Raw genomic sequence first — 49,906 nt, forward strand, 5'->3', positions numbered from 1 at the left:
GTGAGCACGAAGCCGTCGAACTCCGCGACGGCGGCTCACGGTACGGCGGGAAGGGCGTCGAGAAGGCGGTCGAGGCCGTCCTCGACGAGATCGCCCCGGCCATCATCGGGCTGCAGGCCGACGACCAGCGCCTCGTCGACCAGGCGCTGCTCGACCTCGACGGCACACCCGACAAATCACGGCTCGGCGCCAACGCGATCCTGGGCGCCTCGCTGGCGGTGGCCCGCGCGGCGGCCCATGCGGCCGATCTCGACCTGTTCCGCTACCTCGGCGGCCCGAACGCCCACATCCTTCCGGTGCCGATGATGAACATCCTCAACGGCGGCGCACACGCCGACACCGGAGTCGACGTGCAGGAGTTCATGGTCGCGCCGATCGGCGCGGCGTCGTTCAAGGAGGCGCTGCGCTGGGGTACGGAGGTCTACCACTCGCTGAAGTCGGTGCTCAAGGCCCAGGGCCTGGCGACCGGTCTCGGCGACGAAGGTGGATTCGCGCCCGACGTGGCGGGCACGACCGCCGCGCTCGACCTGATCCTGTCAGCCATCGACTCCGCCGGGTTCAAGGCGGGCTCGGAAATCGCGCTCGCCCTCGACGTGGCCGCGACCGAGTTCTACGCCGACGGTCAGGGCTACAAGTTCGAGAACGAGGTGCGCACCGCCGAGCAGATGGGCACCTTCTACGCGGGTCTGCTCGACGCCTATCCGCTGGTGTCGATCGAGGACCCGCTGTCCGAAGACGACTGGGACGGCTGGGTCGCGCTGACGTCGGCCATCGGGGATCGCGTGCAGCTCGTCGGCGACGACCTGTTCGTCACCAACCCGGAGCGACTCGAGGACGGTATCCAAAAGGGCGCTGCCAACGCACTTTTGGTGAAGGTGAACCAGATCGGCACGCTCACCGAGACGCTCGATGCGGTGGCGCTCGCCCACAACAGCGGCTACCGCACGATGATGAGTCACCGCAGCGGCGAGACCGAGGACACGACGATCGCGGACCTCTCGGTTGCGGTGGGCAGCGGCCAGATCAAGACCGGCGCGCCGGCCCGCAGTGAGCGCGTCGCCAAGTACAACCAGCTGCTGCGCATCGAGGAGAACCTCGGCGACGCCGCCCGCTACGCCGGCGACCTCGCCTTCCCGCGGTTCGCCATGGAAGCCAGATAGCCCGGTAACGGCCCGTGCCCGAAGCGAAACGGCCCGACCCCAAACGCCGGTCACCGACCTCCCGACCCGGGAAGTCGGGCAAGGCAGGCGGTGCGGGGAAGGGCCGTCCGCGGGTCGCCGCACGCCGCGAAACCCGTACCACCGACTCGCGGCCCGCGACCGAGGCAGCGGCCGATACCCCCACCAAATCCCAGGAAACCGGCGTCGTCATCCGGCGCGCCATCGCGGAATCGGCCGAGCAACAGTCCGAGCAACGGTTCGGGTCCGCGGCCCGGCGCGCGGCCATCCTCGCGGTGGTGGTGTGCGTGCTGACGCTGACGATCGCCGGGCCGGTCCGCACCTATTTCGCACAGCGCACGGAGATGAAGCAACTCAAAGCGACCGAACAGCAACTGCGGGCCCAGATCGCCGAGCTCGAACAGCAGAAGGTGAAGCTGGCCGATCCGGTGTTCATCGCCGCCCAGGCCCGCGAACGGCTCGGTTTCGTGATGCCCGGCGAGATTCCGTATCAGGTGCAGCTGCCTCCGGGCGCGGTGGTGCCCGGCACACCCGATCAGGAACCAGAAGCCGTCAACCGCGGTCAGCCGTGGTACACCGCGCTGTGGCACACGATCGCCGATGAGCCGCATGGGATCACACCCGGTCCACTGCCCGGAGCGCCACCGACCACACCCGGTGCGGCCCCACCGCCGCCTCCGGCCCCGCCCGCTCCCGGTGGTTGACCCCGCAGACCTCGACGCCGTCGAGCGCCAGCTCGGACGCGCGCCGCGCGGTGTCCTCCAGATCGCCTACCGGTGTCCCAACGGTGAGCCCGGCGTCGTCAAGACCGCGCCGAAACTGCCTGACGGCACGCCGTTTCCGACTTTGTACTACCTCACCCACCCCGTGTTGACCGCTGCCGCGAGCAGGCTGGAATCGTCGGGCATGATGCGGGAGATGACCGAGCGTCTGCAGATCGACGCGGACCTGGCGCGGGCGTACCGCAAGGCGCACGAGTCCTATCTCGCCGAGCGCGACGCGATCGAACCTCTCGGGACGACGTTCTCCGGTGGCGGCATGCCGGACCGGGTCAAGTGCCTGCACGTGCTGATCGCCCACTCGCTGGCGAAGGGTCCTGGCGTCAATCCGTTCGGTGACGAAGCGCTGGCGGCGCTGGCCGACGATCCCGCGATGGAAGGCATCATCGATTCCGAAAGGTGGGGCCCATGAGTAGGGTCGGCGCGATTGACTGCGGTACCAACTCGATCCGCCTGCTGATCGCCGACCAGGTCGATGGCAAGCTGGCCGACGTGCACCGCGAGATGCGCATCGTCCGATTGGGTCAAGGTGTCGACGCCACAGGACAATTCGCGCCGGAGGCACTGTCGCGCACGGAGTCGGCGTTGGCCGACTACGCCGAGCTGATGCGCCACCACGGCGTCGACAACGTCCGGATGGTGGCGACCTCGGCGACCAGGGATGCCGCGAACCGCGAGGTCTTCTTCGCGATGACGGCCGAGGTGCTGGGCGCCGTTGTGCCCGGTGCGGTCGCCGAGGTGATCACCGGCGCCGAAGAGGCCGCATTGTCGTTCAACGGTGCGGTCGGCGAACTAGACTCGGCGGCAGCGCCTTTCGTGGTCGTCGACTTGGGCGGCGGGTCCACCGAAGTGGTGCTCGGTAGCGACGAGATGACCGCAGGCTATTCGGCTGACATCGGATGCGTCCGGCTCACCGAACGCTGCCTGCACTCGGACCCGCCGACCGCAGAGGAGATCGCTGCGGCTCGTGACGTGGTGCGAGAGGGGCTGCACGAGGCGTTCCGGGCGGTGCCCGTCGAACAGGCCCGAACCTGGGTGGGAGTGGCAGGCACCATGACGACGTTGTCGGCGCTGGCGCAGAAGATGCCCGTCTACGACTCGGATGCGATTCACCTGTCCCGTGTGCGGTTCGGCGAACTGCTGAACGTGTGCGAGGGGCTGATCGCGATGCCGCGAGCCCAACGCGCGCAGCTGGGGCCGATGCATGAGGGCCGCGTCGACGTCATCGGCGGCGGGGCGATCATCGTCGAGGAGCTGGCCGCCGCACTGCAACAGCGGGCGGGTATCGAGGAGCTGACGGTCAGTGAGCACGACATCCTCGACGGCATCGCGCTGTCGATCGCCGGCTGACTGTCGACCTCGTCCCCTCGCATCGGGGACCTTCGTCACTAGCTGCAGACCCTGCGTTGCGGCCACTGTGGATACAGGAACACTGACACAGGAGAGCAGGACCGCCATGAACGCTCACTTCCCCGACCGGGACACCGTGCGGACCGCGTTGTCGCTGGCCACCAGGGCGCCCTCCATCCACAACTCGCAGCCGTGGCAGTGGCGGGTGGGCGACGAAAGCCTGCACCTGTACGCCGATCTGGACCGTCGGCTACCCAATGCCGATCCGGACAGCCGCGACCTGCACCTCAGTTGCGGGATCGCCCTGCACCACGCCGTCGTCGCGCTGGCGGCGCTCGGCTGGCACGCCCGGGTGCACCGGTTCCCCAACCCGGCACAACCGCAGCACCTGGCCGCCATCGAGCTGAGCCCTCAGCCGGCAGGCGAACTCGACATCGTTCTGGCAGCGGCGATCCCGAGGCGCCGCACCGACCGTCGCCTCTACAACTCCTGGTCCGTCCCGGAGGCCGACATCGCCTTGATGGGTGCGAGGGCGGCGCGTTACGGCGTCATGCTCAGGGAAGTCGCACAACTGCCCAAGTTGCAACATGTTGTGGCGCAGGCGGTCCGGGAGCACGCCGCCGACGACGCGTATCTGCGCGAGTTGACCGCATGGAGCGGACGGCACGCGTCGGTGGCCGGTGTGCCCGCCAGGAACACCCCACTGTCGGATCCCCACGCAGCGATACCTGCCAGGCACTTCGCCGGCCCCGCCCTTGCCCAGCCGCCCGACGCGTCACCCGAAGACGACTCGGCGACGGTGCTGGCGCTGGGAACGAAGGACGACACGCCGTTGGCGCGGTTGCGCGCCGGTGAGGCATGCAGTCTCGTCCTGCTCACGGCGACCGCGCTGGGCCTGGCGAGCTGTCCGGTGACCGAACCGCTGGAGATCGTCGAGACACGGGAAGCCGTGCGGGAGGACGTTTTCGGCGATTACGGCTACCCTCAGATGCTATTGCGCGTGGGTTGGGCGCCGGTGAACGCCGACCCGCTGCCGTCCACGCCGCGGCGCGCGCTGGCCGATATGGTCGAGTGGTTGGACTAGTCCTGCCGGCGGTCCAGCTTGGACACGAACACCGCGGCCTGCGTCCGGCGCTCCATACCGAGTTTCGCGAGCAACCGTGACACATAGTTCTTGACGGTCTTCTCCGCCAGGAACATCCGTGCGGCGATCTGCCTGTTGGTCAGGCCTTCGCCGAGCAACCCGAGCAGCGTGCGCTCCTGGTCGGTCAACCCGGAGAGCGGATCTTTGCGGTCGGCCGAGCCGCGCAACTTGGCCATCAGCGCCGCCGCTGCGCGGTTGTCGAGAAGCGATCTGCCCGCACCGACATCCTTGATCGCCTGCGCGAGCTCCATGCCCTTGATGTCCTTGATGACGAACCCGCTGGCGCCTGCCAGGATCGCATCCAGCATGGCCTCGTCGGAGGTGTACGAGGTCAACATCAGACAGCGCAGGTCGGGCAGATCGGACAACAGATCGCGGCACAGTTCGATTCCGTTGCCGTCGGGAAGCCGGACGTCGAGGACGGCGACATCGGGCCGGACCGCGGGGATCCTGACCATCGCCTCGGCGACCGATCCAGCCTCGCCGACCACCTCGAGTTCGGGGTCCGATCCGAGCAGGTCGACCAGTCCGCGGCGGACGACTTCATGGTCGTCGACCAGGAAGACCGTGACCATGTGAGCCCTTCCGATCAGCGCCTCAGCGGCGAATCTCCATCACTTCCCGCACCGACCGTCTCGGTGTCGGTGCCGGCGTGTTTTCGATCGTCGGCGCTTTGCCCACCCGAATCAAGGCCTGGGGGACCGCGTCGCGTCCTGTCAGCCGGCGGATGGCGTCGCGTCCGGCCTCCACTTCGGTGAGATGTGTCATCGTGCAGGTCGCCAACCCGGCGGTCGTGAGGTCGAGCAATATCGTGGACAGCGCCTGACCGCTAGTGAACGCGTCCTCGCGGGTGTCCGCCGGCGTCGACAGCACGACGATGTCCGCCTCGTCGAGCGCGGTTCCGCCTCGGCGGTCGAGGTGACCGCTGGGGCGGAAGCTCCGGTTGACGCCCACGCGCCGCCGTTCGGACTCCGACACCAGTGCGCTGGGCGGAATGCCTTCGGAGAGCCGGAAAGACGCGGTCCACCACTGCAATTCGCCGTGGTAGCGATCGTCGTGCGAACGCAGCGACTCGGTGAGCCGGGACGCCTCGGCCAGCTCGGGATGCGTTGGGGCCTGCAGCGTGTCGACGAAGGTTCCCTCGGGTCGGTTCGACAGCACGACGTCGAGGGTGTCGTCGGGCGCCCGGAACGGCAGACGGTCGGTGCGGCGGGCCAGGATGGCGTCGGCGCGGTCCCGTGCGCTCGGTGTGACGGGCGTCGGGGCGCAGACGTGGACCGACGCGAGATGCTCGGGCCTGTCCGGGTCGGGGAACGTCTCGACCGAGGTGTCCCAGCCTGCGGCGGCCATCGCGACGCGAAAGTGGTCGAGCGCTGCACCGCAGGCGATCAGGGCCTCACGCCCCGAGCTGTCGGCCGAGCGGATCACCCGGGAGCGGTCGGCATGAAGCTCGATCGTGGTCTTGCCGATCACCCATCGCCACGGTTGGCTGTTGTGCAGCGACGGGGCCCGGCACGCCAATTCGACCGCGTTGACGACGACCTCGATGTCGACCGTCGTGGGCATGGCCGGCTTCTCCGTCTCAAGATGTGACGGCATCATGGTCGGTGCTCCGGTACTGCGGGAGGCCGCGCTCGCGAAACCGGCGGCCGGTCATCTTCTCGGTGCGGATCCGCACGAAGTGGTCCCGGCGACCGTCGACCCACGGCTGCAGGAATGTTCCTGACAACTCCACCAATTCGTCGACGTCGGTGATCGGTTCGGCGTGCCCGACGACGGTGACGCTCCAACCGGTCCGCAGGTCGGCGTCGAGCTCATCGGCCTGGAAGGCCACGACCTGGTTGTCGGTCGCGGCGGCCAACTTCGGTCCGCCCGCGACCCGGATCACCACGTCGTCATGCCAGAGCCGGAAGTTCACCGGCTGCACCGCGGGCAACGCGTCCTCGGTGAAAACCAGCCTGCCCACCCGTACGCCGCCGAGCAGGTCCAGACACTGCCTGCGGTTGAGGATCTCCAGTTCTTGACCTTTGGTCATCGTCATCAGCCTCCTTGGACCAGAGCGAGGGTGCCGACCGGTGTGCAACGCCAGTGTCCGTTGCTCAGGTCGGCCAGGCGGGCAACGGCGCGCTGGATCCCGTCGGCGAGTTCGTTGACATCGGGTGCGGCGTCGTAGTCGCCGATGATGCCGAACGCGAGGTGGTCGGCGTAGCTGAGGATCGCGATGCCGGTTCGCAGCCGAAGTGCCAGTGGCGGAATCGGTAGCAGCCGAATGACTTCGCGCCTTTTGAGCCGCATCCGCTTGCGGGGGCCGGGCACATTCGTGGCCAGTGTCACGATGCCGCGCTGGGGGAGCCGGGTCAGGGCCCGAACCGCCCACGCCGTCAGCGGGAACGGAATCGCGTTGGCCGCGGTGACGAAGAGGTTTCCGGCCTCGCGCTGTCCGCTCGCCTTGGACTTGCCCAGTCGTGCGTGCACGGTTTGCAACTGCTGGATCGGGTCGTCTTTCTCGACGGGGAGGTAGGGCAGCATCACCGATACCCGGTTGTCGGGTTCGCCCGCCGCATCAGCGGACCGCACCGACACCGGCACCAGGGTGCGCAGCGACGTGCGCCGGGGGTTCTCGCCGCGGCGCAGCAGGATGGTGCGGAAGCTGTCGGTGATCGCTGCCAGCGCTACATCGTTGACCGTGACGTCGAACCGCTCACAGATGTGCTGCACCTCCGGCAGTGAAACCTCGACGGAGGCGTAGCGGCGCATGTCGGTCACCGGACCGGTCAGCGACGACGGGGAGGCCGGCCGCAGCAGCCCGCCGGCGATCTCGACGGCCCCGTGCAGTGCCTGGGTCGCGGTGGTGGTCACGTCGCGAGACGTCCGCAACGCAGATGCCATCCAGTCGACCGGATTGAGCGAAAGAGCCGGCAGGCGCCACGGTTTCGCCTTCGGTTGAGCACCGCGGAGCGCCGTCGCGAACGTCTCGGTGCCCTGCTCGTCGCACAGATGGGCGAGCAGATGCGTGGCCGCGACCCCGTCGGCGATGCAGTGGTGGATCTTCATCAGAATCGCCCACCGGTTGTGGGCCAGGCCGTCGACGACCCAGCACTCCCACAGAGGCCGCTCGCGGTCCAGGCGCCGCTCCATCACTTCGGCGGCCCAGCGGAACAGCGCGGCATCGTCGCCGGGCCGGGGCAGCGCCGCCCGACGGATGTGATGGGAGACGTCGACCCCCGCGTCCTCCACCCACTCCGGTGCGCCGAGGTCGAGTGGATGGGTGCGCAGGATCTGCCGGAAGCGCGGGACGGCCATCACGCGCTCGGTGAGATCGGCGACGAGCGAGTCGAATTCGGGCATCGGCCCGGCGAGCACGGCGATCGCCCCAATCGCAAGGCTCACGTGAGGGTCGGAGTCTTCGGCGTGCAGGAATCCCGCGTCCAGGGTGGTGAGCTGCTCCATACCCTTACTCTCGGCGACCGGCGGATGCGGCAGTAGGGCCTAAGGTCCCTACTTCGCCCGTGATCAGCGCGGCGGTATGCCCGCCACGAGGGGTGCGTCGGCGCCGACCGGGCCGAGCTTGGCAGCACCGCCCGGAGAACCCAGGGGCGCGTCGCGGCCAGGCAGGACCTCGGTGAAGAACGCGGCGTTGTCGGCGAGGTGGCCGTGCTCGTCGTCGGGCAGATCCGTTTCGAAGTAGATCGCACCCTCTTCGCACGCCAGCTTGCACGCGCCGCAGTCCACACACTCGTCGGGATTGATGTAGAGCGACCTTGCGCCTTCGTAGATGCAATCGACCGGGCATTCGGGGACACAGGACTTGTGCATCACGTCCACACACGCACTGCTGATCACATAGGTCATGGCCGCAGTGTAGGAACGGTCGGCCGCGCTCGTCGTGGGTCCAAGGCCTGCGGAATCGAGGACCAAAGTCCCTGCCGCCGTACACGCGGTATCGCTCCGCCGGTCCGTCGCGGGAGTGATACTGAACCATTGTGGCGGCTGACCGGGCCGAGGCTGCTCGGCCCTCCGGATACCGGACGACCCGGATGGAAGCGTTCAGCGATGGTGTGTTCGCCATCGCGATCACACTGCTGGTGCTCGAGATCGGTGTGCCCGACGACTCGGCGGCTGACCTGCTGGGCGCCGTGGTCCGCCAATGGCCGTCGTATCTGACTTACCTGGTGAGCTTCTCGACGATCGGCGCGGTGTGGCTCGAACACACGGTGATCACCGAGTTCCTGAATCGGGCCACCGCCGCGCTCATCCGACTGAACCTGCTGCTACTGATGCTCGTTTCATTCCTCCCGTTCCCGACTCGGCTGTTGGGCGACTACATGGGCGAAAGCGGTGCCCAACGGGTGGCGGTGACTGTCTACGGCATCAACCTGCTCCTGGTGTCGGCAGTGGTATCGCTGATGTGGCGTTATGCGGTGTGGCAGCGCTTGATTCGGACTGAAGTGGCCGACGCGGACGTCAGGCTCATCACCAAGAGGCTCACCCCGGGGCTGGCCGGATATGCCGTGTTCATCGGGGTCGGGCTGTTCTTGCCGATCGTTGCCGTATTCGGCTACCTGGTGATCGCGGTGTATTTCATCGTTCCCATCGCTGCGCTGCGGGGAGCCAGACGCGCAAGCCGATTGGAGGAGTGAAAACGACAGCGATGACGGATCCCATGACCCGTGCGCACGGCCTGTTGCGCCAGATGACGGTCGACGAGAAGGCGATGCAGCTGTCCTCGGTGTTCCCGCTGGCGCTCTTCACCCCGGAGGGGATCAACCGCAGCCGGCTCGACGCGTTGCTCGGAAACGGCATCGGGCATGTCTGTGCTCTGGGTTTGATCGGACACAAGGCACCCGAAGCTCTCGCGAAGGCGACCAACACGATTCAGCGTTACCTGGTGACCGAGACGAGGCTGAAGATTCCCGCGATATACCACAACGAGGCGATGAGCGGTGTCGTGGCGCCCGGCTTCACCGCATTCCCGACTCCGATCGCGATGGCCGCGACGTGGGACACCGAGGCGGTGGAGGAGATGACGGGTCTCATTCGCCGCCAACTGCGGTCGGTCGGCCTGCGCCATGCGCTGGGGCCGGTGATGGACATCGCTCGCGATGCCCGTTGGGGCAGGATCAGCGAGACGTTCGGCGAGGACGCCTATCTCGTCAGTGCGATGAGTGTTGCCTACACACGAGGTCTGCAGTCGCACGACCTGGTGCATGGCGTGGCCGCGACCGGTAAACACTTCATCGGCTATGCGGTCACCGAGGGCGGGCAGAACATGGCGGCGACCGCGATCGGGGCCCGCGAACTCTACGACGTCTACGCCCGGCCGTTCGAGGCCGCCATCCGGTTGGCGGGGCTGGCCAGCGTGATGCCCAGCTACAGCGAGTTCGACGGTGTGCCGGTCTCCGCCTCGCACGCGGTGTTGACGGCCCTGCTCCGCGACAAGCTGGGTTTCACCGGGACAACGGTTTCCGACTATGTCGCGGTCGGCTTCCTACAGACGCGGCAACGGGTGGCCGAAACCGCCGAGGACGCCGGTGTTCTCGCGCTCATGGCGGGGATGGACGTCGAGACTCCGGAAGTCTTCGGCTACGGCGAGGTGTTGGCGAATGCCGTGCGCAACGGCAGGGTCGCTGAGTCGGTGCTCGACCGGTCCGTGCTGCGGGTGCTGCGCGACAAGTTCGCGCTCGGACTCTTCGACGATCCGTACGTCGCCGAGGACCCGATCGTCATCGACACCGTCGCGCGTGAGGGCGCCGATCTTTCGGCCCGGCTGGCCGGGCGGGCTGTGACGCTCCTCAAAAACGACGGCGACCTGCTGCCGTTGAGCCGAGACCTGGGGCGGGTCGCGGTCATCGGCCCCCACGCCGATGATGTGGCTGCGGGGTTCTCGACCTACACGTTCGCCGACGCGGTCAAGATGTTCGAGGTCCGTGCCACCGGTGGCGAGATCGCCATGGCGGGTATGGAACTCGGCGGCGAGGTTCCACATGAAGCGCTCATGGCGATCGCGAGTGAACTCGGGCCGGTGTTCGCGACCGACCGGCGCGCCTATATCGAGTCCAACTACTCGGCCGTTTCGCTCGCGGACGCCGTCCGAGAGTTGTTGCCGCATGGGGAGGTGCTCGCCGTCGCCGGCACGGGTGTGACCCCGACCGAACCGGTTGACATCGGGGCCGCCATCGCCGCGGCCGGGGATGCCGACGCCGTCATCCTGGCGGTCGGCGGACGATCGTCGTGGTCCGGTCAGCGCACCGAGGGGGAGGGGTCGGACACCGCCGACATCGCACTGCCCGCGCAGCAGGTGGCGTTGATCGAGGCGGTCAGCACGCTGGGCAAGCCGACCGTCACCGTGCTGTCGATGGGCAGGCCGTATGCACTCGACGGACTCATCGACGAACTGCCCGCGGTGCTGACCGCGTATTACGCCGGCCCGTATCAGGCGACCGCGATCGCCGACGCGATCTTCGGAATCACGAATCCCGCTGGGAAGCTTCCGTTCACGATGCCGCGACATGTCGGCCAGGTGCCCATTCATCACGCCCAGAAGACCGGCAGCGGTTACCGACGCACCGACGCCGACCCCCACAGCGGCTATCTCGACATGGCGGCTACGCCGCTGTTCGGATTCGGTCATGGCCTGAGCTACACCACGTTCGCCTACGGTCCGCTGGAGCTCGCGAGCGACACCGTCGATGCGGGCGGCGCGGTGACCGCGGCCGTCGCCATCACCAACTCCGGGCAGCGACTCGGGTCCGATGTCGTGCAGCTGTACGCCGCCGACACCGCGACCGGTGTCACGTTGCCCGCCCAACAGCTCGTCGGTTTCACCCGTGTCGACCTCGAGCCGGGTGCGTCGAAGTCGGTAACGTTCACGCTGCCGTTGAGTGTTCTTGCCTATACCGGGGTTTCGGGCGAACTCGTCGTGGAGCCGGGTCCGGTGGAGTTGCGCGTGGGCACGAGCTCGACGGATATCCGAGCCCGTGCCACAGTCACCGTCGCCGGTGGCACGCGCACCTTCCGCGGCGACGAGCGGGCGTTCTTCTCGTCCGTGGCGGTCGGCGCCTGATTCAACGCCTGGCCCGGGTGTGCAGCGGCGCGTCGTAAACGGAGGCCAGCCGGCCCAGCGTCAACGCACCCAGCAGCAGGCCGAAGTCGCGCAACGCGACGTCGTAGAACCCGGGGTAGGTGACCAGGTTGACGATGATGCCCGCGAGCCAGAGGGCGACGACGTACGCGGCGTATCGCGGTTTGACCGCGACCGCGATGCCGGCGACGATCTCGACCACGCCGACGATCAACATCGTCTGGTGCGCGGTGAACGGGCTGATGTCAACGATCCACGGCGCGAGGTAACCCTCCCAGTCGGTCAGTACGTTGGTGAACTTGTCGAGGCCCATCACGATCGGCAGCACCGAGAACCCGATCCGCAGGATCAGGTAGGCCGCGTAGACGGGATCGGTGCGGGCGCGCAGCAGCGGGCTCGCCGAGTGGTCGGTTGATGGCGCATTCGAGGTGGTCATTGCCGTTCCTTTCTATAAATAAATGTTATGTCTTTTAGAGCACACCTTCGGCGGCGGTTTGTCAAGAGTTTTTGGTGATAGAATTTCGGGGTGGTCTCACAGTTCGCCGACCCCGCCTCTTTGGCGGCGTTGACCAGCCTGGACGATCCGATTCGCCGTCGGCTGTACGAGTTCGTCGTTGAGCGCGACGAGCCCGTCTCCAGGGAGGCGGCCGCCGCGGCGGTCGGCATCGGCCGCACCCTGGCCGCCTATCACTTGGACAAACTCGCCGATGGTGGGTTGCTGGCCGTCAGCTATCAGCGCCCCGCCGGCCGTGGCGGTCCCGGCGCCGGACGGCCGGCCAAGCTCTACGCCAGGACCGCCGACGAGATCGTGGTCAGCGTTCCACCGCGCGACTATCTGCTGCTCGCTCGGCTGCTGGTCTCGTCGATCGAGCAGGACGCCGGAGGCGCGGTGCGCTCGGCCCTGGGCACGGCCGCCCGCGAAACCGGGCGCCAGGCCGCGGTCGACGCCGACGGTGACGTGGTGGTCGCGCTGCGCGACTGCGGTTACCTACCCCAGTCGGATGCCGACGGCTGTATTACCCTGCGCAACTGCCCGTTTCACTCGGTGGCCAAGGACCACCTGGACGTGGTCTGCGGGCTGAACCTCCAGCTCGTCGAGGGTGTGATCGACGGCAGCTCAGCACCCGACGCGCGCGCGGAGCTCAACCCTTCAGAAGGCCGGTGCTGCGTGCAGGTTCACGGCGCAACGGGTTGACACCCTCCTGAGCGCAGATCACCAACCGCGGCGGTGCGGGCGCGAACCGACCAGCTCACCCTTGTCGACGACGTCGCGGCTGCGGTAGACGATGTAGGGCCGGAACAGGTAGCCGATGGGTGCGCTGAACACATGGACCAGCCGCGTGAACGGCCACAGGCAGAACAGCACCAGCGCGATGATCACGTGGATGTGGAACCACAGCGGCGCCTGGGCCATCAGGTCGCCGCGTGGTTGCAGAATCCAGATGGACCGGAACCAGGGCGACACCGTCTGCCGGTAGTCGTGTTCGGAGCCGACGGGCGTCGCACCGATCAGGGTGCACGCGAGGCCGGCCACGATGGCCATCACCAGGACCAGGTACATCACCTTGTCGTTGGCGGTGGTGGCGAGGAAGACCGGGCCGGTGGTGCGGCGGCGGAACACCAGCAGCGCGATACCCGTCAGCGTGGTGACGCCGGCGATCGCGCCGAGCACCATCGCCTGGAGGTGATAAGCGTGATCGCTGAGTCCGATTGCGTCGGTCCATGATTCGGGAACCACCAGACCGATGATGTGTCCGACGATCACCACCAGGATGCCGAAGTGGAACATCGGGCTGCCGATGCGCAACAGCCGTGATTCGTACAGTTGCGACGAACGGGTGGTCCAGCCGAACTTGTCGTAGCGGTACCGCCACCAGATCCCGACCGCGACGATCGCCAGCGTCACGTAGGGCACCACGTCCCAGAAGATCTCCCAGCCTGACATGTCAACCTCCTTGTGCGCGTCGTGGCGGCACGGTCAACGTAAACGGTTGTAAACCAACCGATTCGGCGGGCGGTCCGGCAGCGGCAAGTCGCTGAGCCCGTTGGATGTCCTGCTCGGTACGGGCCGGAAGCGTTTCGCAGACGGCCGCCACGGCGTGTGCGTACGGCGATGCGGACTGCTGCAACGCATCGCAAAGCAGGTCGATCGGGGCACGGTGCTCTATGAGCAGACGCCGTCCCGCCCCGGGGTCCACGGTGGCGGCGAACTCGAGTACCACGGGCAGGTAGTCGGGAGCCTCGCGTTCCGGCGGGCTGACGCCCGCCTCCCGGTAGGTGCGAGCGAACGCCAGCATGTGGTTGCCGCGGTTGCGGGTGTCGCCCGCCGTCCAGTACGTCAGGTACATCGTGGTGCGCCTTCGCATGTCGAAGGTGTCCACATAGTCGACCTGGGCTTGCATCGGGTCCTTGGTGCGCAACGCCGCGATCGTTCTGGCGAGGAGGTCTGCGGTCGCGGCGGGAAGGTGCGCCAGCAGTTCCTCGACAGTGGCCAGCCGCTCGGCCTGCTGGTCGTCCGGATAGGTCAACAGCAAGGCGGCCGCCTGCCACACGAGGCGGTGCTCGAGGGTCGACTCCCGTCTGCTCCTGAGCAGTTTCATCGGTCCGCGCTCCGCTCGGGAAAGATCCCGCTGGGTTCGCCCCTGCCGTCCCAGTTGAGCAGGTTCACCCGCGACGGGCGGGACTCGGTGACCGCGATGCCCTCACTGGTCTGCCGGTGATGCAGCGCATGGAAGCTCTCCACCGCGACGGGCACCGGGCCACCGCTGGCCTCGCCGAACGGCCCCGACTCGTACATGCCGGGTCCGCCCTCGAATGACAGCGAGCAGCCCGGTTCTTCGAGCGCCTGCGCCTCGAGGGCGTGGGCATCGGCGACGTAGGCGGTCGGAATGACGTAGCGCTCTTCGTATTTCGCCAGTGCCAGCAGGCGGTACATCTCGTAGATCTGCTCTTCGGTCATGCCGACGGCCTGCGGGATGTGGGGCTGGGTCTCCCGGCCCAGGTTGATGTCGCGCATGTAGGACCGCATCGCGGCAAGCCGCCGCAGCACGCCTTCGACCACCGCGGTGTCCCCGGCCGTGAACAGGCCGGCGAGGTACTCGATCGGAATGCGCAGCGCCTCCAAAGCGCCGAACAGGTTGCCTAGCGCCTCACCGTCATGGCCGTCGCGGGCGACCGCGTCGACCACGGGGGACAGCGGCGGGATGTACCAGACCATCGGCATCGTCCGGTACTCGGGATGCAGTGGCAGCGCAACCTGATAGCGGTGAATCAGTGCGTACACCGGCGAACGCTGGGCGGCCTCGATCCACTCCTCGGAAATGCCCTCCGCGTGGGCGCCGGCGATGACCTCGGGATCGTGCGGGTCCAGGATGATCGACTTCTGCGCTTCGTAGAGGTCGGTGTCGTTCTCCGTCGCCGCCGCCTCGAGCACCCGGTCGACGTCGTAGAACACGAGGCCCAAATACCGCAACCGACCGACGCAGGTCTCCGAGCACACCGTCGGCAGCCCCACCTCGATACGCGGGTAGCAGAACGTGCACTTCTCGGCCTTGCCGGTCTTGTGGTTGAAATACACCTTCTTGTAGGGACATCCGGACACACACATCCGCCAGCCGCGGCAGCGGTCCTGGTCGACGAGCACGATGCCGTCCTCGGATCGCTTGTAGAGCGCCCCGGACGGGCACGACGCGACGCACGAGGGATTCAGGCAGTGCTCGCAGATCCGCGGCAGGTAGAACATGTACGTCTGCTCGAGTTCGAGGCGGACCTGTTCGTTCACCTTCTGCAGCACCGGATCTCCGGCCACGATCTCCGGTGAGCCGCCGAGGTTGTCGTCCCAGTTCGCCGACCACTGAACCTTCATCGGTTCACCGCTGATCAAGCTGCGGGGTGGGGCAACCGGCATGTGCTCACCCAACGGCGCGTTCGTCAGGTTCTCGTAGTCGTAGGTCCACGGTTCGTAGTAGTCGTTGATGCTGGGCATCTTCGGGTTGGCGAAGATCCGGAACAGCTTGCTCAGCCGCCCGCCGTCGCGCAGCCTCAACCGACCCCTGCGGTCGCGTATCCATCCGCCACGCCACCGCTCCTGATCCTCGTAGGTCCGCGGATAACCCTGGCCCGGACGGGTTTCGACGTTGTTGAACCAGACGTACTCGGTGCCGGGCCGGTTGGTCCATGCCTGTTTGCAGGTGACCGAGCAGGTGTGGCAGCCGATGCATTTGTCGAGGTTCATCACCATCGCCATCTGCGCCATGACTCTCATTCGTACGCCACCTCCTGGTTGCGACGCCGCACCACGGTCACCTCGTCGCGTTGGTTGCCGGTCGGACCGAGATAGTTGAACGCGAACGCCATCTGCGCGTACCCGCCTGCCAGATGGCTCGGCTTGATCAGCAGCCGGGTCAGCGAATTGTGGATACCGCCGCGCTTCCCGGTGGTCTCGCTGAGCGGCACATCGATGGTGCGCTCCTGCACGTGGTAGACGAACACCACGCCCTCGGGCATCCGATGCGACACGATCGCACGGCACACCAGCACACCGTTGCGGTTCACCGCCTCGACCCAGTCGTTGTCGCGCACCGATATCTTCGCCGCATCGGCCGGGCTCATCCACATCGTCGGCCCACCGCGCGACAACGACAGCATGAACAGGTTGTCCTGATACTCCGAGTGGATCGACCACTTCGAATGCGGGGTCAGGTAGCGCACCGTCAGTCCCACACCGTCGTGGTCACCCACCGCCGACGCACCGAACAACCGCGACATGTCCAGCGGCGGACGGTAGACCGGTAACTGCTCACCGAGTTCCTCCAGCCAGTCGTGGTCGAGATAGAAGTGCATCCGGCCGGTCAGCGTGTGGAACGGCTTGAGTTCCTCGATGTTGATGGTGAACGGCGCGTAGCGGCGCCCACCGGTCTCGCTGCCCGACCACTCCGGGCTGGTGATCACCGGAACCGGCCGCGCCTGGGTGTCGGCGAACGTGATGCGGCGCTCCTCACTGCCACCGGCCAGATGGACCAGTCGACGCCCGGTTCGCCGCTCCAATTCGCGGAACCCCTCGACCGCCAGCCGTCCGTTGCTGGTGCCGGACAGTGCCAGGATCGCCTCGGCCATCCGTTCTGCGGTGTTGATCGCCGGACGGCCTTCTGCGCGACCGGAGCTCATCACACCGAACTTGGCCGCGAGTTCGTCGACCTCCTTGTCGGGTCGGACGGTGACACCTTTGGTGGTCAGCCCCAGTCTCTCGACCAGCGGCCCCAGCGCTGCCCACTTCTGGGCGATCGCCGGATAGTCACGCTCCACCACGGCGATCGGACCCATGGTCTTACCGGGTACCGGGATGCTCCCGTCGGTGCGCCAATCCTGCTCGACACCACCGGGGTACGCCATCGCGCCGGGAGTGTCGTGCTGCATCGCGCCGAGCACCACGTCGGTGCGCACCCCCAGATGCTTGGCCGCCAGCCCGCTGAACACCCGGGCGATCGCGCCGAACGCCTCGAAGTCGGAATGGGTTTCCCACGGCGGGTCGACGGCGGGGTTGAACGCGTGCACGTACGGGTGCATGTCCGTGGTGTTCAGGTCGTGTTTCTCGTACCAGGTGGCGGCTGGCAGCACCACGTCGGACAGCAACGTCGTCGACGTCATCCGGAAGTCGATCGACATCAACATGTCGAGCTTGCCCTCGGGGATGTCATCGGTCCACGGTATGTCGTTGGGCCGCACCGCCTCCGGTGTCGGCTCGGCCTGAAGGTTCGAGTCGGTGCCGAGCAGATGACGCAGGAAGTACTCGTTACCCTTACTCGACGAGCCCAGCAGGTTGGCCCGCCAGACCGACAGCACCCGAGGCCAGTTCGACGGGTTGTCGGGGTCGGTGACGGCGAGTTTGAGCCCACCGTCGGCGAGCTTCTCGGTGACGTAGGTGGAGATGTCCTGTCCCGCGGCGCGGGCCTCGTCGGCCACGTCGAGGCTCGAGCGGTCGAACTGCGGATAGAACGGGCTCCAGCCCATCGCCGTCGATGCGGCGAGCACGTCCATGGTGTGGCGGTCCCTGAACCGGCCGCGGCCCAGAGGGCTGGACAGCGCGTCGGCCCGGTAGCCGTCGTAGCGCCACTGATCGGTGTGGACGTACCAGTACGAGGTGCCCGGCATCTGTCGCGGCGGCCGCGACCAGTCGGTGCCCATCGCCAGCGCCGACCATCCCGTCACCGGGCGGCACTTCTCTTGTCCGACATAGTGCGCCCAGCCGCCGCCGTTGCGACCCATCGCGCCGGTGAGCAACACCAGCGCCAGCACCGCCCGGTAGGTGGCATCGCCGTGGAACCATTGGCATATTCCGGCGCCCATGATGATCATCGACCGGCCGCCGGACTCCTCGGCGTTGCGGGCGAACTCGGTGGCGATCCGAATGGCTTGTGACGCAGCCACTCCGGTGATCGACTCTTGCCACGCGGGGGTGTAGGGCTTGGGATCGTCGTAGCCGGTCGGCCAATCACCGGGTAGGCCTGGCCGGGCCACGCCGTACTGGGCCAGCATGAGATCGAACACCGTGCACACCAGGTGTTCGCCGACCCGTCGCACCGGCACGCCTCGGGTCAGCGTTTCGCCGTGGCCGTCGAAGGTGTCGAATCGCGGCAACGCCACTTCGGCCGTTTCACCGCCCTCGGTGAACAGCACCGTCAACGCCGGTACGAGATCACCCAGTTCGAGGTTCCACTTGGTGACGCCGTCGTCGCCGAAGCGGAATCCCAGTGAGCCATGCGGTACGGCCACGGAGTCGGTCGCCGCGTCCAGCAGCACCGGTTTGAAAGCCGCGTTCTCCTGTGCCGCCGCTTCACCGCCGAGGTCGGCCGCGGTCAGGTTCTTACCGGGAACGAGCCTGCCGTCGCGGTCTTCGAGCTTGACCAGGAACGGCAGGTCGGTGAACTTGCGGACGTAGTCGACGAAGAACGGAACGCGCTGTTTGACAAAGAATTCCGAGAGCACGACGTGGCCCATCGCCATGGCCAACGCACCGTCGGTGCCCGCGGCGCACGGCATCCACTCGTCGGCGAACTTGGTGTTGTCGGCGTAGTCGGGGCTGACGCTGACGACCTTCGTGCCGCGGTAGCGCACCTCGGTCATCCAATGCGCGTCCGGTGTGCGGGTGACCGGCACGTTGGAACCCCACATCATCAGATACGAGGCGTCCCACCAGTCGCCGGATTCCGGTACGTCGGTCTGGTCGCCGAAGACCTGCGGGGAAGCCACGGGAAGGTCGGCATACCAGTCGTAGAAGGACGTCATCACGCCGCCGAGCAGTTCGATGAACCGCGATCCCGCGGCGAAGGAGACCATCGACATCGCGGGGATGGGGGAGAACCCCGCAATCCGGTCGGGCCCGTACTGCTTGATCGCGTGTATGTGGGCCGCGGCGATCATCTCGGTCGCCTCGGCCCAACTGATCCGCACCAGACCGCCTTTGCCTCTTGCCTGTTGGTAGCGCCTGCGGCGTTCGGGGTCGTTCTGGATGTCGGCCCATGCGAAGACCGGATCGGACAGACGCGACTTCGCCTCGCGGTACATCCGGACGAGTTCGCCACGCGCGTATGGGTAACGGACCCGCGTCGGCGAGTAGGTGTACCACGAGAACGCCGCACCGCGCGGACAGCCGCGCGGCTCGTACTCCGGCCGGTCCGGGCCCACCGACGGGTAATCGGTCTCCTGGGTTTCCCAGGTGATGATGCCGTCCTTGACATAGATCTTCCAGGAGCACGAGCCCGTGCAGTTGACGCCGTGCGTGGAGCGGACCACCTTGTCGTGGCTCCACCGGTCGCGGTAGAAGATGTCGCCTTCGCGGCCGCCGCGGCGATGGATGGTCCGCCCGTCGTCGGAAGCCTCACCGGGAGTGAAGAATCGGCCGCTGCGTTCGAGCAGTTCTTCGATCGGGCCGCCGATGTGGGGCGGGTTGATCGTCACGGTGTGGCCTCCTTCGGTTGCGGCTCATGAGCGTGCAGCCGCAGTGCGGTGTAAGCGAACGCGATCAACGCGGTCACTACGAGCAGGATCAGGCCGACCGAGTAGTCGTTCTCGGCAGAGTCGTAGGTCGAGCCCATCACCAGCGGCGGGAAGTATCCGCCCAAACCACCGGCGGCCGAGACGATTCCGGTGATTGACCCGACGGACTTCGCAGGTGAGCGGCGAGCCACCCATGCGAACACGCCGCCGGTGCCGATACCGAGGAACACCGCCAGCGCGATGAAGGTGGCGGCCGACCACACATCCGGCGGCGGCTGCAGCATGGCGATCAGCGCCATCAGCGCGGTGCCGCCGAAGGAACACAGCACGACGTACTTCGGCGCGATCCGGTCGGCCAGCGCACCACCGACGGGACGCGCGAGCACGGCCGCCAGCGCGAACCCCGCCGTGCGCGCGCCGGCGTCGACGGCCGAGAAGTGGTAGATCGTCTTGATGTAGGTGGGCAGATAGTTGCTGAACGCCACGAACCCGCCGAACACGATCGCGTACAGGAACGACATCTCCCAGGTGACGCGGAGTTTGGCCGCCGCCTTCAGCTTGGGCATCACCCGATCGGTGTTGGGCATGAAGGTCGGGGAGTCGTGCATCAACACCAGGCACAGCCCCGCGGTGACCGCCAACGCGACCGCGATGATCACGTGGGTGGGGAAGAGCCCGAACCAGCCGACGAACCGGGGCGTGAAGAACGCCGAGAGCGCGGTGCCCACCATGCCCATCCCGAAGACCCCAGTGGCGAAGCCGCGCCGCGACGGTTCGTACCAGTTGTTCGCGAACGGGATCCCGACGGCGAAGATCGTGCCTGCGATGCCCAGGAAGAAGCCGCACACCAGCAGCATCGGATAGGAGCCTGCCGACCCCGCGGCGCCGACCGCCAGCACCGGAACAATCGAGATCAAAGAGATCGCGATGAACAATGCGCGCCCGCCGAACCGGTCGGTCAGCGAACCCACGACTATCCGCCCGAGCGCGCCCACCAGGATCGGTGTGGCCACCAGCATCGAGGCCGCGGAGCTGCTCAGCGACAGATCGCCCGCGTACGTCGTCGAGAGCGGGCCGATCATGTTCCATGCCCAGAAGTTGATGGCCGAGACCCAGGTGGCCAGCGCTAAGTTGATGCCCCGCCGCGCGCCGGTGTGCGGCGTAGTCGCCGTACTCACTCATCCAGACAACCACGTGTCAGGGGCATTCGCGTGGCTTTCGAGTAAAGCGCTGCTACACAACGTAGTACAACAGTGCAGTCTTCGGTCTAGGCGCGAATTCTCCTGCGCCGCTTGGTCGGGTCGTGCTGCCCCGCGAGCGTCAACCCGAGAATCGACATGACGACACCCAGGCCGAACCACATCCAGTCGAACGCGCTGGCCACCACGTATCCGTACACCAACAGCGCGAAGTAGACCAGCCCAGCGCCGAGAAAGTAGGCCCGAGCGGCTGCGTACGTGCGCGCCATCACCAGGCCCAGTGCGCCGATCACCAGGTTGACGACGTTGCCCAGTCCGGACACCGAGATCATGCCGAGCAGGGTGGCCCCGGATCGGTGGTCGGCCCACGCCAGCCGGTCATAATCCTGGGTCACGCCCGGGATGAAGCCGAGGGCGCCGAGAAGGATCAGGGTGACGCCGGCGATCAGCGCGGCCGCCTGCACGGCCATGTACTTCGGTGTCGTTGCCATCCCTTGCCTCCGTCCGAACCCTTATTGACGGACTCGCAGGTGATACCCGCCGGGCGTGGAGGCTAACCGGCGTGAGGCGGCGTCGACGCTTACCGGGCGTTGCGATTGCGATTCAACGGGGTGTTGGCGTCGATGACCCGCCGCGACAGCAGCACACCCAGCGCGATCATTCCCACCCCGAGGAACAGGTGAAGCCAGTTGTCGGCGGTGTTCAACGGCACGAAGTTCGCCGCGCTGTCATGGTCGATGACCAGGCCGTACAAGAAGAGCAACAGGTAGATGACGCCGCCGCCGATCAGGTAGATGCGGGCCGCGTCGAACGTGCGCGCCATCAAAACGCCGGCCACACCGAACAGCAGGTGAACGAGGTTGTGCAGGATCGAGACGTTGAAGATCCCGAGCAGCATGGCTCCGGAGTGGTGGCCGGCGAACGTCATGGTGTCATAGTTCGTCGTGATCCCCGGGATGAAGCCCAGGATGCCGACCAGCAGGAACACTGCGCCGACGGCGAGTGCTGCCTTCTGCACAGGTGTGCCGTAACGCGTCGCGGCCGATCGGCCCGGCGGATGACTGCTGACCATCGTCGTTTCCCTTTCGTCGAAGGTCAGCGATGGCTACCCGGCGAAAATCGATGCAAACGTGGTTCGGCGATTCTGTCGCAACAGGACATGCGGCTCAGGTCTGCGAGCGAACCTGAGCCGATTCCGTCCGAGCTTTACTTCTTGACGGCCTATTTCTTGATGTAGCAGTTCGGCGGGTTGCCGCAGTGATGACCCTGATCGCACTTGTGGCAGTGGCAGGTACAGCCGCTCTTGGCCTTGACCGCAGATGTACGCATCGCGAATCAACTCCTTTGTTGTGAGCCGCGTGCATCGGGCAGGCGCGCACTCACCAACGAATATAGGCCGATCCGAGCAGCGTCGGGGCGGCTCAGTTCTTCAGGATCGGCTTGAGCGCTTCGATCACCGCTGGGTCTTCGATCGTCGACGGCAACGGCTCCTCGCGGCCGTGGGCGATGCCCCGCATCGTCTTGCGCAGGATCTTTCCGGACCTCGTCTTGGGCAGCGCGGGAACGACGTCGACGAGTTTGAAACACGCGACGGCGCCGATGTTCTCGCGCACCGACTCGATGAGCTGCTCGGCAAGCGCGTCGGCCGAAGCCCCCTGCTGCAGGACGACGAAGCCGCGCGGCACCTGGCCCTTGATCTCGTCACGCACGCCGATGACCGCGCATTCGGCGACCGCCGGATGAGTGGCCAGCACGGCCTCGATGGATCCCGTCGACAACCGGTGTCCGGCGACGTTGATGACGTCGTCGATGCGGCCCATTACGAAGAGGTAGCCGTCCTCGTCGAGATAGCCGCCGTCGCCGGTGAGGTAGTAACCCGGATGCTCGGACAGGTAGGAGGCCTTGTACCGGTCGTCGTCGCCCCACAGGGTGGGCAGGGCGCCCGGCGGAAGCGGGAGCCGGATGCAGATGTCGCCTTCCTCGTTGGCAGCGCAGGGCGAGCCGTCGACGTGCAGAATCCTGACGTCGTAGCCGGGCATCGGAACCGTCGGGGATCCCGGTTTGATCGGCATGGGTTCCAGCCCCATCGGGTTGGCCGCGATCGCCCAGCCGGTTTCCGTCTGCCACCAGTGGTCGACGACCGGGACACCGAGTTTCTGAGCCGACCACTCGTAGGTGTCCGGGTCGAGTCGCTCACCGGCCTGGAAGAAGTACTTCATCTTCGACAGGTCGTAGCGGCCGATGTGCGTGCCGTCGGGGTCCTCCTTTCGGATCGCGCGCACGGCCGTCGGCGCGGTGAACAGCGCCTTGACCCCGTGCTCGGACGCTACCCGCCAGAACGCACCCGGATCGGGCGTGCCGATCGGCTTGCCTTCGTAGAGCACGGTCGTGGCGCCCAGCAGCAGCGGTCCGTACACGATGTAGGAGTGGCCGACCACCCAGCCGACATCGGATGCGGCCCAGAAGACTTCGCCGGGTTCGATGTCGTAGACGTTGCGCATGCTCCAGAGCAGCGCCACCGCATGCCCGCCGTTGTCGCGGACGATGCCTTTGGGCTTACCCGTGGTCCCGGAGGTGTACAGCACGTAGAGCGGATCGGTCGCGGCCACCGGCACGGGGTCGACGGCAGCCGCGGCCGCGACGTCCTCCCAGTCGAGGTCGCGGTCCGGAGCCAACTCACAGCGCTGCCGGTCGCGCTGCACGATGACGCAGTTGCGCGGCGGGTGCGCGGACATCTCGAGTGCGGCGTCCAGCATCGGCTTGTAGGCGACGATGCGGGACGGTTCGATACCGCAGGACGCGGAGACGACGACTTTCGGTTGCGCGTCGTCGATGCGCGCCGCGAGTTCGTGCGCGGCGAACCCGCCGAACACGACCGAGTGGATCGCCCCCAGGCGCGCACACGCCAGCATCGCGATCACCGCCTCGGGGATCATCGGCATGTAGATCACCACGCGGTCGCCCTTGGTAACCCCGAGACCGCGCAGCCCCCCGGCGAATTTCGCTGTCGCGTCGCGTAATTCGCGGAAGGTATAGGTGCGTTGCGTCCCGGTGACCGGTGAGTCGTAGATCAGCGCGGGCTGATCACCCCGGCCGTCGTCGACGTGTCTGTCGAGCGCGTTGGCGCACGTGTTCAGCTCACCGTCGGCGAACCAGCGGTAGAACGGCGGGTTGGAGTCGTCGAGGATCTGTTTCGGCTCGCGGGTCCACGTCACCGCGCGTGCGGCATCGGCCCAGAATCCTTCTGGATCAGCGATGCTGGCGTCGAACAGCGCTCGGTATCCGGCCATACCGGCACGGTAGCGCGACGGCAGTTCCTATAGTCGCGTTATGGCTTCTGCTCCTCCGCCGATCGAAGGAGTGCGCCGTTCTCAGGTCACCGCCCGCGGTGTGCGCTTCCACGTCACCGAGGCCGGCCCCGCCCACGGGCGCCCGGTCGTCGCGCTGCACGGGTGGCCGCAACACCATTGGGTGTACCGCGATCTCTTGGGTGACCCGCCCGCGGGACTGCGGATCATCGCGCCGGACCTGCCCGGCTACGGCTGGTCGGGTCCTGCTCCGCACCGGTGGGAGAAGGACGATGTCGCCGCCGACGTACTGGCGCTGCTCGACGCGCTGGGTCTGGACCGGGTGTTGCTGGTGGGCCACGACTGGGGCGCGTACGTCGGGTACCGCATGGTGTTGGCGGCGCCGGAGCGTTTCGACGGCTACCTGGCGATGAACATGGCGCACCCGTGGGTGGGCCCGCGCGTCGTGGCACCACAGCTGTGGCGGTTCTGGTACCAGGTGCCGCTTGCCACGTTCGGCGTTGCGGTGCTGCGGTACACCGGCTTTCTTGACCTGCTGTTCAAGGCCGGCTCGCAGTTGGATCCGGAGACCGCGCGGGTTTACGCCGATCGGTTCCGAGATCCGGTGGTGGCCCGTGCCGCGCGCGACACGTACCGAAGCTTCCTGCTCCGCGAGCTACCGGCCGCCGGCCGCGGGCCGAAGCCGCCGCCCGCCACCGTGCCGATCCGGTGTCTGTTCGGGCGCGATGACGCGGCTGTCCATCCGTCTCTGGCAGCGGAGGAGACCGCCGATGCCGACGACTACCGACTGGAGATGGTCGACGCCAGTCACTTCATCGTCGACGAGCGACCCGATCTGGTGCGCGCGGCGCTGATCGCCCTGGCAGAGGAGACGGCCCGGACCTAGTTGCCATCACACCTGATCCGGCGCGGCGGGCAGGTCGATCTCGACGGTCAGGCCTCCGCCGGGGGTGTCGGAAGCCGAGATCGTTCCGCCCATCGCCTCGACGAATCCCGAAGCGACCGACAGGCCGATTCCGATGCCGATCGAATCGTCGTCGCTGAGCCGCTGGAACGGAGCGAACACCTGCTCTTCGCTGCCTCGCGGAATACCCGGTCCCTCGTCGACGACCGCGATGAGCACCCGGTCGCCCACCTGGCCCGCGGTCACCCGCACCAGGCTGCCGTCGGCGTAGCGCAGCGAGTTGTCGATCAGGTTGGCCAGGACGCGCTCCAGCAGTTCGTGGTCGGCAAGGGCCGCGTCGCAGTCGATCTCCACCTTCACCCGTTCACTGCCCGGTCGGGTGATTTCGTCTGTGTCGGCGCGGATTCCGAGCAGCGCACGCTGGACGACGTGCTCCAGTTCGACGCGCACCATCTGCGGTCGAACCGCGCCGGCGGCCAGGCGTGCCGAGTCCAGCAGGTTGGCCACCAGTGAGGTCAGCTGATCGACGGACTCCTCCACCGTGGCCAGGAGTTCGGCGGTGTTGTCGCCGGAGAAGTCGACGTCGCTGCTGCGGATCCGGGACGTCGCCGCCCTGGCGGCCGCGAGCGGGGTGCGCAGGTCGTGGCTGACCGCTGTGAGCAGTGCGTGCTGCAGTTTGTCCGCTTGGCCGACGACTTCGGCCTTGTTCGCCTCGGCCAACTCTCGCTGCCTGACCAGGTTGACGGCCTGCTTGCCGACGCCGTTGAGAACGCGACGGTCGCGCGTCGTCAACGCCGGTCCGGACAACAGCATCCAGTACTCGTCGTCGCCGATCTCGACGGGTGTGTCGGCGTCGTCGACGTCGGTGCAGGGGTCGGTGCCGGTGTGGGCGAGCAGTTCGCCGGTCTTGCTTCTCACGATGCTCACGGCGCGCTGGGAGTACGTTTCGCGGACCCGCTCCAACAGGCTGTCGAGGTCCGCTTCGTTCAGCACGCCGTCGGCGAACAGCGCCAGCAGCGTGGCTTCCTGACTGGCTCGGCGCGCTTCTCGCGCCCGTCTCGAGGCCCGGTCGACGAGGGCGGCGACCGCGACGGACAGGAGCAGCATGATCACCGTCGCGACAAAGCCGTCGCTGTCGTGCACGGAGAACGCGTTCGCCGGAGCCACCAGGAAGTAGGTGATCAGCGCTCCGGACAGGGCGGCGGCCGTGACGGCCGGAGCGAGCCCGCCGAGCATCGCCGTGCCCAGCACCCCGATGAAGAACAGCGCGCCCGGGCCGCCGATGCGCAGGAACCCCTCCGGCAGCAGCAATGTCAGCGCGCAGACCGCGACCGGAATCGCGATAGCGGCAAGCCATGACGTGAGCCGGCGCTGTCGTGGCGAGAGCCGGGACCACGAGATGCCGGTGCTGGCCTGGTCGTGGCTGACCATGTGCACGTCCAGACCGCCGGCCTGCTGGACGACGGCCTCGCTGATGCCCTCGTCAAACATGCGCGACAGCCGCGAACGTCGGGATGTTCCGACCACCAACTGTGTGGCGTTGATGTCGTGCGCATAGGCGATCAACGTCGAAGCGACGTCGTCGCCGACCACCGTGTGCATGGTCGCGCCCAAGCTGGCGGCCAGTTCACGCACCGCCTTCTTCTGCTGATCCGAGATGGCCGTGAGGCCACCGCCGTCGACGATGTGCACCACTCTGAGGTCGGCGCCCGATCGGGAGGCGATGCGGGACGCCCGTCGCACCAGGACCTCGGACTCGGGGCCGCCCGTTACCGCCACCACCACACGTTCGCGGGGTGCCCATCGATCGCTGATCTTCTTGTCGGAGCGGTACTTGGCCAGCGCCGCATCGACCTGATCGGCCAGCCACAGCAGGGTCAATTGCCGTAGCGCCGTGAGGTTTTCGGGTCGGAAGTAGTTCGACAGTGCAGCATCGATGCGCTCCGGCGGGTACACGTTGCCGTGAGCGAGCCTGCGCCGCAACGCTTCCGGCGTGATGTCGACCAACTCGATCTGATCGGCGGCGCGTACCACCTCGTCGGGTATGCGGTCGGGTTCCTCGACTCCGGTGATCTGGGCGGCAAGGTCGGAAACGCTCTCCAGGTTCTGGACGTTGACGGTGGTGATCACCGTGATGCCGGCGTTGAGCAGTTCTTCGACGTCCTGCCAACGCTTCTTGTTCTTGCTGCCCGGGGCGTTGGTGTGGGCGAAGTCGTCGACGAGCACGACCTTCGGCCGCCGCTGCATGATCGCGGTGACGTCGATCTCCTGGTGCTGGACGCCGGGGTTGCCGGGATTCTCGACCATGCGCGCAGGTATCACCTCGATACCCGCTAGCTGCTGGCCGACCTTGCGCCGGCCGTGGGTGTCGACCACGGCGGCAACCACGTCGGTTCCGCGCTCGAGACGGCGGTGCGCCTCGGCGAGCATGGAGTAGGTCTTGCCGACACCGGGCGCCGCGCCGAGGTAGACGCGCAGGTCCCCGGTCTTTCGTCCCAGTATTCCCATCGCTGACCAATTTACGTTGTGTAATGCGTGGCTCAAACCATCCTTGTCGTCGCTGAGTGGTCGCGGCACTGTGCTCGCCGGGCCTTTGGTTCACAGTATCGTGCGAAATCACTTGTGTCTCTTTGGTTTCAGTAGTCACAAGTCGGCCTGGGTTGATGCTCCTATTCGTGTTAAGGGTCAAGCGGCAGCGAGGTATTGGCGGTAGTTGGCGGCCAGGGTGTCGTCGCGTTTGAGGCCGCGTTCGAGTCGGGAAATGTCGTTGGGCCAGACACCGAAGTGGTCAGCGGCGGCGGTCAGGGTGATGTTCTTGGCTTGGCGGGCGGGTCGAAGGTCGCTGTAGTCGTCGATCTTGCAGGGCTGGGTGAGCAGCCGGAAGACCTCACGGGCGATGGCGCGTTTGAGCAGGCGCAGGATTTCGGTCTTGCTGCGTCTCTTCGCGGTTTGACGCGCCACGTAGGCACGGGTGCGGGGGTCGTTGGACATTCGGACCAACGCGATGCGGTAGAGGGCGTTGTTTGCCGAGCGGTCGCCGCCGCGGGAAAGGCGGTGGCGTGTGGTCTTGCCCGAGGAGGCGGGCACCGGTGCAGTGCCGCACAGGGCGGCGAAGGCGGCTTCGCTGCGCAGTCGGTGCGGATTGAGCCCGGCGGTGATCAGCAGCGCGGCGGCGGTGTCGGGTCCGACACCATGGGCGGCGCGCAGGCCGGGGTTGATGGCGTGGACCAGTGCGTGGATCTGCTCGGTGAGTTCGTGTTCTTGGCGGTGCAGGAACTGCGCACGGAAGGCCAGGGTTTTCAGTGCGGTGAGCACGGCGGTGGTGGTGGGGTCGGTATGGGTGGTGGGGCGGCAGCGGGCCAGGGCCTTGACCAGACTCCTGGTGGTGTGGCGGCGGTATCGTTCGCGCAGTTCAGCGGGCGCGGTCACCAACAGTGACTGAATCTGGTTGGTGGCTGCGGTGTGGGCTTTGACCGCGCCGCGGCGGGCGGTCAGCAGCGCACTGAGCGCAACGGTGCGTTCGTCTTTGGGCGCGGCCAGTCCATGCCCGGACAGCGCGTTGCGGGCCGCGCCGTAAGCATCGAGTGGGTCGGACTTGCCGCGGCGTCGCCGTGCGGCGCGGTCGGGTCGGTTGACTTCGACGACGTCGATGCCGGCGTCCTGCAGTGCCCGGGTCAGCCCGGCGCCGTAGGAGTTGGTGCCTTCCACTCCGGCGATCAGGACGGTGCCGAAGCTTTGTGCCCATTTGACCGCGATGTAGTAGCCACTCGGGTGGGTCGGGAACTCGGCATCGCCGAGGGGTTTGCCCGTGTCAGAAAGCGCGGCCAGGTGAATGGTGTCGAGGTGGGTGTCGGCGCCGATGACGACAATCGATGATGGTGACACGATGGTGGTGCCCTTCTGCCGGTGATCACCGGCGGTTGTGGTGACAACCCGGTAGGGCGGGCAGACAAGACATTGATGAGGAAACTGCCAGGCTCCTGATTAGGTCATGTCCGCCCTGCCGGGCCTCGTGGAGCGACCCGCCCGCCGCCGGTGGGACAGATCAAGCCAAAGACAACCCAGCAGGGCGTCAGTCAGTGCGAGGGTCACCACCAGCAACGGACAGGCCCGTCCATCATCAACCCGTCCGGTTGAACTCCATCAATGTCGGTGGGTGGGGTTAGCGTTGCAGTGTGGGATTCGAACGTATGAGCGAAGTGATCGCGGCGATGGCCGAGCAGCTGTCCGCGTTGGTCGCCGAGTCGTTCGACGCGTTGAGCACCTCTGAGCAGTTGGCGCTGACAGCGCAGTGGGAGAGCTTCACCCGTGGTTCGGCGACCGTGGGCCACCGCCTGGTGGCCGGGCTGGGTCGTGCGCCGATCGAGGAGTTGGGCGAGCGCAGCGTGGCCGGGGCGTTGACGGTGTTGCTGCGCATCTCCAAGGCCGAGGCGCATCGGCGGGTGGCCGAGGCAAAAGAGTTGGCGCCGCGCCAGGCGATGACCGGCGAGACACTCGAACCGGTGCTGGCCCACACCGCCGCGGCTGTGGATAAGGGCCTGGTGGGTGCCGAGCATGTACGGGTGATCCGGCGGTTCTTTGACCAGCAGGTCCCGGCCTCGATGCCCTTTGACGTGCGCGAGGCCGCCGAAGCGCAGCTGGCGCAGCTGGCCACCAAGCACACTCCTGAGGAATTGCGCGCGGCCGCCCAGCGATTGGCGGCCTATTTGAACCCGGATGGGGATTTCTCCGATGAGCTGCGCGCGGCGCAGCGCTGGCTGCGTCTGGGCCGGCAGCGCCTTGATGGGATGAGTGAGCTACGTGGACTGCTTGATCCGGCCACGCGGGCGGCGTTGGAGGCGGTGCTGGCGGTGTGGGCGGCTCCTGGGCGCTGCCACCCCGACGGCGACACCGAGGGTGAGGACGGTCAGCGATGTGCGGATCAGGATCCCTCGGCGGAGGCGGACCCGTCGGCGGAGACGGTGGCCGCTGATCGGCGCACGGTTGGGCAGCGCAACCACGATGCGCTCAATGCCATGTGCCGGACGTTGCTCGCCTCGGGCACGTTGGGCAGCCATAACGGGTTGCCTGCGACGCTGCTGATCACCACCACGTTGCAGGAACTGGAGTCGGGCACCGGGCATGGGTTCACCGGGGGCGGGTCATTGGTGCCGATGAGCGAGGTGATCCGCCAAGCCGCTGAGGCGCATCACTATCTGGCGATCTTCGACAAGGCCACCGAAGAACCCCTCTACCTCGGGCGGGCTAACCGTTTGGCGTCCAAAGCCCAACGACTGGTGCTCTTCGCCAGGGATCGGGGCTGCACCCGGCCCGGCTGCACGGCCCCGGCTTACCACTGCCAGGTCCATCACGGGCACAAGGATTGGGCCGTGGGCGGTCAGACTGACATCGACGAGCTGACGCTGGCGTGTGGCCCCGACAATCGGCGGGTCAAACCCGGCGGCTGGCGCACCTACAAACGCAAAGACGGGCGCACCGCATGGCGTCCTCCGCCCCAGCTCGACACCGGCCAAGCCCGCGTCAACAACTACCACCACCCCAACCGCTACCTCATCCCCGACGACGGAGACGACGAGGGAGCCCCCGAGGACAGCGGAGAGTGTGCTGACGACGGTGATGACCACAGCGATGATCGTGACGCCGGCTGATGGCTGCCTTTTCGCGCGGCGATGATCGTGACGCCGGCTGAAGTCGGCGTGTGGAGCGTGCGTTTGGTGAAGTCACCGTCGGGTAGCCCGGCACCATGGCTCACGGACGACCACTCGCGCTTGTGACGGGCGCTTCGAGCGGTATCGGCTTCGAGTTGGCGAAGCTGTTCGCCGACGACGGCTACGACCTCATCGTGGCCGCCGACGATGACGGCATTCACGCCAGCGCCGACAAACTTGCCGCCAGCGGCACAGAGGTACGCGCGATTCAGGTCGATCTCCGCAACGAGGACGACGTCGATCGGCTGTACGCCAGCGCCACCGAAGGCGGCCGCCGGTTGGACGCCGCCGCCCTCAATGCCGGCACCGGCGGCGGTGGCAGCCGATTCGTCGACCGTGGGCTCGAAGAAGACCTGAACATCATCGACCTCAACGTCCGGGGAACCACGCAACTGGCCAAACTGGTGCTCGCTGACATGGTCAGCGCCAACTCGGGCAAGCTTCTCTTCACGTCGTCGATCGTGGCGATGATGCCCGGCTCGTATCAAACCATCTACAACGCCTCCAAATCGTTTGTGCAGTCGTTCGCCGAAGCGCTGCAGGACGAGTTGCGCGACACCGACGTCGTCATCACCTCGCTGATGCCCGGCCCCACCGACACCAACTTCTTCCGGCGGGCCGGCATGCTCGACACCTTGGTGGGACGCATGCCCAAGGACGACGCCCACAAGGTCGCCAAACAGGGGTATGACGCACTGATGGAGGGAAGGAAGAAAATCGTTGCCTCCTCACCACTTTCGAAAGGGCTCGGCCTGATGAACCGGTTCCTGCCCGACTCGGTGAAGGCCGCCTCCAACAGGCTGATCTCGAGGTGAGTATGAGAGGCTCCGCCGATGCTGTGGTGATCGGAGCCGGCCACAACGGTTTGGTCGCCGCAGCCATGCTCGCCGACGAGGGCTGGGATGTGCTGGTCCTGGAAGCGCAGGAACAACCCGGCGGCGCGGTCAAGAGCGCCGAACTGTTCCCCGGCTATGTCAGCGACCTGTACAGCGCGTTCTACCCGCTGTCGGTGACCTCCCCGGCTCTCCAAGCCCTGCACCTCGAGGAGCACGGCCTGCGCTGGTCGCACTCACCCGCGGTCGTCGGCCATGCGAGCTCGGCCGATGACGAAGACGCTCCGCTGATTTGGCGCGATCTCGACCGCACCGCAGAGGATCTCGACCGTCGCACACCCGGTGACGGCGAGCGTTGGCGCGACTTGTTCGCCCAGTGGCAGCGCATCAAGAAACCGCTGGTGGAGACGTTGTTCGCGCCGTTCCCGCCGGTGCGTGGAGCGGTCGGTGTACTGCGTGAGCTGGGCACCGCCGAGGCGCTTCGGTTGGCGCATCTGCTGCTTCTCCCCGCAGGCGTGATGGCTGAGAAGCTGTTCGAGGGCGAGGCCGCGCGACTCCTGTTGCTGGGCAACGCAATGCACGCCGATGTTCCCATCGACGCGCCGGGCAGCGGCGTCATGGGATACATGCTGATCATGATGGCTCAGGACGGCGGCTTTCCGGTTCCGGTCGGCGGCGCCGGCCAACTGACCGCAGCGCTGGTGAACCGGGCGACGTCTGCGGGTGCCCGCATCCAGTGCGGACAACAGGTCGACCGGATCGACGTTCGAGGCCGACGCGCGGTGTCCGTTCACACCTCCGGCGGCGAGACCGTCCGGGTGCGTCGGGCGGTGATTGCCGATACCTCGGCGCCGATGTTGTACCGCGACCTGCTGCCGGCCGACGCTCTCCCCGAACCGGTGCTGCAGAGCATCGACCGATTCGTCTGGGACACACCGGTGTTGAAGATCAACTACGCCCTCGACGCGCCGATTCCGTGGCGTTCGCAGAGTCTGAACGATGCGGGCACGGTACATCTCGGCGCGGACCACGACGGCCTGATCCGGTGGATGGCCGACCTCAACACCGGCACCGTGCCGCTGCATCCGTTCCTCCTGTTCGGGCAGATGACCACCGCCGATCCGAGCCGGTCACCAGCAGGCACCGAAAGCGCCTGGGCGTACACACATCTGCCCCGGGGCGTCGCCGACGACGCCTCCGCCGATCAGTTGTCGGCGGCGGTGGACGTCGTGTTGGAGAAGCATGCGCCCGGATTCAGCGACCGCATCGTCGGCAAGACGATTCAGCGGCCGTCGGACCTGGAGGCCAGCGACGCGAATCTGCATGCCGGTGCGGTAAACGGCGGGACGTCACAACTATTCCAGCAGTTGATCTTTCGGCCGTTCCCGGGTTTCGGCGGCGCGGAGACGCCGGTCGAGAACGTCTTCCTCGGCAGCGCGGGCGCGTCCCCGGGCGGGGGAGTGCACGGTGTCTGCGGCCGCAACGCCGCACATGCCGCACTGGCTGCCGCCGGGAGACTGGGTTGGCCGCGCCGACAACTCAACCGCGCGATCCTGTCACTGATGACGCGATGAGCCGCGCCAGGTGAGTGACGGTAACCGACGTCGCGAAGAAAGTGTCCGGATGGCAGACGCTGCGGCCAGAACGACTCGAGGCGATGACCGCGGACCGGATCACCGTGCTGTTCAACCTCTACGGGTACCGGACGCTGGACGTCGACGCCGTGCGGGACAACGACCTACTGGACGTGCGCGCGGCTAGTAGCCCGGCGTGACGACGTCTTCCAGTTCCTGCAACTCGGGCGACGGCCCAGGCTGTGGGTGGGGTGGCACCTGATTACCGGTGGACCCGGTGCATTCGGCACCGCTGACCCCGGGCGGGCATGCGTTGTTGACTGCTGAGGCGGTGTTCGGAACCAGATAAGGCACGCACGTCCCGCTGTAGAGGTCGCTGTCCTCGCCTGCCGGGCAGGCCGCGAGGTGACTGGGGACGCTGGGCGAGGTAGCGACGACGGCCGCAACCATCGGGGCCATCGTCGCGAGCGCGAATCCACCGGCGATTGTGAGCCGTCGTCCGATGCGGAATCTCGTCAGCGCTGACATCCTCGTGCCTTTCCTAGTGGAACGACCTACACGCCGACATTATCTTGATCGCGCATCACGTGTGCCAGGTCCGGCTGTACGACGATCGCGCGCGGTACCGTGCTCATCGGCGCGGCGACGGCGGCGGCCCCCATAGCCCAATTGGCAGAGGCAGCGGACTTAAAATCCGCACAGTGTCGGTTCGAGTCCGACTGGGGGCACCGGAAGTTGCTGGTAGATGCGTTCTCGCGCCTACCGGATGGGCTCGCATTTCTCCCTCACCCGGCGCCACCCCGGCGGGCGGCGAGATCGCGGCGGCGAGGTCGGCGCGGCAGCTAACTTGTGGGGCTGCCGGCGACACCGGGAAGCGCAAGAAGTAGCACGCCGTCGCGCAAACCCACAGGTATCCGCCAGACTTTCCTCATGGCCGCGATGAAGATAGCTTCGAGCGCCTTTGAACGCCAGGCGTGGACCGAAGTCTACGAGTGTCTCTCCGACGCGGATGAACGACTCGATGCTGACGATCTTGAGCGCCTGGCGACTGCCACCTACTTGATCGGTAAGGACGACGAGAGCGTGCGGGCTTGGGAGAGGGCTTCCTCCGCGTGGTTGGCTGCCGGCGATCCGGGCCGAGCCGCCGAATGCGGGTTCTGGTTGGCGCTAACGCAATTGCTCCAAGGCAATACGGCGCGCGGCAGCGGTTGGCTGGCACGAGTGGGTCGGCTGGTGGAGGACCGCGAGTGCGCCGCGCGCGGGTACTTACTCACTTCCGCAGGCCTTGGGGCGTGGACGGGTGGGGATCCCGCGAGAGCGTACGAGATGTTCGTTGAGGCCGGCAGGATCGCCGCACGGTTCGGTGATCGCGACTTGGCGGCTCTCGCCTGGCTGGGTCAAGGCCAGGCATCGGTCGCCCAGGGTGAAACGGCTCGCGGCGCGGCACTGCTCGATGAAGCGATGGTGAGCGTCACTGCGGGGGAGGTGTCGCCCATCCCCGCCGGCATCGTCTATTGCGGCGTCATCGAGACGTGTATGGGCGTGTTCGACCTGGGGCGCGCGACCGAGTGGACCATGGCGTTGAGCGATTGGTGTGACGCCCAGCCTGACCTCGTTCCATACCGCGGTCAATGTCTGGTGCATCGCTCTCAGATCCTGCAGATCCACGGCGAATGGCCCGAGGCGACGACGGCCGCCCGCCTCGCTTGCGAGCACTTGTCGCGACCCGCTGCGCACCCTTCCTTAGGATTGGCGGCTTACCAGCGAGCGGAGCTGCACCGGCTGCGTGGAGAGTTTGACGACGCTGAAATCGCCTACCGGCAAGCCCATCAGTTCGGTCGAGAGCCCTTGCCTGGATTGGCCCTCCTGCGACTGGCCGAAGGGCACGTCCATGCCGCGATTGCCGCGATTCGTCGCGCGGTAGACCTAAGCCCCGATCGTTTCGGCCGGCCGGCAACATTGGCTGCGCACGTCGACATCATGCTCGCGGTCGGTGACGTCCCGGCAGCGCGAGCGAGCGCCGACGAACTTGCCGAGATCGCCGAAGCCATCGACGCGCCGTTTCTGCACGCCATCGAAGCTCACGCCGACGGGTCGACGCTGCTCGCCGAGGGCGACGCCCCCGCGGCCCTTGCTGCCCTGCGCCGGGCATCTGCGGGTTGGCAGGACTTGGCAATGCCCTACGAAGCCGCTCGGACGCGGGTTCAGACCGGGCTCGCCTGCCGAGAGCTGAGCGACTTCGACGCAGCGGCACTGGAGTTCGACGCCGCGCATGATGGCTTTAGCCGGCTCGGCGCAGTGCCCGACACGGAACGTCTGGCCGAGGTCATCGGGACCCAGGGGCGGTCGGCGGGGGGCCTCACCCCGCGCGAATGCGAGGTGTTACGGCTTGTCGCCGCGGGCAAGACCAACCGAGAGATCGGCGCGAGCCTCGTACTCAGCGAGCACACGGTCGCACGTCACCTGCAGAACATCTTCGCTAAGCTCGGCTTGTCATCTCGGGCAGCCGCCACCGCCTACGCCTACGAGCAACACCTCGTCTAACAGGTGGTTAGAACTGACCACTCGCACCGCGGCGATATGGTGAATTCGGTCGATGCGCCGACGGCGGTCTGATTCATATCGTTCAACCATGTCTCAACAGGTTGATTACCGTGACCTCCGGCGGGCGGAAGCCGAGAATTACGCACGCGACTTCGTCCCGCTCATTCCCGCGCCGCTCGCCGGCGATCTCATCGAGGTGGCGGCACCCGAGCCGGGTGAATACGTCGTCGACATCGCATGCGGGACTGGTGTCGTCACCCGCCTGGCCGCCGAACGGGTCGGGACCACAGGGAAAGTCGTCGGAGTGGACCTCAACCCCGGAATGCTGGAGGTTGCCCGCACAACCGCCGCACCGTCCGGTGCCGTGATCGAGTGGCGGGAGGGAAGCGCTGAAGCTCTTCCGCTCGCCGATGAGTCATACGATCTGGTGTTGTGTCAGCTCGGGTTGATGTTCTTTCCCGACCGGCCCGCAGCCGCCCGCGAGATGCGGCGCGTGCTGTCGCCGGGTGGCCGCGTCGCGATCAACGCGCCGGGAACCATGCCGCGCTTTTTCGAGATCATGGTGGACGCCCTTGGTCGTCACATCAACCCTGACCTACCCGGATTCCTACGTTCGGTCTTCTCCCTGAGCGAGACCCAACTGCGCCAGCTGCTGGAAGTCGCCCACTTCCAAGACGTGACCGTCAAAACCATGACGAAGACGCTGCGGCTACCACCGCCGGCCGAATTCTTGTGGCAGTACCTTCAAGTCACACCTATCGCAGGGCTCGTCATGTCGGCGGGCCCCGACCGCAGACAACAACTTGAAAACGAGGTTGTTGCACGCTGGCAAGACTTCATCGATCGCGGCGGCATGGTCGTCGAGCAGCCGATCGTCGTCGCAACTGCTAAAAATCAGCACCTTCAAGCAATTTCACATGACGTCCCCTGATCGAGCAAGCCTTCATCGTCGGCCTTACCGATCGTGACGGCCATCGGTATTACATCGGACGGCCGTTCGCCTACCCGTTCGACCCGTGCACGACGCCCCCAAGCGTACCCCCTCCGGTTACCGTCGGTCGATGATGCCAAAAAGACAAGCGGCGCCATGGTATTCGACTCCGCGACCATCGTGTGATAACCGATCGTCAGGACTCAATCGAGCACAGGTGGCGGTTCGACTACGCGACCGCCTTAAGCTTGCGGACGCTGCCGATAGGCCAACGATAAGCGGCTCGCTGTAGACCGCTGTTCGTCAGATCATTGCCGTCGGTACAGGCGGCCGTGCATGCGCAACCAGGCGACATTTCCGTTCGGGTCGCGCACGAAATTGGAACGGGTGCCGAGGGTTTGACCGTCTGGACCCAGGTCGAGTCCATAGTCCGGCCGGTAGAAGGCGAAGCCCAGATGTGCGCTGGTGTCGGCGTCCTCATCGGGGTGAGTGCTGGGATCGGCCAGGTCGCTCATGGTGCCGTGCAGTCGGCCATCCCTGCCCTCGAACTCGATGACAACCTTTTCGAGGCTGCCGGATTCGGTGATCTGCTCCGTCACGTACCGCCCTTCGTAGGGCGCGAGGTCCGCCGCACTCAAAGTTTGCGGTTCCGCTGGCATATTGCTGATCCCCGCGAACCGGCGCAGCGCCCAATCATCGGCGAACAGATCGGTCGTGAGCTGCGCCCCACCCTCGGAGTTGGTGAGCAAGGTCATCGCGAAGTTTCGGCTGGGCACCATGAAGAAGCCCGACCTTTGGCCTTGCCAGGTGCCGCCGTGCTGCACGATCGTCTCGTTCTCAGCCGACGGGCGCAGCATCCAGGTCACCCCCATCCCGGTGAGCTCGACCTGCAGCGTGTCGCCGACGCCGGGGTTGGAGCGCATCGCGACAAGTGCTTGTTGGCTCAGCAGCCGAGTGCCGTTGGGAGCGGTACCGTCACCAAGGTGAAACCTCGCGTAACGCAACTGATCCCGAACGCTAGAGATCAATGATCCGGTCGGGTTGCAGCTGCGCGGGAACTCCCAGAAGCCGTTGTCGACAACGGGTTTACCGTCAACCACGTTATGGGATGCCGCGATATTGAAGCCGATGATCTGGTCCGAGAAGTACCGGGTGTGCCTCAGCTCGAGCGGATCGAGCAGCAGATTCTGTACCGCCGCCTCGTAGGTGGACCCGGTGACGACCTCGATGATCCGCCCCGCCACGACCAATCCTGCGTTGTTGTAGGCGAATACGGTGCCCGGCGGTGTCAGTTGCGGCAGCCGGGTCATCGATGCGACATAACGAGACAACGCATCATCGCCACGGCCGAAGTCCTGCAGATCGTCGCCCAGCCAGCCCGATGTGTGGTTGAGAAGCTGGCGCACGGTGACGGCAGCGCTGGCAGATGGGTCCGCCACCGCGAAGTCAGGAAGGTAGCGGCGGATTGGAGCGTCGAGGTCCACTTTGCCCTGATCCACCAGCCGCATCAGAGTCGTACCGGTGAAAGTCTTTGTGGTGGAACCGATGCGGAACACCGTATCGCCGTCGACCGGTACCGGATGGTCGACATTGGTGACACCGTAGCCCTTTATGTACTCCTGGCCGCCCGCCAGGACGCCGACTGCCACCCCCGGTATCGCATAGGCCTTCATGCCCTCTTCGATCTTGGCGTCGAGTTCGTCGAATCCCGTTGCCGCGTTGGACGCGGAGGTCGTCGTGGGTTCTGATGAAGGGCTCGAAGAACACGCGGACAGCGCCAGCGCAGCGGCCCCGGCGACGGCTCCGCCCAGCAGGCCGCGACGCGATATCCCCGCGACATCCGACGCTGTCGTCATGGTGGCGGAATGATCTCGTACGGCGGTGGTTGTGTCGCGCCGACACAACTCGTATCCGGTCGACCCGGATCTTCGTAGAACGAGGCGATCACCTTCGCCCCGCAGTCATTCGTGTACACGCCATGAGCGACGCCGGGCACCGTCACGACGTGGGATTGCGAGAGATGTTGCGCCACATACTCACCCCACTGAGGCCCGGTCTGTCCGTCGTAACTCCCCGACAGCACCAGCGTCGGGATCGCGCTCTCGGTGACCGACCGGATCTCATCGGGCGCCTTGGGCACATCCCAGGCGGCGCAGGCGTCGCGCAGGAAAGGCAGTTGCGGCGCTTGGTCGCGAACCGACTCAGGAAACTCCGGAAAGGCCTGCTTTGCTTTCTCGAGTTGATCCTCGACCGATTCGAACGGGACCCATTCACGGCACCACACGCTCAAGGTCAGGCCCCAGCCCATGGTCCCGACCCGCTCGGGATTGGCCCACACTTCGGCGTACAGCTCGGCGATCCGCCTGGGATTGTTTCGGGCCAGTTCGTCAATCGCGGCCGGAAACTCTTCTGGGAAGTGGGTGGCCAGCGGGACGAACCAGTTCAGCAGCGCGCCACCGTCGAGGATGACTTCGGTGTCTCCGACCGACGGGACGGCGACCGTGGTGGTGACTGGACGCTCTTCGAGCCGATTGACCAGTCTGATGAACGACTCGGCGAGGTCGGGATAGCGCGCCTGACATGCGGGCTGTGCCGCGCATGCATTAGTCATGTTGTCGAACGCTTCTTTGGCGCTGCTCCAGGTCCACCCGGGGGTGGCGGCCGAGGGTGGCGCCACCCCGTCGAGGGTCACCGACCGGATCCCGTCGGCGTCGTGCCGCATGTAGATCAGCGCGAGATCGGTGCCATACGAATGCGAAAACACGTTCCACTGGTCGACGCCCAACGCTGTCCGCAGGTCCGCAAGGTCATATGCGCTTTCGGTGGAGTTGAACGCCGCGAAGTCGGCCTCCGGGGCCAGGCGGTCCCGGCACGCCCGGACCGCCTGCACATACTGATCGCCGGTGGAGGCCGCGTCATAGACCAACCCGACGCGGCGCGCGTAGAACTGGTCGATCTCCGGGCAGGTCAGCGCCGGCTTCGACGAGTGAGTCCCACGCTGCGACAACAGGATCAGATCCCGGTTGCGGTTGATGCCCACATCGTTCGGAATCGGCGGATCCGCGACCGCGTCACCGCCGGGGCCCCCAGTGAGGAACACAATCGGATCCGGTGAGGGTGGCTGCGTCTCCGCCGGAATGATCGCCACCGCCAAATGCAGCGTGCGCCCGCCGGCCTTGGTACGGTCCTCGGGCACCAACAACTCCCCGCACCGGGCACCTTCCAACTCGGGCACCGGTTGTGGTGTTTCGGGGCAAGGCCCGGCCACGAATTGCGCAGGCGGATGTTCCACGGTTGTCGGTGTTGTCGGGGACGGCGCGCCAGCGGGCGGTGCGCTCGAGTTGCCGCACGCGGCGCAAACCACGACCACGATGAGCGTTAGCACAAACCCCACCCGGCGCACCGGACGCGCGGTGAGCGCCCAACCGTCAACTGGTGGAAACGGTCCCGCCCACGTCACGGCAGAAATCTTGACACACGAACCGAGCGCCGGTCATAGAAATATGCCGAACTCGCCAAGGGCTCCGCTGCGACACGGTCCACCATCGCCCGTCAGTTCAGCGCGAGGTTGACGGCGACGACGAGCCAGCCCATTCCCGCATTCAGAAAGCCGATGACCACCGTCCATGTTCGGGAAAGCCTGGCCTGGCGAGCCGCAATCACGCCCCAGAAGAAGAGCAACACCACGTTGAGGTTGAGCGCGACCGTGGTGTAACCGATGGTGACTCCACCGTCGGGATGCTCCCAATCGTCGGGCCAGTCAAAGGCTGCAGCGAGCAGCAGCACGGCCAAAGTGGGCAGGGCTGCCGCGACGACGGGCCACCCACTGGCTACATTTCGCAGAAAGGCGGCAATGTACTGTGCGCCTCCGGCCTCCTCGTGGCTTGAGACATGCAACCCATACGCGCGGGTCAGCAGGCTCAACCCCACACCAAGGAGAATCCATGCGATTTCCTGCAGAGGGTTACCACCGGCTTGGGCGGCCAGCAAGAGAGTCGTCATGATGGTGCCGGTGAGAAACGCGGCCAGTGTGCTGGACTCCAACCTCACAAGCTGCAAGCGTAAGCCGCAATCACGCCTCGGCGCCGGACCGACGCGGCCTATGACGCCTATCGTTGTCAGAGTTGCTTCCCTGGATATTGGCTCAGATGCGCTGTGATGCAAGGACTTATCATCTTCAGCGCCCCACGCCAGCGCGCGAGCTCAGCGGCGATTTTCGGCGCGCCAACGAAACATCCTCACATCGTCACACCGATGACCGACGACGGCACGGGTGCGCGGCAGTGAACACGCCGCATGATCGGGCGCGCGGCCTCCGCGTTGTCCTCCGCGACATCCTGGAAACTGCGGCCCAGGCCAGATGTTCGTGGACGTCGCGTTGAATGCCGACCCGCGGGGGTCGGTCGCCTTTCAGGTGACGGACCGAAAGCCGTGTTTCGTGCGGTCGTGACGCATCAGTGGAGGCTTTGAGGATCCGTTGAGGTCGACGCCCGATTCTCTTTTCAACCACGAAGACCGTGGCTCCACGAAAGGAAATCCGATGACCAACACCCCGTTCACCAAGCCCGCAGGGACCGCCGCGACCTTGGGCGCGGTCAAGAAGTTCGCCACCGCTGCCGCCATCGCGGGGGCCCTGGGGCTAGCTGCCCTCGGCATGGCCGGCGCCGCGTCCGCGGCGCCCGCCAACGACTCCGGGTCGGCGCACTCCACGACCTCCTCCGGGGATCACGCCGGCTCGGTCTCCGTGCCGCACGCTGAGTCGTCGGCCCCGCATGCTGAGTCGTCGGCCCCGCATGCTGAGTCGTCGGCCCCGCACGCTGAGTCGTCGGCCCCGCACGCCGATGCAGCCTCACCGACGGGCGACGACGTGGTCCACGCCCACCTGATTCCCGGTGTCGAGCTCGTACCACCGGCCGCCGCACCGCACGCTGAGTCGTCGGCACCGCAGGCTGAGTCGTCGGCGCCCCATGCCGACGCAGCCTCGCCGGCGGGTGACGACGTCGTCCACGCCCACCTGATTCCCGGCGTCAAGCTCGTACCACCGGCCGCTGACGATCCGCAGACCGCTCACCCGACTCCGGGTTCCACGTCGAATCCCAACGAAATCGGCATGGTCTACCCGTCCGGCAGCATCTACCCCAACCCTCCCGATTACGACCCCAACTGCGGACCCGCCTGCTACGAGGTGATTGACGAGTGAGGTGCACGACAAGCAAGTGAGTTGAGCGGGGCAGGTGCTTCCAGTGGAACACCTGCCCTTGCTCCGTTTACAGATCGGACCCCGCGGTGATGGCGGTCCGGTTCCAGCTTCTGTTCGCGTTCTCCTCAGCACATGGGACGGAGCGACCTGCGCGACGCGCCACGGCGACTACTCCGCGCGCAGCAGCGGATTCATCGGCGCCGCGAGATCACTGCGGCGACCACCGCCAGTATCGTGGCCTGGTGCGATTAGTCGGGCCGATCCGACGCAGGCTCGTCGGAAGTCTGCGACGAATCACAATCGCTTCGGCCCTGCTTATGGCAGGTGTCCTCAGCCTTGCCATCGATATCAGCGCTTTCAGTGCACGGTCGGACGCGGCGCCGGCGGATGCGGCCATCGTCCTGGGCGCGGCCGTCGACGACGACGAGCCCTCGCCCGTGCTCGAGGAGCGGCTGCGGCACGCGGCCATGCTGTACGAATCAGGCCAGGTCGATTGGATCGTCCTGACGGGCGGTGTCGGACAACAAGACACGCTCTCCGAATCCGAGGCCGGCCGCGACTGGCTGATCAAGGCTGGGGTGCCGGCGGACCGCTTGCTCATCGAGAACAGCTCGCGCACCACCAAGCAGAATTTCGCCTACGCCCGACCGCTGCTCGCCGAACATGAAATCAACCGAGTGCTCATCGTCAGCGATCCGCTGCACATGCGCCGTGCCACGCGTATCGCCACCGAATTGGGCCTTGACGCGCACCCTTCGCCGACGACCAGTAGCCGCTACAAGACCCTCCAGACGCAGATCCCGATGTTGTTGCGCGAGGTGTACCACAGCGTGCAGTACTTCATGACGCGCCAATGACGAGCAACGCGCACGGTTTACGCCGAGGCGGCCAGCGCCTTGCTGTCCTCGTCGGCGAAGGTGTCCTCCAGCGTCAGCGGTGAGTAGTCCAGGTCGATCTCCCCGACTGGGCGGCCCCGGGCACTGCTGATGGTGCCGAATCGCCGCATTCCCTTGTCGCTTGCGTACTGCTTCATCTCGCCCGCTTCCAATCCGAACGGAATCTCGTCATAGAGGGTCGACCCGTCATCGGCGTTCTGCAGCACCAGCGGGATGAGTTCATTCATCCGCTCCTCGAACACCGTCCAGTTCGAGTCATCGGCGGCGACGTGACGCCGGCAGGTGAAGGTGCCCCACGCCATGTGGCGCCGCTCGTCGTCGCCGATGCGCCGCACCAACTCCTGCATGCCGGGCAGGATGCCGCGGTCCACGCAAATGCGGTGCCACGCATAGTATCCCGTCAACGCCATCATGCCTTCGATGACGTGGTTGTAGGTTGCCGACGCGCGAACCTGCGCGGCGGGGGACGGGTCGGCGTTCAACGCCTCCAGCGAACTCGGCAGTTCGTCATAGAAAATCTTCCGGTACGACGGGAGATCATCGAGGTGGTGGTGGAGGTCGTCGGTCAGCCCGACGGCGTCCAACCACATCCGGAACACCTGGGTATGCTTGGCTTCCTCGAACGCGAACTGGGTCAGATACATCTCGTCGCCCAAACGGCCTTCGGCCCGCATCGCGGCCATGAACGGCTGGATGTCCTGGGTGACGGCTTCTTCGCCGGCGATGAACTGCGCACACAGTCGTGCGGCGTAATCACGCTCGAGTTCGGTCAGGGACTCCCAGTCCTCCCGGTCGCGGGAGAAGTCGATATCGGCGGGATTCCAGAACTTCGCATTGCCCCCTGCGAAGAGCTTCAACGGGAGGCTGTCCCAGTTGAGGCCACCGGCGTCGAGTGACGCTGAGTTCTTTCGTGTCATCGTTGGACCTCCTTGGTCGTCTTTTGGGCTGGGTTGTTGCTGGAGAATGCTTGCGCCAGAACGGATACGAGCCTGCGCACTGCGAGTGCCGGCTGATCGGGAGTGGGATCGTCGAGCCCGAGAACCGGATCCATGCCGCGCACGTAGGGGGCCAGCGCCATGTGGGGAAAGATCATCAGCAGCAACGACAGCAGAGCGTCGGTGTCGCAATCGGCGCGCAGGTCACCGCGCGCATGTGCATCGCGCACCAGTGGCCGCAGAACCTCCAGGTAGTGGCGATGGAGGACGGTGTGCACGGAAACCCGTGCGTCGGTGTCGATCTCGAAGTTCGACGCGGCATGCAGAGCGCGGTCGTGCGGGTGGTCGGCAAAGTACGCCACCCAGGTGTCAAGCAGATCGGTGAGGAACTCGAAGAAGGGCCGGCTCGGGTCGAGTTCCCGGATTCGTTCTTCGATGTACGACCGCACTCGCTGGCTGCCGAGATCTGCGATGTAGGCGTAGAGATCGCGCTTGTCGGCGAAGTACTGGAACAGGCTGCCCTTCGCGACACCCGCGCGGCGTGCGATGACGTTCAGGCTGCCCTGCGAGTAGCCGTGCGCCCCGAACTCTGCCTCCGCCGCTTCGATCACAGCCGCGCGCCGGCTCGGGTCGACCCGAGCCCATGTGACAGTCGGCATCCACACCTCCCAGCGATGACCACTGGTCATACTACTGTGAGTGGCGTCACAGTCAAGAGGGCCTGGCCGGATCGTCATGCAGTGCTGAGACGACGCGCGACCGTGCCAAATGCACTGGTGGCTGGTGGATCAGCTCGTCAGCCCGTCGCCGCTACCGTCGCCGCCCTAGGATGTGGCGGTGCGCTCCGTGTTGCGGCCGTTCGACCTGTGGTGGCGCTATTTCCCTCAATTGGCGGCGCTGTACCTGCTCGGTTGGCTGGGTCGTCGCGGCGCCATCGAGCTGGCGGCCTGGGCCGGGTGGGACAACGACGTCTGGGCCGCGCTGATCATGCCGTTCGCCGGGATGGCGCGGCTCGGTTCGTACGTCGCGATGTTCTTGGTGCTGCGCTCGGCCATCCCCGCGCTGGCGGCGCTGCCGCGGCGATCTGCGCGCAGCGTCGACGTGTTCGCCAACATCATCGTGCCGTTCTTCGCGATCTATCTGGCCTGGAAGCTGTTCGCAGAGGACTGGATCGAGTTCGAGACGGTGGCCCTCGACTATCGCATCACCGACTCCGTCACCGAAGCGCTGACATCCACGGAGCCCACCGAGCTTCATCCCGATCAACTGCCCGTCGGCACCACCACGTGGGTGATCATCGTGTCGGCGCTGGTCGTGCGTTATGTGCTCAGCAAGCTCAAGGACAAGCTGCCGGGGTGGATGATCGCCGTCCGCGTCTACGTCGACGCGCTGTGGGTCTTCCTCACGCTGAGCTTCGCTGCCAGCGAAGGCGTCGGCTTCCTCATCAACCCGATGGGCTGGATCTCCGAACGGCGAATCGTGGTGTGGTTCAACGAGACGCGGGCCGCACTGTTTACGCACTTCGCGCCGCTGGAAGCCTTGTGGGACGGCCTGATGGCGGTGCTGCGGACAGCATTCGGTGGAGCCACGATCCCGCTTCTCTGGCTCGCCGTCGCCGGGATCGTCTACGGCGTGTCCATGCCCGACTGGCGCCGCGCGGCTCGCCGCGTTGTGGGCAGTCGCGCCGACAGGGTGATCAACAGCGCGGCAGAGCGGCGCAAGATGCTCAAAGAGCGCGGTTGGGACGTGCCCGAGACGCTGGGCCAAAAGGTGCGCTCCTGGCTGCTCTCCAAGCTGGGCAATTACAGCACCATCGTTGATTCGGCACGGCTCATCCTTTACGGGGGAGTCTTCGCCCTGTCGCTGTACGTGTTGGGCTATCTCGGCTTGGCGTGGCTCGACATGTCCGGGTCTTTCTATCGGCCCGAGATGGGCAATGGCTACTTATTCCGGTTCGTGGCATGGCTTCTCGGTCCGCATCCGCTGCCCTTCTGGTACGGCTTCGCCGAAACGATCGCGCTCGGCTCGCACCTGATCATCGAGCCCCTTCGCATCTGCCTGATCGCGTCCACGGTGGCGTACTGCCTTGAGCAACTCGAAAAGCAGGAACCTACAACATCATCCGCGCCAGTAGCCGACCGTCAGCACTTGTGACATCGAGCGCGTCGGGCACCGCATCCTGCGGCAGCACGAACGCGAACTGCACCGGGCCGGGCTTCTCACACCTGATCCCCACACCATCGGGTGGAGTCGGCCCCAAACCGCCCGCCTTCTCCGATGCCCACCGCCGCTGACCGTCGGTGATGACAGCGCTGCAGGTTTCGGGGTTCTCACGTGCCGGACCCGACATGTCGACCGTCACCACCGTCAATACGGCGACCTCGGGTAGCTGCGGCCCGAACCGGGAAGGCTTGCGGTTCAAGTGCCTCACCGAGTCGACCTCCCAGGTGTATCCGCCGGCGCCGCCGGACTCACCCTTCGCCACCACTACGTCCGGAACCACCGTGTCGCGGTAAGTGGTCCACTGATCGCCCAGTGTGGTCGCGATGATGACGCCGATTGCGGCCACCATGACGACGGCACCGATCAGGTTTCGCACCCACAGCGCCGACAGCCATCTCCTCATGACGCACGTTCCAAGGGAGCCTCGAGTCTCACGGTCTGTACTCGGCGGGCGTCTGCGAGCGGAACATCGATGACAAGACGCGAGTCCAGTTGCTCGTCATAACCCGTCCACACCCGCAGCGTGATCGGTGCGGATGAGCCGGGCTCGAGAAGGGCCGGCGCGACATCGAACACCCACGACCCGCGTTGCGCGATACCGGGCCTGACGTTCCCCCGGAGGGTTTTGAGGAAAAACCGATCGGTGGGTGTGTACGTGTTCGACCCGACGATCAGGTCACTGCGGGGTAGTTCGGTGGTGACCGGTGCCTCCAGGGTGGCGTCGACAACCACCCAAACGCCCGCGGGTGCAACCGAATCCACTTGCGAAGAGATACGGACATCGGTGACGGTAGCCGCGACGTCGCGGCCGGCGGCACGCTGTCCCGCCTCGCCGTACACGTCGAACGGTCCGGTGATGTCCGGCGGTGTCGGCAGGTTCTGCCACACCACCGCGGCCGCCGCGATCACAACGACTGTCGTGATCACCGTCAGCGCCCGGCGCGTGCGCGGATTCACGGCAGCCCCTGGACCGGAACGACCACCCGACCGTAGTTATCCGTGTCGATCCATTCCTTGCCACCGTAGGTGACCATCAGCTGCGTGAACGTCTTCTTCCACACCCGGATGGTCACCTCCTGAACCCTATGTGCGCTGGATTCCGGGACCTGCCAAGTGAACGCCAACTGTTCGGTGAGTCCGGGTCCGAGACTCTGAATCGCAGAACCGTCGCGCAGACGGAAGGTCCCGAAGATCTCCTTGCCGGCCAGACCCTGTAGGTCGAGGAGATCGCGGAGGCCTCCTGGCACGGTGCCGGTGTTGTCGACGGTCGCCACGACGCCCAGGTAGACCTTGCCGGGTTCGGCAGCGCCGATGGTGGCCAACCCACCCTTGAGTTCGCGGACGAACCTTGCCCGCTCGACCGTGATCGTGAACTGGCCATCGCTGAACTCCTCGGCGACCTTGAACGGCGTGACTTGCTTGTCGACGGTCTCGAGGCCGCCGAACGCGGCGGTGGCCACGAGAATCAGCAGAAGCGCGGTCCGTCTGATCTGTGCGACGTTCAATCGGGACAACCTCTGCGCGACCCGATGCGTCCGCGGCACGGGGACCGGAGGTTCGCCACCCACGTTGGTGGATGCTAATCGCAACCGCGGCATACGCGCAGATCTTCTGCCACGCTGCTGTCACACGGGACGGAACGGCGGCCGGTTTGCTTGTCGACGAAGGCCAGTCGCGCTTATCAGAGCCCTCGATGGATGAAGTCGCGAACTACGAAAAGCTCGCATCCCGGCCGCCTTCTGGAGCGTGACACCCAATGTCCCTGAGGCGAAGTCCGCCTGCGCCACATCCGTGCCGGTGAAGGTATACACCGATTGCGACTCCAATCGGCCAATGAGCCCGTCGTCTCAACCGGGGATGAGGTAGATCCTCATGCCTGTAGCCGTCGGCACCGAAACCTGCAGGCCGCTTGCTGTGAAATTCAAGACCGCCTTGTCGGTTCCTGTGTAGCTTGTCGTGCTGACGGTGCCCGTTGATGTATTGACGACTGTGACTTGCGAAGTCGTCTCCGTGGCGGTTGCAGTAGACGTAGCGCCGGCAGCCCTGCTTCCATCGGCGGAGACCCGGAGGTCGTAGATGTCGTTCGCGGTTGGCGCGACCGTTATCCGGCCGGTTTGCGTGTTAGCTGCGATCAGCTTGATACCCGTGTACTTGTTGGCGGTGAAGTCGTATCCCTCCGCAGCCCACATCACCGCGCCCACGCCATTTGTGCTCATCTGAGGACGAGAAGCGTATCCACCGTACGTCGACAGTTGGAGTGGTGTGCCCACGATTGTCCCGTTGGTTGTGTCAATGACTGCGATGCTCGAGGCGCCGTCTGTCGCATTTGTTCTGCTCGAGTACGCCACTACCACACGGTTGTTGGGACCGACCCCGCTGTCGACGAAACTCACGGCCGAATTGGTGGATGGTCCGGAGAAGATTGTAACGGAGTTCACGAGAGCTCCGGATGACACGTTAAGCACCGATACCCGAGCGATTGTGTCGTAGAGCCCGGTTGCACTGTTGTAGGTTTGCGTTTCGGTGTAGAAGGTCATGCGCTGACCGTCCGGGCGCAAATCGCCCCCCTCCAGCTTGCCGCTGATCGTGACCCCTGAACTTATCGCCGTACCGGTGGTGGCATTGAACGGCACTACCAGCGTGTCGCCGGTGGTGGTCTCGACAATGAAGAGGCCGCGGGTACGATCGTCGTTCCACACGACACCCCGCCCATATCCCGAGTACGTCGGCGTCGTTGCCACCACCGCGCCGGTGGTGGCGTCGATAGTCTTGATAGAGGGATTGATCCAGGTAGGTAGGAAGACCTTGGTGCCATCGGCATTGAACTGTGCCCCCGTAGCGAAGTCGTTCAGAACCGTCGGTGCACCTCCGACGATCGCACCCGTGGCGGTGTCAACGATCATGATGGTGGTTTGGAGCGCGTTGCCGGGATGTGTGCCTAGCACGACCCGATTCCCGGTGGGGCTGACCGCCGGCACGCTCATCTCGTAGCCGGTGAGGGTCCTCACAGGCCCGACCGCCGCGCCGGTGACGGTGTTGAAGACTGCCATCCTCACGGTGGGGTCGTCCACATCCGGATACGTCTTCGTGCTCAGCACGACGCGGCCGTTCCCCGCGAATGTCAGCCCCAACATGTACTCGTCACCGACTAGGGTCGGAGTACTGAGTACCTCTCCTGTCGCGGTGTTGACGATCGCATACGTGATACCAGTGTCGTCGTAGCGGTCGATGGCGGCCACTGCACGTGCGCGGTCCGGGCTGAGTTGCACAACCCAACCGCCGCCATAACCGCCTGCTGCGTTGACCGTGAAGGTCGAAGTCGTCGTGGGAGTGAGGATGGCGAAGTTTGTGAATGCGGTTGAGCCAGAGTAATTTTCGCCTGCGACAACGACTGTCTTGCTGTCGGCATCGAAGCGGTGCTCGGCATTGCCTGTGACGCTCGCGGCACCGCCACCGCGCAACGAGCCGTTCGCGAGAGTTATCGCTGCGAACGTTGTCGTGTTGCCGTTGGTTGTTCGCACCACAGCGGCCGTTCCATCGGGGGTGAAGAAGACGGACGGAGTATCGCCGTCAACGAACACCGGTGTGCCGACTGCGCCGCTGGTGCTCGAGTTGTAGACGGTGACCTTCGTCCGCGTCGTGCCGGTCGACGAGTCCCTGGTAGTCATCAGGACGCGGCCACCGTCAGGGCTGACGTACATCGTCGAGGAGCCCGTCGCCTTCGGGATGTCGGTGATGACTCCAGTCGGCATGATTTCGACCGTCACCGTCTTCGTGATCAAGCCGCCGTGACCGTCGCTGACGGTGAACGTGAAGCTGTCTGTGTCGGTACCCGGTGTGTTTGCAGCGGCATTGCGCGCCGCGCTTGTCGCCACGTAGGTGTAGGTGCCCAAGGTTTGGTCGATTGACGCCGTGCCATTGGTTGCCGCGCCAGTGATCTGGTAGGTCAACGTGTCGCCGTCGGCGTCAGCGCTTCCGGTGGACCCGTAATGCACTCCGTTGGCGAATCCGTTGTATACGGGCGCGGACGTTGGGCCGGCGTTCTGCGGCTGGATGGTGACGGTGACCTGTTTGGTGATGAGTCCGCCGTGGCCGTCGTCGATGGTGACGGTGAAGGTGTCTTT

At 66.1% G+C, this 49,906-nt stretch carries 43 protein-coding genes, 1 tRNA gene and 1 pseudogene (1 of these 45 cut by a window edge); 19 read left to right on the forward strand and 26 right to left on the reverse strand.

What is annotated here, in order from left to right; translation table 11 throughout:
- The 5 genes from eno to A5759_RS05275 all read left to right on the forward strand — a co-directional run.
- Positions 1-1,160: the 3' portion of a phosphopyruvate hydratase gene (gene eno / locus A5759_RS05255; RefSeq protein WP_066845906.1), read on the forward strand. 130 nt of this gene lie to the left of the window's left edge; 1,160 of the gene's 1,290 nt are visible here — the last part of the coding sequence; its start codon lies beyond the left edge, outside the window; the stop codon is at positions 1,158-1,160.
- 14 nt (positions 1,161-1,174) lie between these two features.
- Positions 1,175-1,882, forward strand: a complete 708-nt coding sequence (locus tag A5759_RS05260) for a septum formation initiator family protein (RefSeq protein WP_068194768.1) — start codon at positions 1,175-1,177, stop codon at positions 1,880-1,882.
- On the forward strand, positions 1,875-2,369 hold the full coding sequence (locus A5759_RS05265; protein ID WP_068194872.1) for a DUF501 domain-containing protein: 495 nt from the start codon (positions 1,875-1,877) through the stop codon (positions 2,367-2,369). The genes A5759_RS05260 and A5759_RS05265 overlap by 8 nt, the downstream gene beginning before the upstream one ends.
- On the forward strand, positions 2,366-3,307 hold the full coding sequence (locus tag A5759_RS05270; RefSeq protein WP_068194771.1) for a Ppx/GppA phosphatase family protein: 942 nt from the start codon (positions 2,366-2,368) through the stop codon (positions 3,305-3,307). Before A5759_RS05265 ends, A5759_RS05270 begins: the two co-directional genes overlap by 4 nt.
- A 106-nt stretch (positions 3,308-3,413) precedes the next feature.
- Positions 3,414-4,391: an NAD(P)H nitroreductase gene (locus A5759_RS05275; protein WP_068194773.1), complete on the forward strand. Its 978-nt coding sequence runs from the start codon at positions 3,414-3,416 to the stop codon at positions 4,389-4,391.
- Here the strand turns inward: A5759_RS05275 and A5759_RS05280 are convergent.
- The 5 genes from A5759_RS05280 to fdxA form a co-directional block, all read right to left on the reverse strand.
- Positions 4,388-5,026 (reverse strand): response regulator transcription factor, encoded by a 639-nt coding sequence (locus A5759_RS05280; RefSeq protein ID WP_064399579.1) that lies wholly within the window; start codon positions 5,024-5,026, stop codon positions 4,388-4,390. The genes A5759_RS05275 and A5759_RS05280 overlap by 4 nt on opposite strands.
- Positions 5,027-5,048: 22 nt before the next feature.
- Positions 5,049-6,017, reverse strand: coding sequence for a nitroreductase family protein (locus tag A5759_RS05285; RefSeq protein ID WP_068194877.1), 969 nt, complete (start codon positions 6,015-6,017; stop codon positions 5,049-5,051).
- A gap of 16 nt (positions 6,018-6,033) precedes the next feature.
- Entirely contained in the window at positions 6,034-6,486 is a 453-nt protein-coding gene (locus A5759_RS05290) for a pyridoxamine 5'-phosphate oxidase family protein (RefSeq protein ID WP_068194880.1), read from the reverse strand.
- A gap of 5 nt (positions 6,487-6,491) precedes the next feature.
- Positions 6,492-7,901, reverse strand: a complete 1,410-nt coding sequence (locus A5759_RS05295; RefSeq protein ID WP_068194776.1) for a wax ester/triacylglycerol synthase family O-acyltransferase — start codon at positions 7,899-7,901, stop codon at positions 6,492-6,494.
- Between the two features lie 63 nt (positions 7,902-7,964).
- Positions 7,965-8,303 carry a ferredoxin gene (gene fdxA / locus A5759_RS05300; RefSeq protein WP_068194780.1) on the reverse strand — a complete coding sequence of 113 codons (339 nt, stop codon included), beginning with the start codon at positions 8,301-8,303 and terminating at the stop codon, positions 7,965-7,967.
- 131 nt (positions 8,304-8,434) lie between these two features.
- On the opposite strand from fdxA, the gene A5759_RS05305 reads away from it, so the two are divergent.
- On the forward strand, positions 8,435-9,091 hold the full coding sequence (locus tag A5759_RS05305; RefSeq protein WP_156616816.1) for a TMEM175 family protein: 657 nt from the start codon (positions 8,435-8,437) through the stop codon (positions 9,089-9,091).
- Positions 9,092-9,102: 11 nt separating this feature from the next.
- Positions 9,103-11,514, forward strand: coding sequence for a beta-glucosidase (locus tag A5759_RS05310; protein ID WP_068194786.1), 2,412 nt, complete (start codon positions 9,103-9,105; stop codon positions 11,512-11,514).
- 1 nt (position 11,515) lies between these two features.
- Here A5759_RS05310 and A5759_RS05315 read toward each other — a convergent pair whose 3' ends face one another.
- A complete protein-coding gene (locus A5759_RS05315) occupies positions 11,516-11,968 on the reverse strand; it encodes a DoxX family protein (protein ID WP_068194789.1) in 453 nt (150 codons plus the stop codon).
- A gap of 90 nt (positions 11,969-12,058) precedes the next feature.
- On the opposite strand from A5759_RS05315, the gene A5759_RS05320 reads away from it, so the two are divergent.
- Positions 12,059-12,727: a metalloregulator ArsR/SmtB family transcription factor gene (locus tag A5759_RS05320; protein WP_068194793.1), complete on the forward strand. Its 669-nt coding sequence runs from the start codon at positions 12,059-12,061 to the stop codon at positions 12,725-12,727.
- 18 nt (positions 12,728-12,745) lie between these two features.
- Here A5759_RS05320 and narI read toward each other — a convergent pair.
- The 8 genes and pseudogenes from narI to A5759_RS05360 all read right to left on the reverse strand — a co-directional run.
- Positions 12,746-13,480: pseudogene (gene narI, locus A5759_RS05325) on the reverse strand (respiratory nitrate reductase subunit gamma); the annotation flags it as partial.
- Positions 13,479-14,132, reverse strand: a complete 654-nt coding sequence (gene narJ / locus A5759_RS05330) for a nitrate reductase molybdenum cofactor assembly chaperone (protein ID WP_068194800.1) — start codon at positions 14,130-14,132, stop codon at positions 13,479-13,481. The pseudogene narI and the gene narJ, both read right to left, overlap by 2 nt.
- The gene (gene narH / locus A5759_RS05335) at positions 14,129-15,796 is read right to left on the reverse strand and encodes a nitrate reductase subunit beta (protein WP_068194803.1); all 1,668 of its coding nucleotides are present in this window, start codon (positions 15,794-15,796) and stop codon (positions 14,129-14,131) included. The genes narJ and narH overlap by 4 nt, the downstream gene beginning before the upstream one ends.
- Positions 15,793-19,488: a nitrate reductase subunit alpha gene (locus A5759_RS05340; protein WP_068194806.1), complete on the reverse strand. Its 3,696-nt coding sequence runs from the start codon at positions 19,486-19,488 to the stop codon at positions 15,793-15,795. Before A5759_RS05340 ends, narH begins: the two co-directional genes overlap by 4 nt.
- On the reverse strand, positions 19,485-20,663 hold the full coding sequence (locus tag A5759_RS05345; RefSeq protein WP_255391409.1) for a NarK/NasA family nitrate transporter: 1,179 nt from the start codon (positions 20,661-20,663) through the stop codon (positions 19,485-19,487). The genes A5759_RS05340 and A5759_RS05345 overlap by 4 nt, the downstream gene beginning before the upstream one ends.
- A gap of 131 nt (positions 20,664-20,794) precedes the next feature.
- Positions 20,795-21,217, reverse strand: a complete 423-nt coding sequence (locus A5759_RS05350) for a DUF4383 domain-containing protein (RefSeq protein ID WP_068194810.1) — start codon at positions 21,215-21,217, stop codon at positions 20,795-20,797.
- Between the two features lie 89 nt (positions 21,218-21,306).
- Positions 21,307-21,798 (reverse strand): DUF4383 domain-containing protein, encoded by a 492-nt coding sequence (locus A5759_RS05355; RefSeq protein WP_068194812.1) that lies wholly within the window; start codon positions 21,796-21,798, stop codon positions 21,307-21,309.
- Positions 21,799-22,147: 349 nt separating this feature from the next.
- Complete coding sequence (locus A5759_RS05360; protein WP_068194815.1) at positions 22,148-24,016, reverse strand: propionyl-CoA synthetase; 1,869 nt, start codon at positions 24,014-24,016, stop codon at positions 22,148-22,150.
- A 40-nt stretch (positions 24,017-24,056) separates the two neighbouring features.
- Between A5759_RS05360 and A5759_RS05365 the strand changes: the two genes are divergently transcribed.
- Positions 24,057-24,920, forward strand: coding sequence for an alpha/beta fold hydrolase (locus A5759_RS05365; protein WP_068194820.1), 864 nt, complete (start codon positions 24,057-24,059; stop codon positions 24,918-24,920).
- 6 nt (positions 24,921-24,926) lie between these two features.
- On the opposite strand, the gene A5759_RS05370 is transcribed toward A5759_RS05365, so the two are convergent.
- Together A5759_RS05370 and A5759_RS05375 are read right to left on the reverse strand one after the other, a co-directional pair.
- Positions 24,927-27,446, reverse strand: a complete 2,520-nt coding sequence (locus A5759_RS05370; RefSeq protein ID WP_068194824.1) for a sensor histidine kinase KdpD — start codon at positions 27,444-27,446, stop codon at positions 24,927-24,929.
- A gap of 177 nt (positions 27,447-27,623) precedes the next feature.
- Positions 27,624-28,823 (reverse strand): IS110 family transposase, encoded by a 1,200-nt coding sequence (locus A5759_RS05375; RefSeq protein ID WP_068194827.1) that lies wholly within the window; start codon positions 28,821-28,823, stop codon positions 27,624-27,626.
- Positions 28,824-29,113: 290 nt separating this feature from the next.
- Between A5759_RS05375 and A5759_RS05380 the strand changes: the two genes are divergently transcribed.
- The 4 genes from A5759_RS05380 (at position 29,114) to A5759_RS05395 (ending at position 33,253) form a co-directional block, all read left to right on the forward strand.
- Positions 29,114-30,586 carry an HNH endonuclease signature motif containing protein gene (locus A5759_RS05380; RefSeq protein ID WP_231984555.1) on the forward strand — a complete coding sequence of 491 codons (1,473 nt, stop codon included), beginning with the start codon at positions 29,114-29,116 and terminating at the stop codon, positions 30,584-30,586.
- 95 nt (positions 30,587-30,681) lie between these two features.
- Positions 30,682-31,461, forward strand: a complete 780-nt coding sequence (locus A5759_RS05385; protein WP_068194831.1) for an SDR family oxidoreductase — start codon at positions 30,682-30,684, stop codon at positions 31,459-31,461.
- Positions 31,462-31,463: 2 nt separating this feature from the next.
- On the forward strand, positions 31,464-33,053 hold the full coding sequence (locus tag A5759_RS05390; protein WP_068194835.1) for an NAD(P)/FAD-dependent oxidoreductase: 1,590 nt from the start codon (positions 31,464-31,466) through the stop codon (positions 33,051-33,053).
- A 14-nt stretch (positions 33,054-33,067) separates the two neighbouring features.
- Entirely contained in the window at positions 33,068-33,253 is a 186-nt protein-coding gene (locus A5759_RS05395) for a hypothetical protein (RefSeq protein ID WP_068194838.1), read from the forward strand.
- On the opposite strand, the gene A5759_RS05400 is transcribed toward A5759_RS05395, so the two are convergent.
- Positions 33,237-33,581: a hypothetical protein gene (locus A5759_RS05400; protein ID WP_068194840.1), complete on the reverse strand. Its 345-nt coding sequence runs from the start codon at positions 33,579-33,581 to the stop codon at positions 33,237-33,239. The two genes, A5759_RS05395 and A5759_RS05400, sit on opposite strands and share 17 nt — an antisense overlap.
- A 126-nt stretch (positions 33,582-33,707) precedes the next feature.
- Between A5759_RS05400 and A5759_RS05405 the strand changes: the two genes are divergently transcribed.
- The 3 genes from A5759_RS05405 (at position 33,708) to A5759_RS05415 (ending at position 36,528) form a co-directional block, all read left to right on the forward strand.
- Positions 33,708-33,781 (forward strand) — tRNA-Leu (locus A5759_RS05405).
- 202 nt (positions 33,782-33,983) lie between these two features.
- Positions 33,984-35,597, forward strand: a complete 1,614-nt coding sequence (locus tag A5759_RS05410; RefSeq protein WP_068194844.1) for a helix-turn-helix transcriptional regulator — start codon at positions 33,984-33,986, stop codon at positions 35,595-35,597.
- Positions 35,598-35,649: 52 nt separating this feature from the next.
- A complete protein-coding gene (locus A5759_RS05415; protein ID WP_082961988.1) occupies positions 35,650-36,528 on the forward strand; it encodes a class I SAM-dependent methyltransferase in 879 nt (292 codons plus the stop codon).
- Positions 36,529-36,836: 308 nt separating this feature from the next.
- Here A5759_RS05415 and A5759_RS05420 read toward each other — a convergent pair whose 3' ends face one another.
- From A5759_RS05420 to A5759_RS05430, 3 genes are all read right to left on the reverse strand, one after another.
- A complete protein-coding gene (locus A5759_RS05420; protein WP_082961989.1) occupies positions 36,837-38,384 on the reverse strand; it encodes a serine hydrolase in 1,548 nt (515 codons plus the stop codon).
- Entirely contained in the window at positions 38,381-39,724 is a 1,344-nt protein-coding gene (locus A5759_RS05425; protein WP_068194885.1) for an alpha/beta fold hydrolase, read from the reverse strand. The genes A5759_RS05420 and A5759_RS05425 overlap by 4 nt, the downstream gene beginning before the upstream one ends.
- Positions 39,725-40,080: 356 nt before the next feature.
- The gene (locus A5759_RS05430) at positions 40,081-40,578 is read right to left on the reverse strand and encodes a hypothetical protein (protein ID WP_156616817.1); all 498 of its coding nucleotides are present in this window, start codon (positions 40,576-40,578) and stop codon (positions 40,081-40,083) included.
- A gap of 490 nt (positions 40,579-41,068) precedes the next feature.
- On the opposite strand from A5759_RS05430, the gene A5759_RS05435 reads away from it, so the two are divergent.
- The gene (locus A5759_RS05435) at positions 41,069-41,728 is read left to right on the forward strand and encodes a hypothetical protein (RefSeq protein WP_068194852.1); all 660 of its coding nucleotides are present in this window, start codon (positions 41,069-41,071) and stop codon (positions 41,726-41,728) included.
- A gap of 317 nt (positions 41,729-42,045) precedes the next feature.
- Positions 42,046-42,585 (forward strand): YdcF family protein, encoded by a 540-nt coding sequence (locus A5759_RS05440; protein WP_068194855.1) that lies wholly within the window; start codon positions 42,046-42,048, stop codon positions 42,583-42,585.
- Positions 42,586-42,602: 17 nt separating this feature from the next.
- Here the strand turns inward: A5759_RS05440 and A5759_RS05445 are convergent, their stop codons facing one another.
- Together A5759_RS05445 and A5759_RS05450 are read right to left on the reverse strand one after the other, a co-directional pair.
- Positions 42,603-43,541, reverse strand: a complete 939-nt coding sequence (locus A5759_RS05445; RefSeq protein ID WP_066845821.1) for a R2-like ligand-binding oxidase — start codon at positions 43,539-43,541, stop codon at positions 42,603-42,605.
- A complete protein-coding gene (locus A5759_RS05450; RefSeq protein WP_068194887.1) occupies positions 43,538-44,218 on the reverse strand; it encodes a TetR/AcrR family transcriptional regulator in 681 nt (226 codons plus the stop codon). The genes A5759_RS05445 and A5759_RS05450 overlap by 4 nt, the downstream gene beginning before the upstream one ends.
- A gap of 178 nt (positions 44,219-44,396) precedes the next feature.
- Between A5759_RS05450 and A5759_RS05455 the strand changes: the two genes are divergently transcribed.
- Positions 44,397-45,713, forward strand: a complete 1,317-nt coding sequence (locus A5759_RS05455) for a hypothetical protein (protein WP_068194890.1) — start codon at positions 44,397-44,399, stop codon at positions 45,711-45,713.
- Here A5759_RS05455 and A5759_RS05460 read toward each other — a convergent pair.
- The 4 genes from A5759_RS05460 to A5759_RS05475 form a co-directional block, all read right to left on the reverse strand.
- Positions 45,670-46,185, reverse strand: a complete 516-nt coding sequence (locus tag A5759_RS05460; protein WP_231984556.1) for a hypothetical protein — start codon at positions 46,183-46,185, stop codon at positions 45,670-45,672. The two genes, A5759_RS05455 and A5759_RS05460, sit on opposite strands and share 44 nt — an antisense overlap.
- Positions 46,182-46,739, reverse strand: a complete 558-nt coding sequence (locus A5759_RS05465; protein ID WP_082961990.1) for a hypothetical protein — start codon at positions 46,737-46,739, stop codon at positions 46,182-46,184. Before A5759_RS05465 ends, A5759_RS05460 begins: the two co-directional genes overlap by 4 nt.
- A complete protein-coding gene (locus A5759_RS05470) occupies positions 46,736-47,350 on the reverse strand; it encodes a hypothetical protein (protein WP_068194857.1) in 615 nt (204 codons plus the stop codon). Before A5759_RS05470 ends, A5759_RS05465 begins: the two co-directional genes overlap by 4 nt.
- Positions 47,351-47,629: 279 nt before the next feature.
- The coding region (locus A5759_RS05475) for an Ig-like domain-containing protein (protein ID WP_197505961.1) at positions 47,630-49,906 on the reverse strand (2,277 nt) is incomplete at its 5' end.

Source organism: Mycobacterium sp. 852014-52144_SCH5372336 (assembly GCF_001665615.1).
GTDB lineage: Bacteria > Actinomycetota > Actinomycetes > Mycobacteriales > Mycobacteriaceae > Mycobacterium > Mycobacterium neumannii_A.

Excerpts from the sequence above, each read along its gene's own strand:
- A5759_RS05435 (WP_068194852.1), top strand. The coding sequence starts at position 41,069 with ATGACCAACACCCCGTTCACCAAGCCCGCAGGGACCGCCGCGACCTTG.
- A5759_RS05290 (WP_068194880.1), bottom strand. The coding sequence starts at position 6,486 with ATGACCAAAGGTCAAGAACTGGAGATCCTCAACCGCAGGCAGTGTCTG.
- A5759_RS05445 (WP_066845821.1), bottom strand. The coding sequence starts at position 43,541 with ATGACACGAAAGAACTCAGCGTCACTCGACGCCGGTGGCCTCAACTGG.
- A5759_RS05355 (WP_068194812.1), bottom strand. The coding sequence starts at position 21,798 with ATGGTCAGCAGTCATCCGCCGGGCCGATCGGCCGCGACGCGTTACGGC.
- narJ (WP_068194800.1), bottom strand. The coding sequence starts at position 14,132 with ATGAAACTGCTCAGGAGCAGACGGGAGTCGACCCTCGAGCACCGCCTC.
- A5759_RS05460 (WP_231984556.1), bottom strand. The coding sequence starts at position 46,185 with ATGAGGAGATGGCTGTCGGCGCTGTGGGTGCGAAACCTGATCGGTGCC.
- A5759_RS05315 (WP_068194789.1), bottom strand. The coding sequence starts at position 11,968 with ATGACCACCTCGAATGCGCCATCAACCGACCACTCGGCGAGCCCGCTG.
- A5759_RS05295 (WP_068194776.1), bottom strand. The coding sequence starts at position 7,901 with ATGGAGCAGCTCACCACCCTGGACGCGGGATTCCTGCACGCCGAAGAC.
- A5759_RS05365 (WP_068194820.1), top strand. The coding sequence starts at position 24,057 with ATGGCTTCTGCTCCTCCGCCGATCGAAGGAGTGCGCCGTTCTCAGGTC.
- A5759_RS05420 (WP_082961989.1), bottom strand. The coding sequence starts at position 38,384 with ATGACGACAGCGTCGGATGTCGCGGGGATATCGCGTCGCGGCCTGCTG.
- A5759_RS05415 (WP_082961988.1), top strand. The coding sequence starts at position 35,650 with ATGCGCCGACGGCGGTCTGATTCATATCGTTCAACCATGTCTCAACAG.
- narH (WP_068194803.1), bottom strand. The coding sequence starts at position 15,796 with ATGAGAGTCATGGCGCAGATGGCGATGGTGATGAACCTCGACAAATGC.
- A5759_RS05385 (WP_068194831.1), top strand. The coding sequence starts at position 30,682 with ATGGCTCACGGACGACCACTCGCGCTTGTGACGGGCGCTTCGAGCGGT.
- A5759_RS05410 (WP_068194844.1), top strand. The coding sequence starts at position 33,984 with ATGGCCGCGATGAAGATAGCTTCGAGCGCCTTTGAACGCCAGGCGTGG.
- A5759_RS05275 (WP_068194773.1), top strand. The coding sequence starts at position 3,414 with ATGAACGCTCACTTCCCCGACCGGGACACCGTGCGGACCGCGTTGTCG.
- A5759_RS05440 (WP_068194855.1), top strand. The coding sequence starts at position 42,046 with ATGGCAGGTGTCCTCAGCCTTGCCATCGATATCAGCGCTTTCAGTGCA.
- A5759_RS05270 (WP_068194771.1), top strand. The coding sequence starts at position 2,366 with ATGAGTAGGGTCGGCGCGATTGACTGCGGTACCAACTCGATCCGCCTG.
- A5759_RS05285 (WP_068194877.1), bottom strand. The coding sequence starts at position 6,017 with ATGCCCACGACGGTCGACATCGAGGTCGTCGTCAACGCGGTCGAATTG.
- A5759_RS05370 (WP_068194824.1), bottom strand. The coding sequence starts at position 27,446 with ATGGGAATACTGGGACGAAAGACCGGGGACCTGCGCGTCTACCTCGGC.
- A5759_RS05280 (WP_064399579.1), bottom strand. The coding sequence starts at position 5,026 with ATGGTCACGGTCTTCCTGGTCGACGACCATGAAGTCGTCCGCCGCGGA.
- A5759_RS05350 (WP_068194810.1), bottom strand. The coding sequence starts at position 21,217 with ATGGCAACGACACCGAAGTACATGGCCGTGCAGGCGGCCGCGCTGATC.
- A5759_RS05390 (WP_068194835.1), top strand. The coding sequence starts at position 31,464 with ATGAGAGGCTCCGCCGATGCTGTGGTGATCGGAGCCGGCCACAACGGT.
- A5759_RS05450 (WP_068194887.1), bottom strand. The coding sequence starts at position 44,218 with ATGCCGACTGTCACATGGGCTCGGGTCGACCCGAGCCGGCGCGCGGCT.
- A5759_RS05310 (WP_068194786.1), top strand. The coding sequence starts at position 9,103 with ATGACGGATCCCATGACCCGTGCGCACGGCCTGTTGCGCCAGATGACG.
- fdxA (WP_068194780.1), bottom strand. The coding sequence starts at position 8,303 with ATGACCTATGTGATCAGCAGTGCGTGTGTGGACGTGATGCACAAGTCC.
- A5759_RS05360 (WP_068194815.1), bottom strand. The coding sequence starts at position 24,016 with ATGGCCGGATACCGAGCGCTGTTCGACGCCAGCATCGCTGATCCAGAA.
- A5759_RS05400 (WP_068194840.1), bottom strand. The coding sequence starts at position 33,581 with ATGTCAGCGCTGACGAGATTCCGCATCGGACGACGGCTCACAATCGCC.